The 55,036-nt window shown below is 67.0% G+C and carries 40 protein-coding genes, 2 tRNA genes, 2 rRNA genes and 1 other RNA gene; 16 read left to right on the forward strand and 29 right to left on the reverse strand.

Annotated features, from left to right (window positions below; translation table 11 throughout):
* Positions 1 to 170 precede the first annotated feature (170 nt).
* The 5 genes from ssrA to ftsE all read right to left on the reverse strand — a co-directional run bounded on the left by ssrA (position 171) and on the right by ftsE (position 4,336).
* Positions 171 to 541: a transfer-messenger RNA gene (ssrA, locus tag BKH28_RS08415) on the reverse strand.
* Positions 542 to 701: 160 nt separating this feature from the next.
* A complete protein-coding gene (gene smpB, locus BKH28_RS08420; protein ID WP_070661703.1) occupies positions 702 to 1,238 on the reverse strand; it encodes an SsrA-binding protein SmpB in 537 nt (178 codons plus the stop codon).
* Between the two features lie 155 nt (positions 1,239 to 1,393).
* Positions 1,394 to 2,710 (reverse strand): M23 family metallopeptidase, encoded by a 1,317-nt coding sequence (locus BKH28_RS08425; RefSeq protein ID WP_075418386.1) that lies wholly within the window; start codon positions 2,708 to 2,710, stop codon positions 1,394 to 1,396.
* A gap of 6 nt (positions 2,711 to 2,716) precedes the next feature.
* Positions 2,717 to 3,634 (reverse strand): permease-like cell division protein FtsX, encoded by a 918-nt coding sequence (gene ftsX / locus BKH28_RS08430; RefSeq protein ID WP_075418387.1) that lies wholly within the window; start codon positions 3,632 to 3,634, stop codon positions 2,717 to 2,719.
* Between the two features lie 12 nt (positions 3,635 to 3,646).
* Complete coding sequence (gene ftsE, locus BKH28_RS08435) at positions 3,647 to 4,336, reverse strand: cell division ATP-binding protein FtsE (RefSeq protein ID WP_009398449.1); 690 nt, start codon at positions 4,334 to 4,336, stop codon at positions 3,647 to 3,649.
* Between the two features lie 215 nt (positions 4,337 to 4,551).
* Between ftsE and BKH28_RS08440 the strand changes: the two genes are divergently transcribed.
* Positions 4,552 to 5,112 carry a hypothetical protein gene (locus tag BKH28_RS08440; protein WP_075418388.1) on the forward strand — a complete coding sequence of 187 codons (561 nt, stop codon included), beginning with the start codon at positions 4,552 to 4,554 and terminating at the stop codon, positions 5,110 to 5,112.
* Here the strand turns inward: BKH28_RS08440 and BKH28_RS08445 are convergent.
* The 4 genes from BKH28_RS08445 to BKH28_RS08460 all read right to left on the reverse strand — a co-directional run bounded on the left by BKH28_RS08445 (position 5,105) and on the right by BKH28_RS08460 (position 9,451).
* Positions 5,105 to 5,800, reverse strand: coding sequence for a single-stranded DNA-binding protein (locus tag BKH28_RS08445; protein WP_075418389.1), 696 nt, complete (start codon positions 5,798 to 5,800; stop codon positions 5,105 to 5,107). The genes BKH28_RS08440 and BKH28_RS08445 overlap by 8 nt on opposite strands.
* A 169-nt stretch (positions 5,801 to 5,969) precedes the next feature.
* Positions 5,970 to 7,472 (reverse strand): GTPase, encoded by a 1,503-nt coding sequence (locus tag BKH28_RS08450; protein WP_075418390.1) that lies wholly within the window; start codon positions 7,470 to 7,472, stop codon positions 5,970 to 5,972.
* On the reverse strand, positions 7,469 to 9,070 hold the full coding sequence (locus BKH28_RS08455) for a GTPase domain-containing protein (RefSeq protein WP_075418391.1): 1,602 nt from the start codon (positions 9,068 to 9,070) through the stop codon (positions 7,469 to 7,471). Before BKH28_RS08455 ends, BKH28_RS08450 begins: the two co-directional genes overlap by 4 nt.
* A gap of 308 nt (positions 9,071 to 9,378) precedes the next feature.
* A tRNA-Arg gene (locus BKH28_RS08460) sits at positions 9,379 to 9,451 on the reverse strand.
* 393 nt (positions 9,452 to 9,844) lie between these two features.
* On the opposite strand from BKH28_RS08460, the gene BKH28_RS08465 reads away from it, so the two are divergent.
* Complete coding sequence (locus BKH28_RS08465) at positions 9,845 to 12,535, forward strand: ATP-binding cassette domain-containing protein (RefSeq protein WP_075418392.1); 2,691 nt, start codon at positions 9,845 to 9,847, stop codon at positions 12,533 to 12,535.
* An 86-nt stretch (positions 12,536 to 12,621) separates the two neighbouring features.
* On the opposite strand, the gene BKH28_RS08470 is transcribed toward BKH28_RS08465, so the two are convergent.
* Positions 12,622 to 15,129 carry a serine/threonine-protein kinase gene (locus BKH28_RS08470; RefSeq protein WP_075418393.1) on the reverse strand — a complete coding sequence of 836 codons (2,508 nt, stop codon included), beginning with the start codon at positions 15,127 to 15,129 and terminating at the stop codon, positions 12,622 to 12,624.
* Between the two features lie 182 nt (positions 15,130 to 15,311).
* On the opposite strand from BKH28_RS08470, the gene orn reads away from it, so the two are divergent.
* The 3 genes from orn to BKH28_RS08485 all read left to right on the forward strand — a co-directional run bounded on the left by orn (position 15,312) and on the right by BKH28_RS08485 (position 17,189).
* Positions 15,312 to 15,923, forward strand: a complete 612-nt coding sequence (gene orn, locus BKH28_RS08475) for an oligoribonuclease (protein WP_075418417.1) — start codon at positions 15,312 to 15,314, stop codon at positions 15,921 to 15,923.
* Positions 15,924 to 16,041: 118 nt separating this feature from the next.
* Positions 16,042 to 16,117 (forward strand) — tRNA-His (locus tag BKH28_RS08480).
* A 211-nt stretch (positions 16,118 to 16,328) separates the two neighbouring features.
* Positions 16,329 to 17,189, forward strand: coding sequence for a polysaccharide deacetylase family protein (locus BKH28_RS08485; RefSeq protein WP_075418394.1), 861 nt, complete (start codon positions 16,329 to 16,331; stop codon positions 17,187 to 17,189).
* A 6-nt stretch (positions 17,190 to 17,195) separates the two neighbouring features.
* Here BKH28_RS08485 and tagD (BKH28_RS08490) read toward each other — a convergent pair whose 3' ends face one another.
* Entirely contained in the window at positions 17,196 to 17,615 is a 420-nt protein-coding gene (gene tagD / locus BKH28_RS08490; protein WP_075418395.1) for a glycerol-3-phosphate cytidylyltransferase, read from the reverse strand.
* Positions 17,616 to 18,343: 728 nt separating this feature from the next.
* On the opposite strand from tagD (BKH28_RS08490), the gene BKH28_RS13815 reads away from it, so the two are divergent.
* From BKH28_RS13815 to BKH28_RS08525, 7 genes are read left to right on the forward strand one after another with little or no spacing between them, the layout of a single operon-like run.
* Positions 18,344 to 18,571 carry a hypothetical protein gene (locus BKH28_RS13815; RefSeq protein WP_256695556.1) on the forward strand — a complete coding sequence of 76 codons (228 nt, stop codon included), beginning with the start codon at positions 18,344 to 18,346 and terminating at the stop codon, positions 18,569 to 18,571.
* Positions 18,568 to 19,608, forward strand: a complete 1,041-nt coding sequence (locus BKH28_RS08500; protein WP_075418397.1) for a glycosyltransferase family 4 protein — start codon at positions 18,568 to 18,570, stop codon at positions 19,606 to 19,608. Before BKH28_RS13815 ends, BKH28_RS08500 begins: the two co-directional genes overlap by 4 nt.
* A 4-nt stretch (positions 19,609 to 19,612) precedes the next feature.
* Positions 19,613 to 20,887 (forward strand): glycosyltransferase family 4 protein, encoded by a 1,275-nt coding sequence (locus tag BKH28_RS08505; RefSeq protein ID WP_075418398.1) that lies wholly within the window; start codon positions 19,613 to 19,615, stop codon positions 20,885 to 20,887.
* On the forward strand, positions 20,880 to 22,598 hold the full coding sequence (locus tag BKH28_RS08510) for a glycosyltransferase family 4 protein (protein ID WP_143224108.1): 1,719 nt from the start codon (positions 20,880 to 20,882) through the stop codon (positions 22,596 to 22,598). Before BKH28_RS08505 ends, BKH28_RS08510 begins: the two co-directional genes overlap by 8 nt.
* Positions 22,595 to 23,509 carry an ABC transporter permease gene (locus BKH28_RS08515; protein ID WP_075418399.1) on the forward strand — a complete coding sequence of 305 codons (915 nt, stop codon included), beginning with the start codon at positions 22,595 to 22,597 and terminating at the stop codon, positions 23,507 to 23,509. Before BKH28_RS08510 ends, BKH28_RS08515 begins: the two co-directional genes overlap by 4 nt.
* Positions 23,496 to 24,533 carry an ABC transporter ATP-binding protein gene (locus tag BKH28_RS08520; RefSeq protein ID WP_075418400.1) on the forward strand — a complete coding sequence of 346 codons (1,038 nt, stop codon included), beginning with the start codon at positions 23,496 to 23,498 and terminating at the stop codon, positions 24,531 to 24,533. Before BKH28_RS08515 ends, BKH28_RS08520 begins: the two co-directional genes overlap by 14 nt.
* Positions 24,534 to 24,535: 2 nt before the next feature.
* On the forward strand, positions 24,536 to 25,312 hold the full coding sequence (locus tag BKH28_RS08525; RefSeq protein ID WP_075418401.1) for a DUF6270 domain-containing protein: 777 nt from the start codon (positions 24,536 to 24,538) through the stop codon (positions 25,310 to 25,312).
* Positions 25,313 to 25,370: 58 nt separating this feature from the next.
* Here BKH28_RS08525 and BKH28_RS08530 read toward each other — a convergent pair whose 3' ends face one another.
* The 10 genes from BKH28_RS08530 to BKH28_RS13820 form a co-directional block, all read right to left on the reverse strand.
* On the reverse strand, positions 25,371 to 26,603 hold the full coding sequence (locus tag BKH28_RS08530; protein ID WP_256695557.1) for a glycosyltransferase family 2 protein: 1,233 nt from the start codon (positions 26,601 to 26,603) through the stop codon (positions 25,371 to 25,373).
* Positions 26,604 to 26,614: 11 nt separating this feature from the next.
* Positions 26,615 to 28,993, reverse strand: a complete 2,379-nt coding sequence (locus BKH28_RS08535; protein ID WP_075418403.1) for a hypothetical protein — start codon at positions 28,991 to 28,993, stop codon at positions 26,615 to 26,617.
* The gene (locus BKH28_RS08540) at positions 28,990 to 30,894 is read right to left on the reverse strand and encodes a glycosyltransferase family protein (protein WP_075418404.1); all 1,905 of its coding nucleotides are present in this window, start codon (positions 30,892 to 30,894) and stop codon (positions 28,990 to 28,992) included. Before BKH28_RS08540 ends, BKH28_RS08535 begins: the two co-directional genes overlap by 4 nt.
* Positions 30,891 to 34,880 (reverse strand): CDP-glycerol glycerophosphotransferase family protein, encoded by a 3,990-nt coding sequence (locus BKH28_RS08545; protein ID WP_075418405.1) that lies wholly within the window; start codon positions 34,878 to 34,880, stop codon positions 30,891 to 30,893. Before BKH28_RS08545 ends, BKH28_RS08540 begins: the two co-directional genes overlap by 4 nt.
* Positions 34,881 to 35,021: 141 nt before the next feature.
* On the reverse strand, positions 35,022 to 35,414 hold the full coding sequence (gene tagD / locus BKH28_RS08550) for a glycerol-3-phosphate cytidylyltransferase (protein ID WP_075418406.1): 393 nt from the start codon (positions 35,412 to 35,414) through the stop codon (positions 35,022 to 35,024).
* Between the two features lie 263 nt (positions 35,415 to 35,677).
* Positions 35,678 to 38,869 carry a bifunctional glycosyltransferase/CDP-glycerol:glycerophosphate glycerophosphotransferase gene (locus BKH28_RS08555; protein WP_075418407.1) on the reverse strand — a complete coding sequence of 1,064 codons (3,192 nt, stop codon included), beginning with the start codon at positions 38,867 to 38,869 and terminating at the stop codon, positions 35,678 to 35,680.
* Between the two features lie 6 nt (positions 38,870 to 38,875).
* Positions 38,876 to 40,159 (reverse strand): UDP-N-acetyl-D-mannosamine dehydrogenase, encoded by a 1,284-nt coding sequence (gene wecC / locus BKH28_RS08560; protein ID WP_075418408.1) that lies wholly within the window; start codon positions 40,157 to 40,159, stop codon positions 38,876 to 38,878.
* Between the two features lie 76 nt (positions 40,160 to 40,235).
* Entirely contained in the window at positions 40,236 to 41,369 is a 1,134-nt protein-coding gene (locus tag BKH28_RS08565; protein WP_075418409.1) for an LCP family protein, read from the reverse strand.
* 179 nt (positions 41,370 to 41,548) lie between these two features.
* The gene (locus BKH28_RS08570) at positions 41,549 to 42,724 is read right to left on the reverse strand and encodes a branched-chain amino acid aminotransferase (RefSeq protein WP_075418410.1); all 1,176 of its coding nucleotides are present in this window, start codon (positions 42,722 to 42,724) and stop codon (positions 41,549 to 41,551) included.
* 214 nt (positions 42,725 to 42,938) lie between these two features.
* Positions 42,939 to 43,064, reverse strand: coding sequence for a hypothetical protein (locus BKH28_RS13820; protein ID WP_256695558.1), 126 nt, complete (start codon positions 43,062 to 43,064; stop codon positions 42,939 to 42,941).
* Positions 43,065 to 43,282: 218 nt separating this feature from the next.
* On the opposite strand from BKH28_RS13820, the gene BKH28_RS13825 reads away from it, so the two are divergent.
* Positions 43,283 to 43,606, forward strand: coding sequence for a hypothetical protein (locus BKH28_RS13825; RefSeq protein WP_256695559.1), 324 nt, complete (start codon positions 43,283 to 43,285; stop codon positions 43,604 to 43,606).
* Between the two features lie 117 nt (positions 43,607 to 43,723).
* Here the strand turns inward: BKH28_RS13825 and BKH28_RS08580 are convergent, their stop codons facing one another.
* Positions 43,724 to 44,308, reverse strand: coding sequence for a hypothetical protein (locus BKH28_RS08580; protein ID WP_256695560.1), 585 nt, complete (start codon positions 44,306 to 44,308; stop codon positions 43,724 to 43,726).
* 67 nt (positions 44,309 to 44,375) lie between these two features.
* Positions 44,376 to 45,443, reverse strand: a complete 1,068-nt coding sequence (locus BKH28_RS08585; protein WP_075418411.1) for a 3-isopropylmalate dehydrogenase — start codon at positions 45,441 to 45,443, stop codon at positions 44,376 to 44,378.
* Positions 45,444 to 45,559: 116 nt separating this feature from the next.
* Between BKH28_RS08585 and BKH28_RS08590 the strand changes: the two genes are divergently transcribed.
* Together BKH28_RS08590 and BKH28_RS08595 are read left to right on the forward strand one after the other, a co-directional pair.
* On the forward strand, positions 45,560 to 46,180 hold the full coding sequence (locus BKH28_RS08590; RefSeq protein ID WP_075418412.1) for a TetR/AcrR family transcriptional regulator: 621 nt from the start codon (positions 45,560 to 45,562) through the stop codon (positions 46,178 to 46,180).
* Complete coding sequence (locus tag BKH28_RS08595) at positions 46,177 to 47,427, forward strand: MFS transporter (protein WP_075418413.1); 1,251 nt, start codon at positions 46,177 to 46,179, stop codon at positions 47,425 to 47,427. The genes BKH28_RS08590 and BKH28_RS08595 overlap by 4 nt, the downstream gene beginning before the upstream one ends.
* A gap of 89 nt (positions 47,428 to 47,516) precedes the next feature.
* Here the strand turns inward: BKH28_RS08595 and ilvC are convergent, their stop codons facing one another.
* From ilvC to BKH28_RS08610, 3 genes are read right to left on the reverse strand one after another with little or no spacing between them, the layout of a single operon-like run.
* Complete coding sequence (gene ilvC, locus BKH28_RS08600) at positions 47,517 to 48,548, reverse strand: ketol-acid reductoisomerase (RefSeq protein WP_075418414.1); 1,032 nt, start codon at positions 48,546 to 48,548, stop codon at positions 47,517 to 47,519.
* A 9-nt stretch (positions 48,549 to 48,557) separates the two neighbouring features.
* Positions 48,558 to 49,070, reverse strand: a complete 513-nt coding sequence (gene ilvN / locus BKH28_RS08605; protein ID WP_003784785.1) for an acetolactate synthase small subunit — start codon at positions 49,068 to 49,070, stop codon at positions 48,558 to 48,560.
* Between the two features lie 5 nt (positions 49,071 to 49,075).
* Positions 49,076 to 50,860 carry an acetolactate synthase large subunit gene (locus BKH28_RS08610; RefSeq protein WP_075418415.1) on the reverse strand — a complete coding sequence of 595 codons (1,785 nt, stop codon included), beginning with the start codon at positions 50,858 to 50,860 and terminating at the stop codon, positions 49,076 to 49,078.
* Between the two features lie 286 nt (positions 50,861 to 51,146).
* Between BKH28_RS08610 and BKH28_RS08615 the strand changes: the two genes are divergently transcribed.
* On the forward strand, positions 51,147 to 52,919 hold the full coding sequence (locus BKH28_RS08615) for an aspartate:alanine exchanger family transporter (protein ID WP_178388852.1): 1,773 nt from the start codon (positions 51,147 to 51,149) through the stop codon (positions 52,917 to 52,919).
* Between the two features lie 106 nt (positions 52,920 to 53,025).
* On the opposite strand, the gene BKH28_RS08620 is transcribed toward BKH28_RS08615, so the two are convergent.
* The 3 genes from BKH28_RS08620 to BKH28_RS13630 form a co-directional block, all read right to left on the reverse strand.
* Positions 53,026 to 54,339, reverse strand: a complete 1,314-nt coding sequence (locus tag BKH28_RS08620; protein ID WP_178388853.1) for a threonine/serine ThrE exporter family protein — start codon at positions 54,337 to 54,339, stop codon at positions 53,026 to 53,028.
* Positions 54,340 to 54,581: 242 nt separating this feature from the next.
* Positions 54,582 to 54,700, reverse strand: a 5S ribosomal RNA gene (rrf, locus tag BKH28_RS08625).
* Positions 54,701 to 54,894: 194 nt separating this feature from the next.
* Positions 54,895 to 55,036 (reverse strand): 23S ribosomal RNA (locus BKH28_RS13630); the annotation flags it as partial.

Genomic DNA, 55,036 nt, shown 5'->3' on the forward strand with positions numbered 1-55,036 from the left:
ACCACCAGCCAAGAACCGCTGGCACCTCGGGAGTTTTTACGACTCAGCAGAACGGAGCCCCCACCACCCTCGACGGGTGGTGGGGGCTCCGTTCTACGTTCCTGAATGCTGTCCCCGTCTTGTTTCGCAGCCAGGCATTGACAGGCATCCTTCGTTGGAAACTTATGTATTGGTGGAGATGGGGGGAATCGAACCCCCGTCCGACGGGCGTACAACAGGACTTCTCCGGGTGCAGCTCGCTAGCGTTTTTCTCGGCCCCGGCGTCTCACGCGAGCAAGGACGCCGACGGGCTCAGTCGATGAAAAGTCCCAAGAGCCCTACCGACACGGGCTCTCAGCAGTGGCTTCCTAGATGACGCCAGGAACCGGGGCGGAAGCGCTCCCCGGGCTGACGGACTTCGAGGCTCGCTCAGGCGGCGAGGGCGAAGTCGGTGCGAGTGTTATCGGCACCTATTGGTTCGCGCAGAGCGTTGACGAGATGACTGCGCATCCTCGACCCGCTTCTCCTGAACCTACGACCGTCGTCGAAACCGATCATCCCCTATGGACATGTCACCGGACTCCCGCAGGAGACCTGGAACGCGCTCTCAGCAGAGCCAGAACACTCTAGCAGAATCAGGAGAAGAAAGCACCGAACGCTGATGCCCCGTGCCTCACACGACCCACGCGGAGCACTCGAGGCAGGAGAGTCTTCCGCACGTCTCAGCCCCGACGCCGGTTGGCGGCGGCCATGGCCCGGGCCGCTTCCCGCTTGTCCTGCGCCTCACGCAGTGCCTGGCGCTTATCCCAGTCCTGCTTACCCCGAGCCAGGGCTATCTCCAGCTTGGCGCGTCCACCGATGAAGTACAGCTCCAGCGGGACCACCGTATAGCCCTTGGCCTGGACCCTGGTCTCAAGACGCTCCAGCTCACTGCGGTGCAGGAGCAGCTTGCGCTTGCGACGCGGGGAATGGTTGTTCCACGTCCCTTGCAGGTACTCGGGGATATGAGCCCCCTGGAGCCAGGCCTCACCATGGCGGTCGATCTCGATCCAGGCCTCGGTGAGCGAGGCTCGTCCCATGCGCAGCGCCTTGACCTCGGTGCCGGTGAGAACCAGCCCCGCCTCGTAACGGTCCTCGATGAAGTAGTCGTGGGTCGCCTTGCGGTTACGGGCCACCGTCTTGTGGGCATCGGAGGCGGCCTTCGCCTTCTGCCCGGCTGTTGGCTTGGACGCCCGAGCAGACTTGGAGGCGGGGGTCATCGGCCTGTCCTTTCACGAGTACGGGATGGCTGGCGCTCCCACGTCAGGGCGACCCGGAGTCCCCTCCGGGCGGGCCGCACCCAACCGGGGCATCGTGACGTGACACGACGACGCGCAGGGACAGGAGTCTACGGGCCTCGTCAAGAAGGACTCGCCTAGAAGCCGGGCAGAGACATCGGGTCGATGTACACCCCGTCCTGAGCCACCTGGAAGTGGACGTGCGCCCCGGTCGCGTAGCCGGTCGAGCCGGTCGCGCCGACGACGTCACCACGCTTGACCTGCTGGCCGTCGGCAACGCTGCGCGAGGAGAGGTGGCACAGGGTGATGACGTAGGAGTGCCCGTCGATGATGCCGCCATTGATGTCAATGCCGATGCCGCAGGACTCGGAGTCCCAGTAGGTGGCCACTCCAGAGACCGCGGCGTACTGAGGCGTGCCCTCACTCGCGGCGAAGTCGACCCCCTGGTGCCCTGTTCCGGAACCGGTGACCGGGTGAACGCGGTACCCGAAGGGCGAGGTCACCTCGAGCGGACCGGTGATCGGGTGACCGATGTACCCGCTTCCCAGGGAGTCGGAACTGATCGAGCTCGAGGGGACCGACGGCATGGTGCCGGCGCTGGCCGCAGCCCGGTTGGCGGCGTCGATCTTGGCCACTCGCTCAGACGCGGCCGCGGCATCGGCGTTGGCCTGGTCGAGCTGGGCCTGCAGATTGCTCTTACGGTTCTCCAGCGCTGTGGCAGCGGACTTCTTCTGAGCAGCCAGCTTGGCGACCTCGTCCCGCTTGGTCTTGGCCGCATCCCGGGCCGTCTTGGCGTTCGCCTCGGCGTTGTCGGCCTCGGTCTTGAGTGTGCCGACTCGCGTGGTGGCGGCATTCTGCCTGGCCTCACGGTTGGCGTTCTGAGCGCGCTCGACCTCGGCGGCGGACAGCACAGCCTCCTGGACCCCTGAGCCGATCTCGACGGCCGAGGCGCGTTGGTTGAGCTCCTCGACGTCCTGGGAGGCGAGAACATAGCTCCACGAGGTCACCGAGTTGTCCCCCTGGTAGGTGGACACCACGATCTCCGCCACGGAGTCGGAGGTCTCCGAGGCCGTCTTCTTGGAGGCCTCGGACTCCTGCTTGACCGTCTCAAGACTGCTCTGCGCAGCGGTCAGGCGGTCGCTGGCGATCTGCTGCTCCCTCTCCTTGGCGGCCAGCGTCGTCTCAGCAGTATTGAGCTCGGTCTCCGCTGTGCTCAAGGATGCCTGGGCGTTTTGAAGCGAGATGTAGGCCTGTCCCAGATCAGCGCTGACCCCCTCGAGGGAGGAGAGGACCTCCTGCTGCTTACGCTGCGCCTCACTCTGTTTGGCCACGGCGTCGTCGCGCTCGTCGGCCAGGGAGATGTCCCCGGAGTAGAAGAAGGCGAGGCTGGCGGCGGCCAGGGCACAGACCGCGGCGCGCCGGCGTGAGCGACGGAGGAACAGACGAGACAGCATGCGAGATCAGATCCTCGTGTACTTGGACAGAGAGAAGGCGGAAGAGACCGCGGCCAAGGCGATGGCCGCCAGAATCAGCCAGGGCGACAGGAGGAGAACGTCTCTGGTGGTGATGAAGGCAGTCGTGAAGGAGATGGAGGAGGCGAGCCACCCCTCCACGACGTAGCGGACTCCCACCCACAACGTGGCCACGGCGAGAATCGCCCCGGTGAGGGCGGCAATGACCCCTTCAAGGATGAAGGGCATCTGGATGAAGAGGTTCGAGGCTCCCACCAGGCGCATGATCCCGGTCTGTCGTGAGCGGGACATGGCCGACAGCCTGATGGTCGTCGAGATGAGCAGCACCGCGGCCACCGCCATGATGGTCGCCAGCCCTCCCGTGATCCAGGAGGCCCGGTTCATCACGAGGAAGAGGGGCTCGAGGGTGGAGCGTTGGTCGACCACACGCTCCACGCCTCTGTGTCCCTCGAACTGCTCCGCCACCAGCTTGTAGTTCTCGGCGTCCTTGAGCTTGATGCGGAAGGACACGGGCATCATGTCCTCAGTGGCGTTTCTCCCGACCGCCGATTTGGCGTAGGCCTTCATGAAGTTCTGATAGGCCTGGGCCTTGGTCTCCATCTGGTAGGACTTGACGTAGCCAGAGGGGGCACCGCTGGTGATGAGGTTCTCAACCTCGCTGATCTGAGCAGCAGTGGCCTCGCCGTCGGCGCAGTTGGAGGAGGCCGACGACTTGGGGCACATGTAGACCGAGACCTCGACCTTGTCGTACCAGTCGCCCTTCATGGTCGAGATCTGGCTCTGCAGCAGTGAGGAGGCCCCCACGAAGAGCAGCGACACGAAGGCGACGAGAATCACGGACACCGTCATCGCCAGATTCCGGGACATGCCCTTGGCGGTCTCCGAGAGGACGAAACGCAGTCTCACAGTTCTTCTCCTTCAGCGGTCCGAGCCGTAGACACCGCGGTCCTGGTCGCGTACGACCTCACCGCCCTTGAGCTCGATGACTCGTTTACGCATCTGGTCGACGATCTCGTCATCGTGAGTCGCCATGACGACCGTGGTCCCCTGCCGGTTGATGCGGTCGAGCAGACGCATGATCCCGACCGACGTCGAGGGGTCCAGGTTTCCGGTGGGCTCATCGGCCAGGAGGAGCTTGGGCCGGTTGACCATGGCACGGGCGATCGCCACGCGCTGCTGCTCACCCCCGGAGAGCTCGTGCGGGAGGCGCTTCTCCTTGCCGGCCAGCCCCACCAGGTCGAGGGCCTCCGGCACAGCGGAGAGGATGTAGTGGCGCGGCTTACCGATGACCTGGGAGGCCAGTGCCACGTTCTCCAGGACGTTCTTGTTCTCCAGGAGCCGGAAGTCCTGGAAGACGAAGCCGATCTCCCGTCGCAGCTGGGGCACCTTCCACGAGGAGATCTGCGACAGGTCGCGTCCCAGCACGTGGATGCGTCCCTTGGTGGGACGCTCCTCACGCAGGACCAGACGCAGGAAGGTTGATTTTCCTGACCCCGAGGCACCGACGAGGAACACGAACTCATCACGGTTGACCTTGATGTCGACGTCGTCAAGCGCCGGACGCGCCCCGCGTTTGTACACCTTCGAGACGTGGTCGAAGCGGATCATTTGCTCGTTGCTCCCCTGCTGCGCCCCGAGCACGGCACTCGGGTTCATGGCGTTATGGCCACCGTATGCGCCGACACGCCATTTACCCGCCGTGACACGCCCAGCATCGATGTGGCTTGTGATGGCCGGGACGAGGTGTGATCCTCCTGTGATCACAGGGCTCGAGAGCCCCAGACTCCAACCACTCACCGGCAACGCGCCCTAGGCTTGGGAGCATGAGTGAGATCTCCCTGTCGCCCGCGCTGTCACGCGCCTTCGAGGATCGTGTCGACCTGGGTTCCTGGGCGGGCTTCACCTCGTCGCTGGCCCGGTTCCTCGACGAGGTGTGTAGGCCGCCCGTGCAGCGGGGAGAGGCTGCCGAAGCCGCCATTGATCCATCTGGCGGAACCCTGTTGCTGACTGCACCGGTCCCCATGGTCAAGGCCGAGGAGCTGGCTCCCCAGGGGCGCTGGTCGCAGCTGCTGTCGAAACTGTCCCTGTCCACTCCCCCCGTTCCCTCCCCGGACCTGCCGGGTGTGGTCCTCGTGGGACGCACCGACGGCATCGAGGTCTCCCTACCAGAGCTCGACGCACAGGGGCGGGTGCTGCTCGGCCCCACCGAGCGCAGGATCCTGGGCGCGATCGGCTGGCAGGAGAGTCATCACGTCTTCGCCAGGCTGCTGTCCGACGGAGATGAGACCGCCGACCTGGTGACTCGCATCCTCATCGAGGTGCTCGAGGTCGCCCATCCCGCAGACCTCGACTACCTCCTGCGCGCGCACTCCGACATCAGCTGACCCCTGTGGCCTGCTCAACGAGATCATCGGCGAGCTCATACATGGGCCACGGTTCCTCGGTCTGCTCCTCGGCCTGCACGGAGACTGGATCGACGACGAAGGAATCAGCGTTCCCCGCGTGCGTCGCAGTGGACTCTCTGGAGTCTCTGGACTCGCCGATCTCAGTGGAGTCCTGGGAAGCTCCCGCTCTCCGGGCCTCTGGAGCCGAGGCGCCCGATGCTGGCGTCTCGACGTCCCAGTGATCCGGTGAGGCGTGCTCGTCGCAACCGGGCTCGAGCTCGGCGTCCCCGGTTCCAGCGCCCGAGGATGCGGAGGGCGCCGACTCCACGGCTCTCACGCGCGCGAATCGGGACTCCCCTCTGGTCAGGTCGTGCCCAGCGGCCTGGAGCGTGATGACGTTGGTCTCGTGCTTCCTGCCGTTGTTCTCCCAGGACTCCTGAGAGAAACGTCCTGTGAGCAGGACTGCGTCCCCCTTGCGCAGGGAATGACTCAGATTGGCGGCGAGCTGCCCCCATGCCTTAGCGGTGAACCAGATCGTCTCGGCGTTGTTCCACCCCTGATCAGTGCGGTAGGTCGGGGTGACGGCGACACGAAAACGACAGTAGGGACGGGCATTGTCCCCGACACGGGACAGGACCGGATTGGTCCCGACGACGCCCTGGACGGTGAGGTCGAGCTGACGAGTCATGAGCGGGCTCCTTGGTTGTGGGCGGGCGGCGCTCTGCCGCCCCTGCACCACAACGGTGCTCGGTCCGCCCATCAGATGCCCAGCGGGCCCCGGGCTCACTCCCCGCACGAGCCTCCCTCAGGGGAAGAACTGAGGGCTGTGGCCACTGGATGGCCTCTCAGAGGCGGGGTTACAGCCCCAAAGCGGATTGCAGCACCCGATGCTTCTCCAGAACCTTGGCAGCCGGCTGGCTCAGTCCCCGCTCAACCACGGACTCCAGGCGTGCACGCACCCGTTGTCCATAGCGCTCCGCCTCGCGGCGCGCTCTGCTGCGCCGACGTACCCCGGCGATCAGGACCGCCATGAGTCCGAGGACGATGAGGCAGGCCGGGACGATCTCGATGCTGCGGTGCAGAACCTCGAGTCCTTCTCGCACCACGGAGGCGGACAGCCACGACACCCCGCCGAGCACCATGAGCAGACCTCCCCACCACAGCAGGTCGATCACCGGCTGGCGATGCCCTGGCAGCGGCACGGAACCGACCGCCTCGGCGGTCTGCCCCGCCAAGGTCTCCGGGGAGACGACGGATGCCTCCATGCTCCGGGCCCACGTGGGCGGCAGTCCCTGTGAGGTGCGGTGGACCCATGTGGAGTGAGCCGAGGACACCGCGGTACGCGAGGGCGGTTCGGGGCGGGCCAGGGCTCTGGGCAGGACCCTGGACAGTCCGGCTCTCACCGAGTCCTCCACCGCCTGGGCGCCGGACGCCTGCAGCAGCACCTTGGTGGCCTCCTCGGTGAGGTCGGCATTGAGCTCCACCTTGTCGCGAGCCACCGTGGGACGTAGACGACGCGTGATCGCATCAAGCTCGGCCGAGGCCGTGCGTGCCGCGTTGGACTCCCGTGCGACGCGCTGGCGCAACATGCTGCGCACGACGTCGAGATTGTCACCACGCACGGCCGATACCGGGAGCACCTGAACCCGGCTGAGCCCATCATCCTTGAGAAGAGACCCGACGTCGTCCAGCAGGGTCGCCAGGCCGCTCTCCGGGAGGGTATCCACCTGGTTGACCAGGACGAGCATGTCCTCCTGACGGGCGCCCAGCCCGCGCAGGTAGCCGTCGTGCAGGGCCGCGTCGGCGTACTTCTGAGGATCGACCACCCACACGAGGATGTCGGCCAGCGGAACGAGGCGATCCACCTGCAAGGAATGCTCCGTCGTCACCGAGTCGTAGTCGGGGACGTCAAGCAGGACCAGGCCGGACATGCTTCCCTGGTCCTCGGCGTCGAGAATCGAGTCCCCCCGAATTCGCCGTTCCGAGGAGACCCCGAGGAAGTCCAGGAGCGGGCCGGCGTCGTCACCCCAGGAGCAGGCGGCAGCCCGCGACGTCGTGGGACGACGCGCGCCCACATCTGCGAAGTTCAGCTGGGTCAAGGCGTTGAACAACGACGACTTGCCCGAGCCGGTGCCCCCGAACAGCGCTACGACGGTGTGATCCACTCCCAGCGCCAGGCGCTGCGCCACGGCATCGAGCGCTTTGTGAGCAGGGATCGACAGGGAGGCCGGAACCTCGGTGGGGCACAAGCGCAAGGCATCTCGAACCGCGTTCAGGCGGGCATCGAGGTGCTCGGCGTCGAGCACCTCGAACCCCCTCTGGGCGGAGGAGGTGGAGGGGACGGTATCGGATTGGCTCATGCTGTGGCTCCGGGACGGGTGAAGGGCTTGAGCTCGCCCGAGCGCAGACGCAGCGCAGCGGCGAACCCGGGGGCGGGGGCGAGGGAGGTGGCCGCCCCCTTGGGGACTGTGGCAGTCAGCGCCTCCGTGACCGCTTCCACCAGGAGCTGACCGGCCTGAGCGGTCTGCCCCTCCAACCCCAGGCGTCTGGCGGCGGAAACGGCCCCGTCAACACCGGCTGCTGCGGCGATGAGGAGATCGATGACGCTGGCGGGGCTCAGTCTACGGATGTCCTGCGGACTCTCGATATTCGCCTCCAGGTAGCCGACCCAGGCCTCAATGGTCACGGCCGCGTCATCACCCTGCCCCAGGAGTCTGCGCGCGTGCTCCTCGGCCCCCACCTCGGACCAGGCTCTCCGAGCTTCAGCACTCAAGGCGACGATAGCGGCCTGCAGCTGGTTGGCCAGGGCCTCACGGGCGTCGGTGGCCAGCTGAGAGAGTCCCTCGGCGCGGGCCTTGTCCGCCCGCCCCAGGAATCCTCTGCGCAGTCTGCCCCCTTGAGCCAGGGAGGCCAGTGGACCTCCGGAGGATGCCAGGGTGATCCACCGGGTGGCCGTGGCGCCCTGGCCTGCAGAACCGGCCCTGATGTCAGCGCTCAACGACTCAATGGCGGCCTCCCTCAGGTTCTGGCACTTCCTCTCCAGCTCCTGAGCCACCGCGTCCTGGGCGTCGACGTCATCAGCCAGGCGCTCCAGGTCGGTGCGCAGAGTGCTCCACACCCCCCTACCGGTACGACGCACAAGACCGGCTGCGCGGTGACGGCCGGCGAGGAGCTGCAGCCAGTCGCGCAGCTCGTTCACGCCGTCGCCCGACAAGAGCCCCTCATGCGGCCCGGCGTCCGGGATGACGAAGAAGGGCGCCTCTGACAGCCCCAGCCCCTGCAGGCGGGTGATGAGATCCCGACGCACCTCGGCCAGGATCGTCGCCGGCACCCGGTTGAGAACCACGCCGATGGGGGTCTCACGGCGTGCGGCCTCCTCCAGCGTCGTCCATGGCGTCTGATCGCCGTAACGCGCCGCGGTCGTGACGAAGAGCCACAGGTCGGCCGCCTCCAGCAGCCTGCCGGCCAGAGCCCGGTTGGCCTCGTGCACGGAGTCCAGGTCCGAGGCATCGATAAGAGCCAGACCAGCCGGAATGGCAGCGGAGACCTCCTGCCGGCAGACCTGCATCAGAGGGTGCTCGGACAGTGAGTCCATATCCTCGGGGTTGGCCACCAGAACCGGGATTCTCGTGGTGGGTCTGATCACTCCGGCATCTGAGACCTCCTGGCCGAGCACGGAGTTGACAAGTGTGGATTTTCCGGCCCCGGTGGAGCCCCCGATCACCACGATGGACGGGATATCAGCATCCTGAAGGCGGGGAACAACCTGATCGCGGACCTGCCCGATAAGACCGTCGCGCAACGTACGCGCAGCCTCGATGCCGTCGGCACTCAGGGCCAGGTCGAGGCGCTCGAGGTCCCGGACCAGGTCGGACAGGACATCGAGGAGCTGAGCGCGACTCAGGGCCGAGACGGGGGCATCGTCCTTGGAGTGGCGCGAGGGGACAGGAGCGGGCATGTGCCAACACTATGAGCACAGCGCAGCAGAGTCGACGATTGATCTCGACAGTTCACACCACATGTGTCGCAAGTTCAGTGAGAGTCTCCTGTCACCCCGCTGTGACCGCTGGAGGCGTGCACCGAATCTCGGACAAGAGGAACAGCCGACCCCTCAAACATGTCAGGAGCACAGCCGCCGACTACCGCATCCGAACCGGTTGGAGCCGACGGCGATGAGCGCGACGACATCCTCACAGCCTCTGCGAGCCAGCGACCCGAACGGTCGATACTCCGCGGAATATCAACCTTCTCCACCCTGGCTGCCAGTGCCCCCGGCCGGACTCGAACCGGCAACCTGCGGATTAGAAGGCCGATGCTCTATCCATTGAGCTACGGAGGCGTGCGCAAGCGCCTGACCAGCCTACGCCATCAACATGACGCCCCCTACCCCGACGGGAGGACCGCTCCCACACCGTCGTCAGCATCAGAAGATGATCGCGAGGAGATCACGCCGCCATGACGGACGTGCATCGAACCGGACGGCCGAACGATTCCGCGCAGCCGTTCAGGCCGCCTCTCAGACCATTGGCAGCCCGAGCCGCAATGCAACTGTGACAGCACTGCAACAGCCCTGTGACCGGCTTGATCGACACATCGCGGGGCCTCGCCCCGCCCCACGGCATCGCCCACATGTTGACAACCTCACAACGGGGAGCCCTCACTCTTAGCGACGACACTGAAACACCAGTATCGTGGCCGGAGCCCCATCCCGCCCCTCCGGAAGGATCGCGCCTTGCCCACTCCCGCACTCATCGTGCGCTCCCTTTCTGCCCAGGCATCGCTGGAGCCCCATACCTTCACCACTCCTTTCACCGTGGGGCGCGCACCGGACAGCGACGTGCAGATCGTCCACCCCCTCGTCTCCCGTACACACCTCCAGGTGACTCCCACCCCGACCGGGTGGGCGGTGAGCTGCCAGGGCCGTAACGGCATGCTCGTCGACGGGGCCGTGACGCGCGAAGCACTTGTGACTCAGGGCACCCGGATCCAGCTGGGTGACGCCTCCGGGCCGGCTCTGGGGCTCACCCCGATCGTCTCCGGCGGAGTTCCTCAAGCCGGCGCCCCCGTCCAGTCGCAGCCGATGGGGCAGCCCGCGCCCTCTGCACCGAACGCCCCCTTCATCCCATCGCAGCCGAGTGCGCCCTCCGCCCCACAAGCCGCTCCGCTCCTCCAGCGCCCTGCCGGCCCGTCCCCGGCCGCAGCCGCCTCGACGCAGGCCGCACCCATTCCACAGGCCATGGGATCGGCGTCCTCAGCAGCCACCTACGTGGCACCCGGACGCCCCCAGGCGGCGCCCTCATCGGGCTCAGCAGGCTCGGGCGCCTTCCCCACCTCGCGGCACACGCTCAAGTCCTTCCGCATCACCTCCTCGGGCACCATCGGGCGCGCCCCTGACAACACCCTGGTCCTGGATGACCCGCTCATCTCCAAGCACCATGCTCGGATCGACGTCTCCCCCAACGGCATGGTCGTCACCGACCTGGGATCCACCAACGGTCTCTACGTCGGCGGCCAGCGCGTGCCTCAGGTCCAGGTGACCCAGCCCGTGCTCCTGGGACTGGGATCCACCTTCATCGCCCTGAGCCCGGACGGCCTGTGCGAGGTCCAGGTCGCGGGCGGAGCCGGCGGCGAGCTGGTGGGTAAGGATCTGACCTTCCGTGTCAACAACGGCAACATGACGCTGCTCGACGGCATCTCCTTCTCCCTGCCGGGCAACGAGCTGCTGGCCGTCGTCGGCCCGTCGGGCGCCGGTAAGTCGACGCTGCTCAAGGCTCTCACCGGCGAGCAGAAGGCCCAGGAGGGCCAGGTTCTCTTCAACGGGCTGGACGTCTACGAGCACTACCCGGTCATGCGCAACAAGATCGGCGTGGTCCCCCAGAGCGACGTCATCCACTCCGCCCTCACTGTCCGCAAGACCCTCGAGTACGCCGCCGAGCTGCGCTTCGCCAAGGACGTCTCCAAGGCCGAACGGCGTCAACGCATCGCCGAAGTCCTGGAGGACCTCGACCTGACCGCGCATGTGGACAAGCGCGTCAAGAAGCTCTCCGGCGGTCAGCGCAAGCGGGTCTCCACCGCCATCGAGCTGCTCACCCGCCCCAGCCTCCTGTTCCTCGACGAGCCCACCTCCGGTCTGGACCCCCAGCTGGACCGTGACGTCATGGACCTGCTGGCGTCCCTGGCTCATGGGACTCGTCCCGGTGACAGCGGCCGCACGGTCGTCGTCGTCACCCACAATGAGAACCACATCGACCGCGCAGACAAGGTCCTCATCCTCGCAGCGGGCGGCAAGCCCGTCTACTACGGCTCCCCCCGGGAGGTACTCCCCTACTTCCGCCAGAGGCTCAACGAGATCGCCTCTCAGGGCCGCCTGCTGCTCAACACCCCGAAGGGCACTCTGCCCGACCCGCCCGCCGTGGACGGCTACGCCGATGTCTACGCCCTCATCCGCAACCACACCGCGGAACTGCGTCAGTACATGGAGGCCGCAGTGCCCTCGACACGGCGCGGAGGGGCTCCCGCTGCGGCCGCCGGGCCGGCGACGCAGGAGAAGCCGCCCAAGCAGCAGTCCGTGCTCCGGCAGGTCTCGACCCTCGTGCGACGCCAGCTGCGGATCGTGGCGGCCGACCCCTCCTACCTCGCCTTCATGCTGCTGCTCCCCATCATCATGGGGCTGTTGACCAAGGCGATCGAGGGGAGCGACGGCTTCGCGGTCCCCCACTACCCGGAACCCACTCCCCCGACGCCGGAGAACCCCACTCCCCAGGTCATCAAGTACTCCAGCCAGGCCCTGCAGCTGTTGGTCATCCTCATCACCGGGGCGGCGTTCTCCGGGATGTCGGCGACCATCCGTGACCTCATCGGAGAGCGGGACGTCTTCCTGCGGGAGAAGGCCGTTGGCCTGAGATCCGGCGCCTACCTGTTCTCCAAGGCCACCATCCTGGCGCTCATCACCACCGTTCAGACCGCGTTGATGATGGGCATCGCCCTGGCCCTCAACAAGGGCCCCTCCGATGCCATCATCCTGGAGGGGTGGCCGGGGCTGGAACTGGCCTTCTGCTGCTGGGCCGTCGCCTTCGTCTCCGGGCTCCTCGGACTGGCCGTCTCCGCGATGGTCTCCTCCTCCGAGCAGGTCATGCCGGTCCTGGTGGTCTCCATCATGGCCCAGCTGGTTCTGTCCGGCGGCATCATCCCGATCGCGGGGCGAGCGATCTTCGAGCAGCTCGCCTGGTTCATGCCATCGCGGTGGGGGTACGCGATGGCCGCCTCCACCCTGGAGATGCTCGCCATCATGCCCAACCGCGACGACGCGCTGTGGAAGCACGAGACCGCGCAGTGGCTGACGAATTACGGCCTGCTCTCAGCCATCGGCCTGGCCTGCATGGTGGTGTGCTACATCGCCCTGGCCCGCCGCGGGCGCCGCTGACGCCTGTCAGCCCTCCCGACTTGAACGCCGGGGTGCCGACCACAGAGCTGGTCGGCACCCCGGCGTCGTACCTGTCGCATGTGCCCCTATTTGCTGGCGATACTGGAGATCACCAGATCAAAGGTGTAGGTGGACCCTTGTGCTACCAGGAGGCGGGCGTCGCTCTTGTCCTTCGCGGGAACGACGGTGCCTCCGTAAGCGCCGGGAACCTTCCAGCCGACCTTGCCCGTGTCGGGCGATACGGCAACGACGAGGTTGCCCGGATCACCGTCCGAGTAGCTGTACTCCCCGACCTCCACCAGCACCTGTCCGTCACTGAGCAGACCAATGGGCCTGATGTGGCACTCCTTGCTCTGTGTGAACTCGGGCAGCTCGAGCTTCTTGCTGCCTGCCTTGGCCGTGCAGGTACTCGTGTCGACGACGACGTCGACCGTGCCTCCGGGGCCGATGACTGGAGTGGTCGAGGACGCCGCCTTCGCTAAGGAGGAGTAGGCATCCTTCAGTGACGAGGCATCCAGCGGTGCTGACGAGGCCCACCAGTGCTCCTCCGAGAACTTTCCTGAGACGGTTGCCGCCTCGCTGCCGTCGGCCTTGTAGATCGTGGCACCTGAGGACGTCACTCGCGAGAAGGCCTCCGGTCCGGACTCGATATTGAATCCGCCGGGGAATCGAGTTTTCTTGTCGAAGTCGGAGTCCGGCTGCTTGCCGGGCTCCGAGACGAGCACCTCACCGGTCTTGGCCGACAGCACCTGGAACTGTCGCGACTTGATCTCGTAGGTGAGAATGAAGCCGTTCTGGACCCGGCCCCCCTTGTACTGGCCGGAAGCGCTCCACTTCTCCTTACCGGATACGTCGTACCCCCTCATGGGGCCTCCGTCGAAGACCTCCCCCTGCTCAGACACGATGCCGAGGTCCTGCGTCGCTCCGATGTAGAAGGACTCCTTGGAGAAAGGCGCTTGAGAGGTCTTGCCCCCAGCCCCGATCACCGTGGATGCGTCAGTGGTCTGGGTACAGAGCACCGAGCCACCGACCCAGGGCCGAACCTTGTAGCACTCACCGCTCCACACCGGCGTCGTCGTACTCTTCGAGAGATCGACGAGGTTCGCCTTGCCATCGTGGTCGAAGGCCATCGTGGTCCCATCCGCGGACACGACAGGATTGGAGACATCCGAGTAGCGCAGATCCTCCCGAACACTGTTGCCCGCAGGCAGTGCCGCCGGCCATCTGTTGCCGATCTCCTGACCGGAGAAGAAGTACCACCAGGTCGCGCTCGCCCCCACGACCGCCAGGACGGTGGCCACTGCGGCCACAGCCACCCATCGACGACGCCACCACCGACGACGCGCACCGGCCTGCGCTCCAGCCGCCGCAGCCGCCGAGTACTGGGCTCCCGGCTGGCTGTAGAAGGCGGGCGCGGAGGGACTGGAGCTGCCCGGAGCGGCCAGCGTCGAAGGAGCGGCGAAGCCTCCGGTGCTCGCGGTCCCCGGGCTGAGAGGAACCTGTCCGGGACTGGGGGCGTACTGCTGCCCACTGACCAGAGTCGGCGCCTCCGGGGCGATCGCCATCGTGGCTGAGGTCGCCGAGGGATTCGGGGGCGTGGCCGGCGGCACCGTCGGATCCGCGGACGGAGGTGCGTCCCAGTCATAGGGCATGACCGAGGCCGTCGACTGCGGAGGCGACTCGAGCCTCGGTGCGGCGGGCAGGCCCGCCAGTGTTGACTGCATGGCATCCAGACGCTGAGCGACGTCCTCGATGGAGGGACGCCTGTCGGGCTGCTTGAAGGTCATCGAGGCGATGAGCTCCCACAGCGAGTCAGGCATGCCAACCGGTCGACCCGCGTCACGTCGGGCGTGCTGACTGAGCAGCTGAGCGGGTTGTCCCACGAACGGCGTCGTCCCACAGCTCATCTCGTAGAGCATGATGCCCAGCGAGTATATGTCGGCGGCGGAAGTGGGTGCCTGCATCGACAGAATCTCCGGCGCCATGTACAGCGGTGTACCGATGGCTCCTGTGACGTGGGAGGCGGAGAAGGTATCGCAGATGCGCGCCACTCCGAAGTCCGCCAGCCGAGGGACGACGGCCTCCGGCACATTCCCTCCAGGCGCCATACCGGTGGCAACCGTCTCCGACGGGTCGCCGCCCCTACTGGGACGCGAGCTGAGCAGGACGTTGGCAGGCTTGATGTCCCGGTGAATCACTCCGGCCTGGTGAACCGCGCACAGCCCCTGGGCGATACGCGTTCCCAGGGAGGCCACTTGCGCAGGGGGCAGCGAGCCGCGAGCCCTCAGCAGATCCCGCAGGTCCCCTCCGTTGACGTAGTCCATGACGATCGCGAAGGTGGAACCCTCGATCACGATGTCGCGCACGGCGACGACGTAGGGGCTGCGCACCCGCAGCAGCGTGGAGCGCTCCTTGATGAAGCGCTCCACGACGTCCGGATTCTCCACCAGGTCGGCGCGCAGTACCTTGAAGGCCAGGGTCTCGCGGGCGTCAGTGCGCCGACCGCGCCAGACCTCTCCCTGGGCACCCGCACCGATCCGGGTCTCCATGATGTAGGAGCTTCCGAGGTGACGGGGGGCGGGGCTTTGGGACATCAGTGCTCCGTGTTACTCAAGGGCTGTCAGGCTTCACGGAGACCTTATCGCGATCCTCGCACCATGGGACCGCTCTACCAGGAGATGGTCGTGAATCGCTCCTCGAATCTCACCACCCTCATGGGAGGGTCCGTGACTTCAAGGTCGTCGACATGACTACAGTGGCTCCCGTGAGCAAGCAGATGACAACCTCTGACCCGCTGGTGTGGATCGACTGTGAGATGACGGGCCTGGACCAGAGCGCCGACGCGCTCATCGAGGTCGCCGTCATTGTCACCGACTATGAGCTCAAGCCGCTGGCGGACGGAATCGATGTGCTCATCAAGCCTCCCGCCGCAGCACTGGAGCGGATGGACGACTATGTGCGAAACATGCACACCTCCTCCGGCCTCCTTGCCTCCTTGGAGGACGGAGTGACCATGGAGGCCGCCCGCAAGACGGTTCTGGACTATGTGACCTCCCTTGTGCCCGAGCCACGCACCGCCCAGCTGGCGGGGAACTCCGTGGGCACGGACAAGGCGTTCCTGGCCCGCGACATGCCGGATCTCATCAAGCACCTCCACTACCGGATCGTGGATGTCTCCTCCCTCAAGGAACTGGCCAAGCGCTGGTACCCCAGGACCTTCTTCCACGCGCCGAAGAAGGCCGGCGGGCACCGTGCCTTGGCGGACATCCTGGAGTCCATCGACGAGCTGCGCTACTACCGCGAGGTCCTGTTCCCCAGCGGGGAGGGGCCGAGCTCCCAGGAGTGCAAGGACGTGGCTGAGCGAATCCTGCGCACGCCCACCAGGTGACCGGAGCGACGGTCCTCTCAGGACACCCGCCCGACGTGACGTAGTGCACCGAGTCCAGTTTGATGTGCGGGGAGAGGAGCGGATACAGTACCGATTCGTTGCGGTGATACCGTACATGGTGGCTGTAGCTCAGTCGGCAGAGCGCCTGGTTGTGGTCCAGGAGGTCGCGGGTTCAAACCCCGTCAGCCACCCCACTGATCGCGGATCGTCCCGCGCCCAATACTTTTCCCATCCAGGCGGCAAGTGATGCCGCCGTCATCCGTAGCGCAGGCGTGCGGCGGACAGCGAAGGCTTCAGCCGTTTTCCTGCGCCCCTGAGTAACAAGCAACCCACTCACTCCGGCGCTCCTGCCGGCGGAGCATGTGCTCGATGCTCTGAAAATCCATCTTCGAGAAAGTCCCTCCCATGCAACGCCGCGACTTCCTGCTCTCTCTGGCCGCCGGAACCGCCGGATGCCTCAGCGCCTGCAACACCACACAGCCGGCAGCTCGTTCCACCTCACCGGCCTCATCCTCAGCGCAGAGCTCACCCCCGGCCTCAAGGACCCCCTCCCCCACACCCTCACCGACGCCGTCGCTCAGCCCGCTCCATCTTCAGGACGGGCCGCCTCCGCTACCCGCCCCCAGTCCGGCTGACTCCCTCATCACCGGCCTGCCGGAGAACGTCGGCAACGTCGTCGCGATCACCATCGACGACGGCGTCGACTCCTCAGTCGTGGAGGCCTACCTGGATTTCGCCAAGGACTCGGGAGTCCGTCTGACCTTCTTCGTCACAGGTTGCTATCCGAGCTGGACCGACAACCGGGACAAGATGAAGCCCCTGGTGGAATCGGGACAGGTTCAGCTGGCCAACCACACCTGGACGCACCCCGACCTGACGACACTGTCAGAGGGCGAGATCATCGATGAGCTCACCCAGTGCGAGAACCTGCTGCGCAACACCTATGGTGTTACCGGGGCACCCTTCATCCGGCCTCCCTACGGCGGCCGCAGCTCCTTCACCGACTCGGTCTGCGCCAAAGCGGGCTACACGACCACGACCATGTGGTACGGCTCCTTCGGAGACTCCGGGCAACTCACGCCGGAGGTACTTCTCGGTGAGGCGCAGAAGTGGCTGCTCGCGCAACACATCGTCATCGGTCACGCGAACTTCCCCACCGTCACTCACGTCTACGGCCAGATCATCGATATCCTGCGTCAGCGCTCCCTGCAGACAGCCACACTCGACGACGTCTACTTCGGCCCCGGGCACAATCGTCACGTCTGAGGGCGCTCAAGCGCACGAGGGCCCCTGGACGACCTCCTGATCCTCGTAGCACGGCCGCGTCCGAGCGGAGCCGATCTCCGGGGTCCGCGGGAGGTAGGCGATCTCGCAACGGCCTTCGAGCTGCTCGTCGAAGGTGCCGATCCAGTCGTCGCCGATGACGAAGACATCAATGCCGTACTCATCGACGTCCCGGCTCTTCTGCCCCCAGGTCTGCTCGGGAACGACCAGGTCGACATAGCGAACGGCCTCAAGCATGGCCTTGCGCTGCTCATAGGAGAAGTAGGCGCGCTTCCCCTTGGAGGCACTGAACTCATCGGTCGATAGAGCGACAATGAGATAGTCGCCCATCGCCTTGGCCCGGCGCAGCAGCTCGATGTGCCCGTAGTGGAGCAGGTCGAAGGAGCCGTAGGTGATGACGCGTTTCATTGGGATTGTCCTCATGGTTAGGGCCACCGTTTTTTGTATGAATCACACAAGAACCGATCGCATTGTCGTTGGTTGCGCGTATGGCAGTTGAACGCGCTCGCCGCTAAGTCTAGGCACCAAGCGATCCCCAAAAATCCTTTGTTACCCCTCTGAAGCAGGCTTTCAACTATGTCGGCCGTCACCCCCTATCACTTAACCCAATGAATGCGCGAAACCGCCGCCCCACGCCTCACCCCGGGCCGCCACAAGCTGAGGCCATCATGTGACAGAACCCCAGCATTCCGCGGTATCGCAACGATTACAAGCGGTTTCGGCACCGTCACAATAAACCCTGAACATCACAGTCTGATTGCAGACAAGCCAATCATGACGACTATCGCTTTTCCGACTCTTCAACACAACTACCGTTATAAGAAAACGAGTAAAGAAGGCCACCTCAGGCCTTTCCCGTCCTAGAAGACCGGAGGTCACCAGTGGTAGCAGTAGCTCCTGCCCGCACCCTCCCCCGCCCTTCCTGCACCACCTCACGCATCCCTTCCGTGGCCGCTTCGATGCCCGACCTCCCTTCCGATTTCTCGGCAGTGACCCGAGACATAGCCTCCTGGGCTCTATGGCTCTTCCTGGCAACCCTCATCAGAACATTCTTATCAACGCATCGAATTCTTTATCCGCGCATGCTCCTGATAGGATTCGCGGCCGCAACGCTCATTCAAATGACCGCCTGGTGCGTGACACGGTATTACTGGCCGTGGGCCTCCACGCGGGTCATGCCGTTCATCATCGTGGCAGGCACCGGGTTCGCTCTGGGTTCCTGCTTCCTCGACCTCACGACGGAGGTCCATCTCCTGCCGTGGACCGCCGGCCTCGCCGGGTCGGCCATCGCCATGGCCGACCAGTGGCGGCGTCGGCTGAGATGGCGGGTTCAGGCACGGCGGGCTCTGGAGCCGGTCTCATGAGGACCCTGCTCCTGGGCGGCCTCGTCGTGACGGCAGTCGTCTCCGCCTCCTTGACTGCGGCTGTCATTCCGCTTCTGAAGAGAGCTCGCGTCATTGACGTACCCGAGGACAGGTCCCTCCACCGGTTTCCTGTTCCTCGCGGTGGCGGACTCGCCATCGTCCTGGCCGCCTCACTCGCCACCTGGACATCCATCCTCGTCGCGGCGCACCAGCAAGGCACTGCTCACACGGTGATCAGGCTCGATGTCGCGCTCATGGGTCTGGCGACCGTGCTCACCTTCGCACTGCTCGGACTGATCGAGGACCTGTTCTCCGTGTCTGTCCGGACTCGCCTGGTTCTTCAGCTCGCCCTGGGTGCAGGACTCGGCCTGGTGGTACACAGCGCCTTCGAGGTCCCACTGTGGTGGACCCCGGCGATCTGTGTGGGCACTGCCGCCCTGGTCAACGCCACGAACTTCATGGACGGCGCCAACGGCCTGGCCTGCAGCCACGCCCTGATGACCTCACTGTGGTACGTCCAGGTGGCGATCGTGGCTCCGGTTCCCGGCCTGGGGCTCATCATGATATCGGTGGCCGGCGCGTGCCTCGGCTTCCTGCCCTTCAATACGCCCCACGCCAAGGTGTTCCTGGGCGACTCCGGCTCCTACGCCCTGGGCGGTGCCTGGGCCTTCGCCGTCACGGCCTGCCTCGCCCAGGGCGTGGCCGTGGAGGCTGCAGTCGCCCCCGTCCTCGTGCTTCTGGCGGATACCGGCTACACCCTGTGGATGCGGGTGAGAGCAGGCCAGTGCTGGTATGAGCCGCACCGGCTTCATGTCTACCAGCGCCTGGTCTGTGCCGGATGGCCGCACTGGGCCTCGGCTCTTCTGGTGACCCTGGCCGCGGCGTCGTGCTCCGCCCTGGCGGCAGGCAGTCTTCTCAGCCGCAGTCGGCTCTGGATACCCCAGGTCGCCATGGCGGCAGTCCTGATCCTCTACTTGCGGATGCCCTCCATCATCGGAGCGCCCAATCCCTTCCCCACCCTCCGAAGGGCGAGGTGAGGACATGCGCATCCTTCTTCTCAGCCACTACTGGGCACCGGAGGTCGGCGCTGCTCAACACCGTTGGAGCCGACTGGCCGAGGCGCTGATCTCACGTGGCCACGAGCTGGCGGTGTTGGCGCCGGCTCCCCACTACCCAGGAGGTCGTCTCCTGCAAGGAGGTGGGGCGCACATGGCCGGCTCGATCAGGCGAGACGTCACCGGAGCCATGGTGCATCGCACGATCTTCCGCCCCTACAGCAGCGGCGTGTGCGGGCGCGGTATCGATCAGATGGTCGCGGCGGCCGACTCCGTGCGCCTGGGGGTGGAGCGCTTCCGGGGAGCGAACCGACCCGACGTCATCCTCGGCTCGGTTCCCGGGCTCCCCACCCTTCCTGCAGCGCTCGCCGTCGGCAGGGTCCTACGCCGTCCGGTCGTGGTGGAGCTGCGAGACGCCTGGCCCGATGTGCTCCTGTCAGTCGCGCAGTGGTCCTCGCCTCCCGCCTGCTCATCGGCCATCACGCAGGCCCACCGAGCCCGCAGGCTGGACATCGTCAGCCGAGGTGCACGCACCCTTCTGCCACCCCTCATCACTCGCCTGGAGCGGGAGGCCACGGCTGTGGTGACGACGACGGACTCCTTCGCGCAGGTCCTGCGCTCCCGCGGGGTACGCCGCGTGGTGACGGTGCGCAACACCGGCTCCACGATGCAGGCAGGCCGGCCTTCTGCCGGCCGACGCCGTTCAGACGGCGTCCTGAACGTGCTGTACCTGGGGACGGTGGGGCGCGCCCAGGGACTGGGCTTCGCGGTCAGGGCCGCGCACATCGCCCAGCAGAGCGGTACCCCGGTGGTACTGCGGATCGTCGGCGACGGCGCGCAGCTCCAGGAGGTCGCCGCCTTGGCCCGCAGACTCGGGGCCCCCGTGGAGATACACCCTCCTGTGCCCTGGACCGAGGTGGACCAGCACTACGCCTGGGCTGATACGGCCCTGGTGAGCCTGCAGAACTGGCCGGCCATGTCTGTGACGGTCCCGTCCAAGCTCTACGAGATCATGTCCACCGGACTGCACGTGTGCGCCTCGGTCGACGGTGAGGCTCGGCGCATCGTGGAGGACGCCGGCTGCGGCGACGTCACTGCCCCGCAGGACCCGCAGGCCCTGGCATCCCTGTGGAGGGCTCTGGCTGCTGACCGCAGCCGTCTGGACGTGGTGGGTGGACGGCGTTGGCTGGCGGACCACGCCAACGCCGAGACCATGACGGACCGCTACGAGTCCCTCCTGAGGCAGGTTGTCGGTGACTGACATCCAGATCCTGAGGAACCTGATGCTGCTGGGCACCTCCGCCACCCGGCAGCTGGTCGAGGATCCTGCGCTCCTGGTCCTGCAGGGGGCGCGTCGACTGTCTGAGCCCTGGCGCGGTCGGAGCGCTCGGTTGCTCGGCATCGGGGCGGGTGATCACGAGGTGCGCCGAGCACTGTCGGCATTCATCGCCGACAGGCCGGACACAGCCGGCGACGCGCTGAGTCGGGCGGTACCACGGTCCGCCGCCGGCCGCCGGCTCGCCGCCGAGATGGCGATCCATCTCGGTTCCGCAGAGCGCAGGCATATTGATGCCGAGGGTCTGAGCCCCTCGGTGCGTGCGCGGGACCTGTGGTCCCGGGGACACCTGAGCACTGCGCTGAGCACATTGGAGGGGGCGCCCGGCTCCAGGGCGCTGTGGGCCCGTCTGCGTTCCCAGCTCGCCATGATGAGCCCGGGCTTCCACCTCCCCCGTTTCTCTCCCTCACCCGGCTGGACGGCTCCTGACCCGACTGAGCCGCTCCGGGTCCTTCACGTACTGACCAGTTCGCTGCCCCACACTCAGTCCGGCTACACCGTGCGCTCTCACGCGCTCCTGCGGGCGCAGTCCAGCGCCGGCATCGATGTGCGTGCGGTGACACGCATCGGTTACCCCGTGATCATCGGCAGGCCTGCGGCTCAGGCCAGCGACGTCGTCGACGGAGTCACTTACCGGCGGCTTCTTCCTGCGCGGTCACAGGCCTCCCCGATAGCCCGGCTCACACAGATGAGCCGCCTGCTGGCGCGGGAGGTGGAGGCCTTCTCCCCCCACGTGCTGCACACGACCACCAACTACGTCAACGCCCTGGTCACCCAGGCTGTGGCCCGCTCCTACGGTCTGCCCTGGGTCTATGAGATGCGAGGGGTGCTGGAGTGCACCTGGGTGGCCTCCAGGCCGCCGAGCCAGCAGGCCGAGGCGCTGAGCTCTGAGCGCTTCACGCTGCTACGGGCCAAGGAGGCCGAGATGGCCCGGCAGGCCGACGCCGTTGTCGTCCTCTCACGGGTCCAGGCCGAGGACCTCACGGCCCGGGATGTCGACTCCAGCCGGATCACGGTCGTTCCCAACGCCGTGGACCAGGAGGTCCTCGAGGCCACCAGGCTGTCGCCGGCGGATGCGCGCCGACGGCTGGGACTGCCCCGCAGCGGCCTGTGGGTGGGGAGCGTCTCCTCCCTGGTGGGCTATGAGGGATTCGGCGTGCTTCTGCGGGCCGTGGCGCGCTGCCGCACTCGGGGGGTCGATGTCCGGTGCGCCGTGGTGGGCGACGGCGTCAGCCGTCCCGAGCTGGTGGCCCTGGCCGGAGAGCTGGGGCTGGAGAAGCCGGTGTGCGTCCTTCCCGGACGGGTGGACCGCGCAACGGCCCTGGACTGGTACCAGGCCCTGGACGTCTTCTGCGTGCCGAGACTGGATACACCGGTATGTCGGCTGGTGACACCCCTCAAGCCGATGACGGCGATGGCGCTGGGCCGGCCGGTCGTGGCCTCCGACCTTCCCGCGCTCAGCGAGCTCACCGCCTCAGCGGCGAATCGGTCCTTTCCCGCCGGTGACGTCGAGGCGCTCAGCCGAGTGCTGACCCGGCTGGCCGTTGGAGAGCCCCTGCCCTCCGCGTTTCACACGCCGCCCACCTGGAGTGGCAACGCAGTCCGTCAGGCCGAGATCTACGAGGAGCTGGTATGAGCAGGTCGTCCTGGACCCCGTGGCCCGACGGGCAGCCGTTCTGGGGTGGCAGCTCCGAGGTCAGCGTCAGCGTCGTCGAACTCAGCGAGCTGTATCCGGTGGGCCGGCGCCCACCGCTGGTGGCCTACATCCGCCAGCTCTGGCAACGGCGGCATTTCATCTGGGCCGACGCCCGGGCCAAGGCCCTGGGTTCTCAGCGTGGCACCTTCCTGGGAAACGCATGGCTCATCGCCAAACCGATGCTCAATGCGATGGTCTACTTCGTCGTCTTCGGGCTGCTTCTGCAGACGAGCCGCGGTATTGACAACTTCATCGGCTACCTCATCATCGGTGTCACGTTCTTCCCGCCGCTGCAGCGGTCAGTGACCGGCGGTAGCCAGGTGATCATCGCCGGGAGGAACCTCATCCGGGGGTTCTCCTTCCCGCGGGCCGCCCTGCCCGCGTCGTACACGATTCGTAACGCGATCGACCTGGTCCCACCGATGATCGCCGTCCTCGTCCTCGTGGTGGTTCTTCCTCCTCACGCCTGGCCGAGCTGGCACTGGGTCCTCATCCTCCCGGTCCTGGCGCTTCAGGTGCTTCTGAGCCTGGGGCTGGCACTGGCCACCTCCCGTATCACCACGACGATTCCGGACATGCGGAATATCTGGCCCTTCCTGACGCAGTTCTGGTTCTACGCCTCGGGAGTCTTCTTCTCCTACGAACGTTTCATTGATCACCCGGTGATGCTGCGGGCCATGGATCTCAATCCCGGATACCTCATCATCACGATGTATCGGGACGCGATCCTGTACCAACGCGTCCCACAGGCTCACATGTGGCTCATTCTCAGTGCCTGGTCACTGGGGCTGACCGTGGTTTCCTTCGTGTTCTTCTGGGAGAAGGAGGAGGTCTACGGTGTCGAACGCTGAGACCGGACCGAAGAATGAGCCAGCGGCCCTCCAAGCGGATGAGCCGGGAGACACGACGACGCCTTCCCCCATCGTCACGATGGCACCGGATGCCGACTCGCGTCCCGCTGTCATGACCGCGGACGACGGTCACGAGGCCGGCATCGGCACCGCCACCGTTGTCGTCGACGACATTCGGGTGAGCTACCGGGCGCCCTCCACTGACGCCGAGGATCTGCGAGCAGCGTCCATGGCGCACAAGATCTTCCTGGGGCTGACGGGGCAGAGGCCGAAAGTGAGGATCGATGCCCTCAAGGGGATCTCGTTCGTGGCACACGCCGGGGAATCGATCGGCATCCTGGGGCGCAACGGTGCCGGGAAGTCCACGCTGCTTCGTATCATTGGCGGCCTGGAGACGCCGACCTCGGGAACAGTGAGCGCCCGTTCCAATCCGGTACTCCTGGGCGTCAATGCGGCCCTCGTCCCAGACCTTTCCGGCGAGCGCAATGTGCGCCTGGGCTGTCTGGCCATGGGGCTGAGTCCTCGACAGATCGAGGAGATCATTCCCGAGGTGATCGAGCTGGCCGGGATCGGGAAGGCCATCCACCGCCCGATGAAGACCTATTCCTCAGGAATGGCCTCACGTCTTCGGTTCGCGATCGCCGCCGCGGCGAACCCGGACATTCTCCTCATCGACGAGGCCCTGTCCACCGGTGATGCCGCGTTCAAGGAGCGCAGTGAGAACAAGATGACCGAGCTGCGGCGCGCAGCCGGAACGGTGTTCATCGTCAACCATGCCGCGCAGGTGGTCGAGGAGATGTGCACCCGGGCGCTGTGGCTCATGGACGGCGAGCTCATCGGAGATGGCCCGGGTCCCCAGATCGCCCATGACTACCGATGGTGGTCCTGGAACATCGCCAAGGACAAACCGGACAAGGCCGCCAAGATTCTGGCCGAGTGCCAGGAGAAGTGGAAACCGGCAGAAGTGCGGCTCCAACGCTCGGAGAGCCGCACACTGCCCTACCGACACGCTCGAGGAGTATGACCATGCGCAGTGAGGAAGGCGCCATGACAGCAGGACGAATCACGGTCTACGGCTCTTGTGTGGCCAGGGACGTGGCCAGTGAGATGGAGCAGCGGGGTTGGAGCGTGGAGCGTTACATCGCCCGTCAGTCCCTCATCAGTGCGGGGCGCCCGGCCGACGTCGGCGATCTTGATCTGTCCTTGCTGAGATCGTCCTTCGCCCGTCGTTCCTTCCTGTCCGACATGGTGGGCAATCTGGAGGCGCAGCTGACGGCCGTCGCCTCATACACCGATCTGCTGCTGTGGGACCTGACCGACGAGCGCCTCGGCGTCCTGGAGACGGCCCCCGGGACGTTCCTGACACGTTCGACGGAAGCGCTGACGGCCGGCCTCTACGAGGGGCTTCCCGCCAGGTTCCTCGAGCTGGGGACGGCGGAGCACCTGCATCTGTGGCGGCCTGCCCTGTTGCGTTTCCACAGTCTCCTGGAACGGCTCGACCTGGCGAGCAAGACGATCCTCATCAACGTCCCCTGGGCGACGAGGACCACCTCGGGCACGTCAACCGTCCCGAGCTGGGGACAGACGGCCATGGAGGCCAACTGGGTCATGACCCGCTATGTCGACCTCGTCTACCAGGAGACCGACCTGCGGATCCTACAGGTGCCCGATGAGCTCGTCGTGGCCGACGACGCGCACCGCTGGGGGTCCGCCCCCTTCCACTACGCCGGGTCCCTGTACTCATGGATCGCCGACGAGCTGGAGATCGCTCTGGCACCACGCAGCCTCGCCCCGACGCTCTGAGCTCCGCATCGTGCAGCAGGGCAGGTCGGCGTCGGGCCCGTACGGGTCCTCACCCGCTTCAGCGACGACGCCGCAGCAGCCCCTGGAGGCTCATCGTCCTGGCCGGGCGCGTCTGACCCAGCCGTGGTCGGCGGGGCCACAGGGGGATGCGGGGGACGTCTCCGCCGGAGTAGCGCTGCACCGCCTCAGCCCCGGTGAGGATCCAGCCGACGTCGGTCCCGGCGTAGCGAAGAGGATCCGCCTGCCGGCTGGGAGACTCGACGGTGCACAGCTCCATGACCTCGCCGTCGCGCACCACCGCCACCTCGGGGCATCCTTTCCACAGCAGGAGGCGGGCACGGTCCCGGGCACGGAGGTTCCCCCAGGGGCTGCGGATGATCTGATCGGAGTCGAGGCGCTGCGCCAGCTCACGCATCTCCGCCGCGTGCGCCTCCCCCAGTCCCGGTGGAGCGGTGGGCATCCGACCCGCGTCGACGACTCCGAAGTACCAGCCGAGGTCGTACAGGATCGTCTGCTGAGCCCAGGGCTCACCACCGGCGGCATCGAGAAGGGCGTGGTAGCGCGTGCGCATCTGAGCGACGTAGCGGCCCGGCCGCAACCAGGCGGTCTGGACCGCGGAGTCGCCTGAGACCCGCTTGTCATAGTGGTAGACGGCCTCGGGCACGTAGACGATACGGCCCCCGCCGGTTCGGATGCGTCCCAGGTAGAGCGCGTCCTCGAAGGTGGGCGCCTCGCGGCCCTCGGGGAACCGGGCCGCGAGCGCCCGATCGGCCCGGATGAGGCACTCGTGGACGGAGAGCTGGATGGCTTGCGGCTGACGGGCGGCATCGGCCCGAGCAGTCCCGCTCTGGAAACGGAAGTCGAGGGGGTGGGCCGTCTCAGCACCGTCCTGGTGGATGAGGGTGCGGCCGGCCAGGAGGAAGTCGCCGCGGCGCCTGGCGCCCAGGAGCCGGGTGAGGAAGTCGGGGGCGAGCCAGTCATCGGGGTCGGGAAAGCCGATCCACTGCCCGTGGGCGCGTCCCATTCCAACGTTTCGGGCGCGGCCCTGTCCCCCGTTGTCCGTCTCGACGATCTCGACGTCGAGGTCTGTTCGCCGCGCCCAGGTTCGGCAGACCCTCGGTGAGTCGTCGCAGGCCCCGTCCAGGACGAGCACGATCTGGAGGCGGTTGTGCGGGTGGTCCTGGGCGTCGAGCGAGCTCAGGAAGCGGGGCAGGTAAGGGGCCACGCCGTAGACGGGGGTGACGAGGCTGACCAGGGGCGGGCGGCGGCGCAGCCGTGGGCCCCTCGGCACCGGGGCCCGCATCAGATCAGGTCGCGTCGAAGCATCGCGGTGAGGCGGGCGCAGGCTCCGGCGTCGAGCAGGATGAGGTCCTCGGGGGCGGTGACTCGGCCGACGATGACGTCCTCCACCGCCTGATGCACCTGCGCGGAGGTGTCCATGCCGATGGCTCCGATGGCCTCGTGACGGGCGCGGTAGCGGTCCGTGTCCGGACGTCCGCGGGGATCCCAGACGATGCCGACGCAGCCGGCGATCATGCCCTCGTCGAGGACGGATGACCGGTCCGAGACGACCGCCCAGGAGCGGACCAGGTTCTCGGGCAGGTCGCGGCCGGTGACGGCGGGCACGCCCAACGCCCTGAACCACTCGGGCGCGTGGAGCACCAGCTTGGGATGGGCGAACAGGACGGTGCGATGGCCGGCCTGGGTCAGGCCGGTGGCCAGCTCGAGCCAGGGCCGGTAGAGCGTGTTGAGGAGTCCGACGGCGTCGGGGTCGCTCTCCAGGGCGCGTGAGACCTCCGGGTCCCAGGTGGGGGCCAGCAGGATGCTGTCACGCTCGCGCCCCAGAAGGCTGTAGAGGTGGTCGTGGCGGGGGAAGCCGGTGCGCCAGACCTCTCGGTCGGTGAGGGTGTAGGAGGTGTGGTCCGCCGTCAGTCCGGCCTGCTCGGCGGCGGTGGCGCACACGACGACATCCAGGCGGGCGCCGTTGAACCAGCGCCACATGTCGCGCATGGTCACACCGTGCTGAAGGAAGACGAGGCGCTGGTCGGGGCCGACGCCTGAACCGGTGAGGCGGTCCTTGATGAGGGGGTCACCGATGTCGGACAGGAGGATGGTCTCGGCACCGCTCCAGGCGGCATCGAATCCCGGACCGGTCGGGTCCAGGAGGACGAAGCCGTCCTGCGCGAGGCGTTCCCAGTCCGGGCAGCTGCGTTCGATGACGAAGATGTGCCGGACGCTGGGAGCGTGGGTGCGGGCATAGCGGTACAGCGGCTCGGCGTTGTCGCCGGCGCTGTTGTGGCGGTCCATGTAGAGCCAGGTGCGGGGCCAGTCGGAGGGGGACGAGGCGGTGTACGGCGAGGGCGCTGAGGAGGACACCGCGGAGGACGCGTCCGGAGCCGAGGACGTGCGGTCGGCCTGCCGGTTCTCCTGCGTGCCGCTGGGGCTGAGGAACCGGGCCAGGCGCCGGCGCAGCCCGAATGAGGACGCTCCCTGACTGCGTTGACCGGGGATCGTCTCAGGCGGTCTGGGGTTGCCCCGGTAGGGGGCCACCGGGAGCTCATGACCGTCGATGACGGCGGTGATCCTCCCCTTGGGCAGCCAGACGATGCGCTCGTGGAGTACCACGTCGTCGAAGTAGCGGTGATCGACTGTCTTGGCACTGGTCGGCTGGGCCCAGGCGCCGTCCACCTTCCACTGCTCCTGGGGCATGTCGCCGGTGTAGAAGTAGGTGGCCTTCTGATCACTGCGGAACCTGCGTCCCAACGGCAGGATGGGGGCGGGCATGGGGCCTGCGGTCATGGCGACCAGGGCGGTGCGACGTCCCACGGCCAGCGGCGTGGAGCAGTACGCCTCGATCTGGGAGGCGGGGACGCGTCGGGTGACGGCGCGCAGAAGCTGGGCCACCTCGGCGCGCTCGGCGGCCGTGAGCCCGGCCGAGGGGTAGCGCAGTCCGCGGTCGGCGTCGGTGACCTGGATGAGGCGGTGAATGATGAGCTGATGGACCCAGGCGGGTGGGGGGCAGTCGACCTGCAGCCACGCCGGCAGCACGGTACCCAGCAGGTGGCGGTAGTGGTCGATCCCTCCCCAGGGGCCGGGGGGCTTGGGGGCGTGGCGGATGACGGCCGGGCCGTCGTGGAGGCCCGCCCGGTTGCCGGTGGCCACGATGTGGGCGATGAGCCCGCTCAGGCCGATGCTCTCGTCATCACCGGCGACACCGTCAGCACCGTCGACGCCGTGAAGGGGTCCCGATCCGCCCCAGTGCTGCAGACCGTGGCGGGGGATGGTGAGTACCACTCCGCTCATGGTGTCGGGGAAGATGTGGGGCTCGACGGTCAGGTCAGTGGTGCGGCTGCCGTGCTTGAATCGCCATTGCAGCCGCTCGTCCCGGGTACCGTCGGGGCGGATGGTCACGGTCGGGGTGAGCACGACGGTCTCGCCGGGGCCGCACTGAGCCAATGAGGCGAGATATCCGGGCTCGACCCGGTCTCCCGCTCTGAGGAACAGGACCCGGGTCCCTGCGGCCAGGGGGCGGAGGATCTGGTCCAGAGCCGCCGGATCAGGGCACCCGATGGGGACGATCCCGCCTTCGGGCGAGTCCTGGTGAAGAGAGTCAAGCGTGTCCTGACCACCTGCGGAACCGATGATGATGACGTGCAAGGTCTCGGTGCTGCGGGCGTTCATGAGGTGGGCATCTCCATTTCGTGGGGCGGTCCCCAATGACTAATGGTGGACGTAGCCAGTACCTCTGCGTCGGAGATGTCCCAGGTGTGTCCGAAAGTCGTCCCACGTCGCTGGACGAACCCGAATCGGGAGGCCGAGTAGATACGGGCCCCGACACGTACGCAGTCATTGAGGAAACCGGTGTCCTCACCGGTGGTCGTCTCAGGAAAAGTGATATCTCGCACCAGGTCCGTACGAGCCACCAGAGTCGGTCCGGAGACGAAAGTCGTATAGCGGTGCTCCCAGTCGGCGAAGCGCAGCACCGTCAGGTCCGGGCCCGTCAGGTGCAGGTAGTGGGCGTGCTTGCCGACGACGTCGGCACGGGCGTAGTCGGCCGCCGCGAGAGACTCGAAGAGGTAGTGATCGCCGTAGAGGTCGTCGTCGTCCATCTTGGCGATGTAGTCGGCCTCGACCCGCGAGAGCATGAGGTTGTAGCAGGCTCCTAAAGGAGTGCTGGCCTCAGCGGTGAGCCAGTCGATCTCAAGGCCCAGCTCGCGGGCGCGGACCTTATTGCTGGATTGGGCGGTGAAGCCGTGGGTGAGGATGACCGGCGCCATCGTCACCTGCTGCTGGCCGGCCAGGGTCTGCAGGACGTGGTCGATCTGCTCGGGTCGGATGGTGGACACCAGGGGTGCGACGGTGGGCCGGCGTCGGGCCCGCTCGCCCATGCCGACGGCTCGCAGCACGCTCTCCACTCGGTGGCTGTAGGTGTGATGGCCCCAGATTTCACGTTGTGCCAGGTAGGTCATGTGATCCCCGAGGATCGGGTTGGTCACGAGCGCGCGCACGGTGTGCCCGGCCTGAGCCCGGTCAGTGACCTTGGCCAGGGTGCCTGCGGGCAGAAGGCGGTCAGTGGCCGGCGTCGGGGTGCTCACCACGGGAGTGCCGCAGGCCAGGACCTCGATGACGCGGCGCGGAAGCATGGACGGGCTGTCCACCACGGAGCTGACGTTGAGGAAGACGGCGTAGGCGCGGTAGGCGGAGAGCATCTGGGGGTAGGTGAGACTGCCTCGCACACACGAGTCCCAGGGAGGCGGGAACTGGTAGGTGTCGTCGCCGTCGAGGTACCGGGAGAAGATGTCCAGCCCGTGGGGCAGTCGAGCCGAGACGTCGAGGGCGCCGCCCAGGACGACCTCCATCTGCTCGCGCCGCTCGGGGTACTTGTGAGCGAAGTAGGTTCCGGCGAAGGCGACATCCCTCCGTGGGGCGGGGCGGCCCGTATCGTCCAGCAGGCGGATCGGGTTGTGGATCGCGGGCTGGGCGGCGAAGGGCAGGACCCCGATGCGATCATGCCCCAGGTCTCGCCGGAAGCGCTCCACCATCGCCTCATCGGTGGTGAAGACCCAGTCGAAGAGGCGGGCGGTCTCAATGGCCTCGTCGTAGTGGGCGGGATCCTCCTTGTTCCAAAAGACCGTCGGCACTCCTCGGCCCCGCAGTGCGGTGACCATGTCCCTCAGGTGACCCGAGGGCCCCTGAGAGCCGATGACCTGGAAGCGCCAGGCGTCGTCGTTGCCGTGCCAGGCGGACTCCACGAAGAGCAGGTCGATGGGGGTCTGCTCGACCTGCTCGCGCCAGCCGGTGGGGGTCAGGGGCACGGAGCGCCACTCGTAGCACAGGGCGAGCGCCGAGAACTCATCAGCGATCACCCCGACGGTCACGTCGTGACGCGGCCCGGTCTCCTGCGGTGAGGGCAGGGGCCAGTCCGGCAGGAGCATCCGGCCCCGTCTCCTGGAGGCCCACCGGCGGGGACGTACCCAGGCGGTGGTCCGACGACGGCGCAGGTGCTCACGCAGCCCTGCCGGCCCCGAGCGGCGCAGGTGCCACAGGGCGCGCCGCAGCTCGGGGGCCGTCCGAGGCGTCATGCGGGCACCCCTCGCGAGGCCGCACGCCTGCGCCGTCTCCTCCTGGACGCCGCCTTCCCCTTGGGGCGCCGAAGGAGCGCTTCGGGGCCGAGCACCGCCTCCAGGGTGTCCCGCAGTGAACGCTCGTTGTGCTCCTTGACGTCGAAGTCTCCGTGGGCGAGGTGGGGCTCGGCCAGTGCCGTGCGGATCGCCTGAGCGATGTCCTGGGGTGAGGTCCCGCTCAGAACCCCGTATCCGAGGGAGACCAGCTCCCGGTTGCCCGGAAGGTTGGAGGCCACGACCCCGGTTCCCAGCGTCATCGCCTCCAGCAGGGTGACCGGCTGCCCCTCGTGCAAGGAGGGCAGGACGAACAGGTCGGCTCCGTCAAGGACCGGGAACGGGTTGTCCATCTGTCCCAGCATCACGACGTGCCCGGACAGGCCCAGGGAGTCGATCCTGGCCCGCAGCGTCCCTTCGAGCACCCCGGATCCGATGATCGCCAGGCCGATACTCAGGCCTGGAGCGCCGCCGACCTCGGAGCCGTCCTGCTTGCGCAGAAGGGCGACCGCCTCGATCAGAGCGGCCTGGTTCTTCTCCATCGACATCCGCCCCATGGTGGCAAGGACGATGTCGTGCTCGTTCTTCAGCGCGGTGAAGGCATCGGGGGCGGGCGCCTGCGCCCCGAGGCGGACCCGCTCGACGTCGAGGAGGTTGCGGGCCGAGAGCTGGCGCTGGGAGAGGTCAATGCCCAACCCGGCCAGTCCGGTACGGTTGTGGCGGGCCAGTCCCGGACTGACGGCGACGACGGCGTCGACATCGCCGTAGAGGGTGAAGACGCGCTTGAGGCCCGGGTACTTGTCCCGGTACTCGTTGTCCATCTGGTTGTGCTGGTAGCAGGAGGTGCGGGATCCGCGACGCCCCCAGGCCGCGATGAGCGACACCCAGGTCTCGGCGTAGCCGTCGTACTCGATGGCGGCGTCGGGCACGAAGTCCCCCAGGATGCGACGCGTCTCGCGCTCGTAGTACGCCCAGTAGGAGTCCCAGAAGCTCTGCGAGGTGTAGGCCTCGGGGTGGTGGGCGAAGTCGTTGACGCAGGAGCGTTCGTGAATCCGCCAGGGAGCCGCCCCGGGCTTGCAGATGACGTGGACATGGCGGGGCAGGCGTCGGAAGATCTCCTGACGGTCCTCGTTGTCACGCAGAACGGAGGGCTCAACGATGAGGTTGACCGAGTAGAGCGCCGGATCGAGTGCCTCCAGGAGGGCCAGGAGGGCTGAGGCGATCCCGTTGGGGATCATGGAGGCGTGGAACAGGAGTGTCCGGCGCTTGCGGGCGCCGTCGCCGACCGCGGGGTCGAGTGCGTGGTCCCTGATGATCGCCCGCTGTCCGTGGTCGAGGTCGTCGTCGAAGAAGAATCGGGCCAGGCGAGCAGAGGCCCGTCCGTCCTCGTAGGGACAGTACCGGGCGAGAGCCTCCTGGGGCGCGATCCCCTCCCCGGCCAGGGCACGCCCGATGGCTGAGGCCAGCTCGCCGCGGTCGTAGCAGGCCAGCCCGGGGACCTCCGCGGGATCGAGGTACAGGCCCCGCTCGGCCCGGTACTCCTCGATGTCGTGCATGTAGAGCACGATGGGGCGCTTCTGGGGCAGGAAGTCGAAGAGGATCGAGGAGTAGTCGGTCACCAGGACGTCGACCGCGGCCAACAGCTCGTTGGTGTCGATGTCCTTGGGCACGACGCTCACCGGCAGATTGACGCCGGCCAGCAGCTTCTCGGAGAGGCGGTGGGCCCGATAGACCACGAGCACGTCGTCACGGGAGGCCATGGCGGTCAGGTCGGCGACCAGGGCCTCGCGGTCCAGCTCCCGCTTGCTGACTCCGCCGCGCCAGGTGGGGGCGAACAGAACCAGACGGCGCTCGTCCCCCTCGGCCATGCCCAGGCGGCCTCGAAGCGCCTTGCGGTCCTCGTGGCTCATCGTCAGCGAGGTGTCCAAACGAGGGGATCCGGTGATGATGGTGCGGCCCCGGTAGACGTCACGCAGATCATGGTCCTCGATGAGGGCCCATCGGGTGAGCTCATTGGGAGCCATGAGCGTGGTGCTCAGCTGGAAGTTGCGCTGCAGGTTCTCGTAGTCGAGCAGACCGCCCCGCATGGACCGCCCCAGGGTCTTGAAGGGGGTGCCGTGCCAGGTGTTGAGGTAGCGCTGCTCGCGACGGCGCACGAAGTAGGGGGCGAAGGAGACGTTGTTGACGAGGTACCCGGCGGTGGCGAGGTACTGCATGTACTCGGAGCTGTGCAACGGGACGAAGACGACGTTGCGACGGCCCAGCAGATCAGGCGGGATAGCACCCAGGTCGTTGACGGCCCACACGTGGAGCAGGTCGGAGTACTCCGGCCGGTCCACCATCCAACGGAAGATGGCCAGGGGGTGGCAGCCGATCGAGGCGCCGTGGTTGGACTCCCACAGCACCAGGTGGGGGCTGACGGGAAGAACCTCCAGGGCCTCGGCGTAGCGGATGTTGCGGGCGGCTCCCGGGGTTCGCCCATAGGCCCGCGGGTCCAGCCCGTCCTTGCAGCCGAACTCCTCGGCCTGCTCGAGGATCTCGCAGGCGAGCTCCACCTGCCCGGCGTCCTGGGCCAGCTGGGCCAGGACCAGGCGGTGGTTCCGGTCCCCCTTGAGAACCAGAGGGAGAACACGGCGGATGGACTGAGCCGCCGTACGCGCCGCGGCGGGCGGGATCTCCATGCCGGTGCCGGGATCGTCCGTACCGCCATGGGACCTGAGAGCCTCGTGAAGCCCCAGCATGATGTCGCCGATGGTGGACTCGACAAGATCCTCCGGCCGTTGCCGAGGCGGGGGCGTGATCTTGGCGCGAACCAGGTCGAGGAAGTCCGAGCTGGCCCGCTGCTTCGATACCGACGCCAGCCCGCGTGGGGACGGTCCCAGGTAGGACCAGAAGGAGGCCAGAGCCTCGTCATGGTGTCCCAGTCTTGCCAGACAGACCCCACGGCGATAGTTCCACCAGCTGCGTGCGGGCTTCTTGAGCGTCCGCAGGGCCTCCTGGTAGGAGCGCTCCGCGGTGAGGAGGTCGCCAATGCGCTCCGAGGCGAGTCCCAGCTTGTAGAGGGTGTGCCCGTTCCCCGTGTCCAGCGAGGCGGCCAGGGCGTACTGCCCTTGTGCTCGCTCGTACTCACGCAGACGGTCAAGGCAGTAGGCCAGCTCGTAGGCCAGCTCCACCCTGGACAGTCCCTCTCCCGGATAGAGCTCGAAGAGCTCGGATGCCAGTCTCCAGTCTCCCCGGGAGCAGGCGAACTGGGCCGGTCCTTTGCTGCAGGCCTTTCCTCCGGCCGCCTCGCAGGCGGCGGCGAAGCTGGCCGAGGCGCGAGCCCGATCACCGTCGCGGTGGGCTATGACCCCCTGCTCGAAGAGCTCCTGCGCACTGAGCCGATCAACACTGGCCAAAGCATCCAGGGTGCACCTGGCCGGCCCGTTCAGGCCCAGGTGGAGCTGAGTCTGAAGGAGCTTGCGCAGCCAGGCGGCGTCATTCTCGTGCTCGGGCAGACCGGAGAGCAGAACCTCCAGGCGCTGCCACTGCGGGGTGCTCGCGGGCAGGCAGGCGAGCAGGTTCTCCGAGTAGCGGCGGTCTCGCACCCCTGAGGAGAGGGCACGCGAGAAGAAGACGGAGGCCCCTTCAGGATCATCCTGCCGTTTGAGGAGGCAGCCGGCGCGGTAGAAGGCCTCTCCGCAGGCGGGGTCGTGGTCGGCCACCTCGGTGTAGGTTCTCAGGGCGGCCTCGAACCGCTCCTGACGCTCGGCGATGACCCCTAGACGCAGCCGGGTCGCAGTATCGTGGGCGCCCTCGGAGAGCTTTTCATACAGGCGCCTGGCCTCCGCCAGGTTGCCGTCTTCATACTCCTTAGCGGCGGCGTAGCGCACCAACCTGGACGCGGCCGGCAACTGCAAACGGCCGGAAACGGCGCGCCCCATCTTCCTGAGGACAGCATCCTTGGACATGATAATCGCCTTTATTACAGCACGAACGTTCTACGGATTAAAATCTTCGCTTAATGGCGCGCCACGCAACGGGAATCAATCCGGTTTCCATCTCGGACGTCCGCTTCAACCCGCCCGGCATCCCGCCTCACAACACACCCATCAACTCAGGCGCATATCACTTTTGATCTGAGTCGTCGAGACCTCTGGAGTCCGAGGAAGGTAGACCACCTCGCACAGCCCTTCGAGCTGATCGTCGAACTCGCCAGTCCAGTCGTCACCCATGACGAAGACATCAATACCATATCTGGCGACATCCTCGGTCTTCTGCCCCCAGGTCAGCTCAGGCACCACAAGATCGACATACCGAATGGCCTCGAGCATCACCTTGCGCTCCTCGTAGGAGAAATACGCCTGCTTACCCTTTCCGGCATTGAACTCATCACTGGACAGCGCCACCATCAGAAAGTCCCCAAGCGCTCGCGCACGCTTCAGCAACGCAATATGACCATAGTGGAGCAGGTCATATGTGCCATAGGTAATCACGCGCTTCATGGGGTCACTTCCTGGTCGGACGTCCGAAGTTCGCCCGCGCCAACACTCCGGACAAACCGTCGTGAGTATTACCCACTTTCGAACTGAAACTGAAGATGTCACAGAATCGATGCCATACCGATATGCCGCCGAAACACGTGATGTTCACAGTCGACTCTCACAGAGAGGCCTGTCCCACTTTCCCCGAGCGCCTCACATTCTCACAACAATTCTTCTTTCCAGTATTTTGAGAGATGTGACTCATCCGGTCTTCCAGTCACCTATCAGTCCAGGAAATGAGTGATCCATCCACGGATCCACACGAGGTTGTCCAGGATCGGTACGGGATCGACATCTGGCGGTGTGCAGTGCCTCTCGGTGGTGTCGCTGTCGCTGAGGATCCGCTGCAGGTGGGAAGCGAGCCCATCGTGGTCGACAGCGATGGGCAGCCCCGATTCGAGGGGCCAGTCGCCGTACAGGCCCCTCTCGACGTCGCGATAGGAGGACAGGTCGGGTACGTAGGCCACTGCCGGCTTCCCAGTGAGAGCGAAGTCGAAGAAGATGCTCGAGTAGTCCGACACCAGGACGTCGGCCGCCACCATGAGCTCCTCGACACTCGGGTACCCGCTGACATCGACCGTCCCCGGGACACGGCCGGTCCGGTTCATGTGGTGGCTGCGCATGAGGACCACCGCGCCGAGACGATCAGCCAGAGACGCCCCGTCCAGAGCCCCCAGAGCCCCCAGAGGCCCGCGCCCGCTCACGGAGCCGCCTCCGGACTCACCCTTCGAAGGACGCAGGCTCTCACGCCAGGTCGGTGCGTAGAGGATGACCGGCTGCTTCTGACCGATTCCGAGCTCGTGGCGCACCCGCCGCCTCACCTGAGAGCCTCCGATCATCCTCACGTTTCGGGGGTACTCCCCCACCCGGACCTGCCCGTGGTACCCCAGAGCCTGCTGCAAACGCCGGCCGGCTTCCGGATTCTGGGCGAGCAGCAGATCCCACTGGGGGACCTGGCGGGTCATGAGGCGCCGGTATCTCAGGGTGACGGCTCTCGGGGCGTCGTGCAGCAGCTTCTTGATCGGAGTGCCGTGCCAGGTCTGGAGCAGATGCTGGCCCTCACGCTTGGAGAACCAGGAGGGCAGGTGGTCGTTGGTGACGATGACACGTGAGGTGCGCAGCGCCTCCACCCATTCCTGTGATCCGACGACGACGGGGCGGGCGCCCGACGGCACCGGAACCGTGCCATCGACGACCGACCACCACAGGGGCGCGGTGACGCCGTGGGCCGCCAGGTCCTCGCATATCGCGGCCGGGTTGTCTCCCCCGCTGCGCCCGCCGAAGGACTCCAGGAAGACTCCCGCCCTCAAGGCATTGGCCTCACGTTCAATGAGGAGCCGATGGCCCCGTCGTGAGCGCTCATGAGGTGTCAGCGGGGGGATAACGGCTACGGCCACGGTGCCGTCCCGCCGGGTGATGATCCGCGCGCGGCGTGCGGGGCGCACGCAGTCCACTGAAAAGGCGGCACCATCGGGCACCACCGCGGAGCCGGTGGGCGCCGGGGCGATGGGGACCTCGATGGCGGGTCCGTCAACCCACTCCCCTGCCAGACAGCTCCCCTCAATGCGGCGGTCGGGCTCGTCCCGCGAGGCGGCACTCCAACCCACCGGGCAGGTCCCCAGCTCGGCGCGGGGGTCGACCAGGTCAATACTCGCCGACCACCCGCCGCCCGGCACCAGGACGGCGGGCACCGCCATCGAGCCGCCACTTCCGGCGCTGCCACCGAGGACAATATCCAGCCTCGCCGGGGCCCCCGTCACCGTTCCGCTCAGCACCAGCGTTGCGTCGATGTCCTGACGCGCGGCGAGCAGCACGACGTCAATCGGACCACTGGGCAGCAGCGCACTCCCCCGGCTTCCGCTGTCCACCGCAGCGACCTGGAGCAACCCCCGTCGACCGCGCACCGCCAGGCGCTGCCCGGACTCCGGCGGCGCCAGCCGCCACCTGCTGGAGCCGGCCGGTTGCGGCATCCATGCCCACACCCTTCGCCCCGCGACGCAGGTCACCACCCGAAACCACGCGGAGCGTCCCGGTTCGAGACGCAGACGCACCACGATCCCCGAGGAGAGGTAGGAGCGCCACGGGTCGCCGGCCTCCAAGTCGGCTCGGGGCGCCTCGCAGCGGTCCACCTCGGCGCGGCCTCGAACTTCTCCTGACTCGTCGACCACCTCAACGGTCGGGAGATCGGTCAGGCTCGGGTCCACTCCCCAGACCCAGGCGCAGCCGCGTACCTCCAGGGTCCTGGGCCCCACCCAGCGCGCTGTGTCGACGCCGACGTGCAGTCGCAGATCAACGTCTCGGACCTCGGTAAGCCGGTGGGGTACCGCGATCTGTTCCAGGAAGCGCTGCTCGGGACGCAGAGCCCCCGTCTCGTGGGTCAGGGGAAGGTGGCTCAGGTCCTGGCGCCAGCCGATCAGCTCCTCAAGCTCCGCGGCGTTGAGTGGCCCGTCTTGGATGAGGAGCCACAGCACGAGTCGATCGAGCAGCTCGGTCGACTCCCACACAGAGTCCTCTGCATCAGCCAGCGCCCTCCTCGCGGTGCGGCGGAGCCTACCGACGAAGTCAGGCCCCTCCCGGTGAGCCCGCTCAGCCAGACGAGCAAGAGTCCGATTCAGGCGCTCGGCGACCAGACGCTGACGCACCGCCTCCGGGGCGTGGGCAACCAGTTGCACCATGGCGTCCACCTCCGCCAGGAGGGCGCCGGGATCGGCGTCCGCGCCGGGACCACGAGCCGCCGATCCGGCGCGCCAGGTGTAGACCTCCTCATCCAGCACGTCAATGCGGGTCGCGGTAAGAAGCACCGCGAGGGTTCTGGCGGGGAGAGGCATCACAGGGCTACGGAGCGCACTGAGCCCTCGTGGCAGGGTCCACAGCCTTCGACGGGCCATGACGGCACCGGCCACAAGCTCCTCAACCGCCTCGGGCACCTCGGCCAGCGGCTCCGCGAGGCGAGGCGCGCGGGGCGGCCCCGTCCTCGGCCCGGCCCCGGTTACCGGTGTCAAGGACCGCGAGCGCGCAACGACGACGTCGGAGCCCGACCGCTCCAGGCACTGAATCATCGACTGGCAGGCACCGGCGATGAGTCCGTCCCCGCCGTCGACAATGGTGACCAGTCGCCCTCGCGCTCGCTTCAGGGCGGTCTCCAGGTCGCCGCCCCGATCACAGGGCACGACCCGGATACGCCGGTCCCTGGCGGACAGGCGAGTCGCCACCTGCTCACCGGTGCTCTGCGCGTCGGCCTTCGGCCCGACGACGACCAGGACCTCCACGTCCTTGAAGGTCTGGTTGAGCACGGATCGGATGGCCCCTTCCAGGTGAGGGCCGGCCTCCGACGCCCGGACGATGACGCTGAGTCGGGGCCGGTGCACGCCGCGCAGAGCCGCACCGATGAGACGTCTGAGACGCCGACCGCCCATGTTCTTCTACCCCGTCAACCGGTGAGCGCTGCGGCGCCAGAGCCCCGTGGCGTCAATGAGGTTGCGCCCCTCGAGCAGGAGCGGATCAAGGTCGGCGAACTCCTGGTGGCTGACCAGCAGCGCCACGACATCAGCCTGTTCGACGGCCTGCCGGCACCCGGTCAGTCGCACGTTGCCCCGCCGAGCCAGAGACGGCGGAAGCTCCTTGGCGTGTGGCTCAGCCACCAGGACCCGGGCGTGGGGCGCTGCGACGGCCACGTTCTCGGTGATGGTGAGCGCGGGTGACTGGCGCAGATCGTCGACGTCGGCCTTGAAGGTCAGGCCGAGCACCGCCACGGTCGGCGAGGCCGCTCCTTCCAACGCCTGGAGGATGCGCCCCACGTAATGGGCCGGCCGGGAGTCGTTGATCTGGCGGGCCGTGCGGATGAGCCTGGTCTCCTCGGGAGCGCAGGACACCAGGAACCAGGGGTCCACCGCGATGCAGTGACCGCCCACCCCGGGGCCCGGTTGAAGAATGCTCACCCGCGGATGGCGGTTGGCCAGGTCGATGAGCTCCCAGACATCCACCCCGACCCGCTCGCAGACAACGGCCAGCTCATTGGCGAAGGCGATGTTGAGGTCGCGGAAGGCGTTCTCCGTCAGCTTGGTCATCTCGGCGGTGGCGGCGTCGGTCAGGACCAGGTCGCCCCGGCAGAAGGTGGCGTACAGGTCTCTGGCCAGGTGCGAGGCCTCGGGGGTCAAGCCGCCGATGACCCGGGAGTTAGTCACCATCTCCGCCATGATGCGCCCGGGCAGCACGCGTTCGGGGCAGTAGGACAGGTGCACCTGGGGCCGTCCGCCACCGCCGTCCATGGAGAGGTCCGGGCGCATCGCGATGATCGCCTCGGCCAGGCCGCGAGTGGTGCCGGGTGGACAGGTCGACTCCAGGACGATGAGCTCGCCCCCTGTGAGACGAGGGGCGATCTGCCTGGTGGCGGCCTCCACCAGGGAGAGGTCGGCCGCGTGGTCCCGGCCCGTCGATGGGGTCGGCACCGCGATGATGTAGGTCCGTGCCGACGGCGTCACCGTCTGGGCGCGCAGGCGGCCGGCCTCGACCTGCTGGGCCAGCACGGCGGCCAGCCCCTCCTCGAGGAAGGGAAGCTCTCCGCGGTTGACGGCCTCGACACGTTCCTGGACACGGTCCACCCCGACGACGTCCAGTCCGGCGCGGGCCAGGACCGCGGCCGTGGGCAGACCGATGTACCCCAGCCCGATGACCGCGACGTCGGCTACTTCAGCAGCGTCAGTCATGAGTCTCCATGCATTTGTACGCGTCCCACAAGGCACTCCGCCGGGACGCCGCGCCGTGCGCCACGAGTCCTCACCCCTAGTTCACCGTGGCGGGAAGCAGCTCGACGGCGTCGGGGTGCTCGGCGAGGTAGGTGCTCACCCGGTCCTCGGCGAAGGCCTTGAACAAGGGAGCGTCCGCATCGGCGTCGAGCCTGACGATGGACTGCCCGTCCTCGGAGGTTCCCGTACCGGCGGTCGGTACGGTCATGAACATGATGTCGTTGCTGTGAAGGTGACGCGTCTCCAGGGCCAGGGACTGCATCTGGTTGAGAGTGAAGGACTCGTCCACGGCAACTGTCCGCGAGGCGGTCTTGAGGAACGAGTACAGCGCCGTGGGACTGCTCAAGGTGCCGTTGGTCAGGACCCTGCTCACGATGGAGCGCATCCAGGTCTGCTGACGCTTGACGCGGTCGAAGTCCCCGCCCGGGAGGGAAGATCGCTCGCGGGTGTAGGCCAGGGCCTGTTGCCCGTTGAGTACCTGCGGCCCGGCCCCGAGATCCTTGCCGGCGAGTGTCTGAGGCGTCTTGAGGTTGACGCGCACCCCACCGATGTCGTCGGTCAGCGCGACGAAGGACTCGAAGTTCGCCACCGCGAAGTGGTCGATGTGGATGCCGGTGAGGTTCTCCACGGTGTGGATCGTCAGCGAGGGCCCCCCGTAGGAGTAGGCGGCGTTGATCTTGCCCTGGCCGTGACCGGGGATCTCCACCCACGAGTCACGGGGGATCGACATGACCGAGATCGTCTTCCTATCGCCGCTGACCTGAACGATCATGATTGCGTCCGTGCGCTGGGCCCCCTCCTGCCACTGGGAGGGGTCGGAGGCGGAGGTGCGCGAGTCGGTCCCCAGGACCAGGATGTTGACGGCCGGCTCCTTGCCCGCCGCCTTCTGCTGCGGGGCTCGCGTGGGAATACCTGCGAAGGGGTCCGCAATCGTCTCGATGCCGGAGGCGATGGAGTGACGCACCCACAGGGCGAGGCCTCCCGTGGCCAGGGTCAGAACCAGGAAGATCGCCAGGACACTGAGAAGGGCGATCCTCCATCCCCGTCCGGGGCGGCGTCGAGCGCCGCGTACGCTGCGCGTCGAGGTCGTTTCGATCCCTGATAAGGATGCTTCAGCATCACCCTTGTCAATCGGGGTGCTTCCAGGTTCTGGTAGGAGGGACTGCGTCATGGGCTAATGGCACCACATATTTCTCAAGCATTTTGCCCGGAATCCCCTTGTTTTAGGAATTCCGGGCAAATTGCTCATGAAATGAGATGCAACTGAGACCGACGCAATCTCTCCGTCACCATTTCATGTCACGCCCAGAATATCTTTCTGGACGATCAGAAGGAATATCTCCAATGGTTTTATGAACGAGGGGGCACGAGCTGGTACATCCACCCGTATGGGTCCTCGGCGTGACCGGACTGAATCGCGGTGAGCCGGTCGTGGATCTGCCGGGTGACCTCGCTGCCCTCGATACGGGCGTCGAACCCCTCGCCCTTGAGATGCCCCAGAGGCACGACGACGGCGGCGGTTCCACAGGCGAAGACCTCGCTGACCCGACCCGACTCGATGTCTGCGAGCAGCCCCTGAAGGCTGATGGTGTCCTCGACGACGCTCCGCCCGGAGTCGCGCAGCAGGCGGATGATGGCGCTGCGGGTGGAGCCCTCCAGGATCGTCCCGGTCAGACGCGGTGTACGTACGGTCCCGTCGGCGTCGACGACCATGATGTTCATGCCGCCGAGCTCCTCAATGTTCTTCTGCGAGACGTCATCGAGGAAGCAGACCTGGTCGCAGCCCCGCGCGTAGGCCTCCTGCTGAGGAAGCAGGGAGGAGGCGTAGTTGCCCCCGGTCTTGGCCGCCCCTGTCCCTCCGCGTCCGGCACGGTGGTACTCGGTGGTCACCCAGATGGAGACGGGTTCGAGGCCGTGGGGGAAGTAGGATCCCGCGGGCGAGGCGATGACGTAGTAGTCGACCACGGCGGAGGGGCGCACACCGAGGAAGGCCTCGGAGGCGAAGGCGAAGGGGCGCAGGTAGAGGGACTCGCCCTCACCCGAGGGCACCCAGGCGGCGTCGGCACGCACCAGATCCACCAGGGAGGCCACGAAGTCCTCCTCCGCCAGCTCGGGCAGAGCCATGCGCCGGGCGGAGGCGTTGAGGCGCGCCGCGTTGTAGCGGGGACGGAAGGTCCACACTGATCCGTCCTCGTGCCGGTACGCCTTGATGCCCTCGAAGATCTCCTGGCCGTAGTGGAGCACAGCCGCGGCCGGGGACAGGCTGAGATTGCCGTAGGGAACGACGCCGTAGTCACCCCACCCCTCCCCCTGCCTCCAGCGGGCGTGAGCCATGTGGTCGGTGAAGGAGTTACCGAAGTGGAGGCCCGCCAGGACTGCTGCCCGGTCATCCTCAGTGACGGGTGACGGGTTGGCGGTCAGGGGGAATCGACCGGCGAGCACGTCGGCCTCCGGGACTGGGACCTCGGCGGCACGAGCCAAGGAGGAGGATGCGAAGTCGGTTGAGGTGGCGTCTGTCTCGGACATAGGCCCACCCTACCGTCGAGGCCACAACTCGGACACGGCCTTCCCATATGCTGGCTGGCAGGCGGGCGCGGGACTAGGTTCCGGCCATGAGCTCCGTTCAGCGCCCATCGATCAGTGCTCACCGGCTGAGCCCCCGAGCCAGGTTCGTGCGGGGCACGCTGGCCGGCGCAGCCCTGCTGACCGGGACGGCCGGATGCGCACAGGTGGATTTGGATCAGCTCGCCGCCAACGCAGGTCCGGCTTCTCCTTCTGCGGCGCCGCACGTCTCGACGACTCCGTCCCGGATGGTGATGCCCACCCCGCTGCCGACCAGCCAGGCCACGGCCGCAGCAGCGCTCACGGTCGGGTTCCCGGACCTGCCCGGCTACACCACCTCCACCGCCGCACCGCGTGGGCCCTCGGCCCCCGCACCCACATCGCCTCCCCGAGCCTCCTGGTCACGTTCCTACGCCTCACCCTTCTCCGGATGCCAGGTGAGCGCCGAGCTGACCAGCGCGGAGGCGCTGGTCGTCTCCGGCGGCGACGACCAGCGCCCTGTCCGAGCACTGGTCCGCCTCCTTGGCGGAGACCTACCCGGAGGATCGGCAATCCGGTCAGCAGGAGCTCACGGCGACGAACCGCTCCGAGCCCTACACCGGAATCGCCACGACCTTCAGCGCCAGAGTCAGCGGCTCCCGGGTCACGGGGAGGGCCTTCGTGCGGGTGTGGTCGGCCGACGGAGCGGCCCCGTCGGTGACTCAGGTGTGCCAGCAGGGAGCCTTCGATGAAACGGCGTGGGACACCACCATTCGTGGCATCACCGTGGACGGCCTGTCGGATCAGTCCCGCTGGCCCACGGGGACACCGGGACCCGAGACGCCGGTCGCCCCCACCGCCGGGTGAGCTCGTCACGGCTCTTGCGACTGCTCCCCTTGAGAGGACGGGTCCTGCACAGGTTCAGCGGCGCCCTGTGCACTCGATGGTGCCGCATCGGATGGGGCACCGATCTGGGAGTGCGGCTCAGGCTCCCCCTCCCCCCGGTCGACCGACCTCCTCACCCGCCTCCGTGGGCTCGCCGGACTCGCCCTGGCCAGGAGCTCCCGGCAAACTCTCCCCCATTGGCGGAGCCACCTGGTCCTGGGCCGCGGAGGAGCGTCGGGAGGAGACCGCGGACTCGACCACGGCAACAGCTTGACCAAGGTCCGCGAGCGCCGCCCGGATCACGTCGACGTCGTCGCCTTGAATCGCCTGGTTGAGCGCAGACCTCTTGACCTCAAGACCAGCGGACTCCGCCTGGCTGAGGTCGCCGGCGATGGCTCCGCTTCGGGAGACCAGTGCCTTGGCGTCTGCGGCGGCGTCGCTCCTGACCCGCGAGAGCGACAAGGCCCCCACGATGGAGGAGCGTTGAGTCGCCGCCGCCGCTACGGTCGCCTGGAAGGTCCTTCCCCTCGATCCAGCGGCATGTGAATCCGCCTCGGCCAGGAAGACGGACATCTCGGAGTCAGTGAGTGGATCATCGGTCAGGACATCGCACCCGCACAGGCCGGCGAGCCCGGAGAGCACGAGGCAGGTGGCGACCCGACGTCGGGGACCGCGTAACGACATACCCAGAATGTAACGACCCGCCCGAGTGCGGCGGTCACGCTCCGGACACAAAGAGGGCCGTGGTGTCTCAATGCGATGACGCATCCGCCCCGGCCGTCACCGCGTCGGCGATGGCGTCACCGATCTGGCTGGTGGAGCGCTGGGCGCCGCCGCCTCGGGCGGCCATGTCCGCAGTGACTCCGGCCTCGACCCTCGCAGCCGCCTGGGACAGTCCCAGGTGGTCGAGCATGAGGGCGACGGCGCTGATCGTGGCGGTCGGGTCCGCCTTGCCCTGACCGGCGATATCCGGGGCAGAGCCGTGGACGGGCTCGAACATCGAGGGGAAGGCCCTCTCGGGGTTGATGTTGCCCGAGGCCGACAACCCGATACCACCGGTCACGGCACCGGCCTCATCGGTGAGGATGTCGCCGAAGAGATTGTCGGTGACGATGACGTCGAAGCGGCCGGGGTCGGTCACCATGTAGATGGTGGCGGCGTCCACGTGGCAGTAGTCGACGGCGACGTCGGGGTACTCGGCGCCGACGGCCTCCACGGTGCGGCGCCACAGGTCGCCGGCGTGGACGAGCACGTTGTGCTTGTGGACGAGGGTGAGGTGCTTGGCGGCCCTGGCCCGGGCCTTGGCGAAGGCGTAGCGGACCAGGCGCTCCACCCCGTAGGCCGTGTTGACACTGACCTCGGTGGCGATCTCGTGCGCCGTCCCCTGCCGCACAACTCCCCCGTTCCCGCAGTACAGACCCTCGGTGCCCTCACGCACCACGACGAAGTCGATGTCACCGGGATCGGCCAGCGGCGTCGGCACACCCGGGTAGTAGACCGAGGGACGCAGGTTGACGTAGTGATCCAGGGCGAAGCGCAGGCGCAGGAGCAGACCACGCTCGAGCACACCTGAGGGGACGGAGGGATCACCGACGGCCCCCAGCAGGATGGCGTCATGCGCCTTGATGGCCTCAAGATCCTCATCGGCGAGGGTCTGACCGGTCCGGTGCCAGCGCTCGGCCCCCAGGTCGAAGGCGGTAGGACGGACCGCGACCCCGGTTCCCTCCAGCGCTCGCTCAAGGACCTTGAGCCCCTCGGGGACGACCTCCTTACCGATGCCGTCACCCGGGATTACTGCCAGCTTGATGGTCTGCGTCATGGGGCCACCTTAGGGCACGATCAGGATGCGAGACGAGGAGTCCGCATAACGGAAGTACGCGCTCGCGTTTCGACCAACGGTCGGTTATTCTGTTGCCGATGCACCAAGGAGGAGCCATGCCGCGCATCCACCGCCCTGCCGCACAACGTCGCGAGGAGATTCTCGACGCCGCACACACCCTGTTCACCACCAAGGGGTTTCAATCCACCACCATGGAGGACATCCTGAGGATCGTGGGCATCGCCAAGGGGACGCTCTACTACCACTTCCCCAGCAAGGAGCAGATCCTCAGGGCCCTGGTCCTGCGCATCGTCCTCCAGGTCGAGCAGCAGGCCCGCGAGATCGCCGCCTCATCGGCTCCGGCGACGGACAAGCTCGCAGCGATCATGGCCGCGATGCGGCTCGTGGACACCGAGACCGAGCTCGTCGACCAGTTCCACGCACCGGGTAACGCGGAGTTCCACCTGCTGTCCATCACGGCGATGATCGAGCACCTCACCCCGGTCCTCGCCGAGGTCATCACCCAGGGGGTGAGCGAGGGGACCTTCACCACCGAGCGCCCCCGTGACGCCATCGAGCTGCTGCTGAGCGCCTCGGGCATCCTCCTGGATCACGACATCATGAACTCCGGCCCCGATGAGCTCGCCCGCCGCCACGACAGCCTCATCTGGGCCGGCGAGACACTGCTGGGTGCCAAGCCCGGCAGCCTCGGCATCCTGATGAAGGCGGAGCCGTGAAGCACGTCGGACTGCTGGTCCTGGGCTCGTTCATCAACTCGCTGGGAACAGGGCTGACTGCCTTCGGCCTGGCCGTCGTCATACTGCGCGCCTACGGAACGGCGTCCTCGGTGGCGGCCGTCCAGATGAGTGCCTTCGCCCCCATTGTTCTTCTGGCGCCCTTGGCCGGGGTCCTCGCAGACCGCTACGACCGCCGCCTCATGATGATGATCGGGGACGCCGGCTCGATTCTCGGACTGGGCGTCATCCTCATGACCCTTTCCTCGCCCCGACCGTCCTTGGGATGGATCTGCGCAGGAGCCGTCATCTCCTCCTGCCTGGCCGCGCTGACCGAGCCGGCGCTACGGGCGAGTGTCACCGATCTGGTGACCGAGGAGGACTATGTGCGCTCCTCCGGCCTCCTCCAGCTCGCCTCGGCGGCCAAGTACCTGCTGGCACCGGCCGTGGCGGGATTCCTCATGCCCCTGGTCGGGCCCCGGGGTCTCCTGTTGCTGGACGCCAGTACCTGCCTGGTCACCGTGGCGTGCACCCTGACGGTGCGCCGCGCCCTGGCGGCCGAGGAACCGCAGCACGCCACGCCCCGGCAGTACGAGGACCACAACGTCATGGCGGGGTGGCTGGCCATCGCATCCCATCCCGCCCTGCGCACGCTCGTTGTCCTCATGACCTTGGCCACTCTCGCGATTGGGGTCGTTCAGGTGCTCCTCAAGCCGATCCTCCTGCCCACCGTGAGCACCACCGAGATGGGGGTGGTCGAGACGGTGGCCGCTACCGGCATGCTCGTGGGCGCGGCTCTGGTGACCGCCTGGAAGAGCGCCCAGCCGACGACGCTGCTCGCCTCGGGCCTGGCCGGAACCGGCGCCGCCATGGCCCTGCTCCCCGTGGGGCCGGGCGCCTGGTGGGTGGCCGCCTGTGGATTCCTCATCTTCGCCTGCCTGCCCCTGTCCCAGGCCGGGGCGGAGGTCCTTGTGCGCACCCGGGTCGACAACGCTCAACAGGCACGCACCTGGGGCACCATCAGTCTGGTCACCCAGATGGGCTATCTGGCGGCCTACCTGTGCTCCGGGGTGCTGGTCGACCGTGTGCTTCAGCCCCTGGTGGAGCCGGGACAGTCACTGTCCACCAGCCTGGGAGCCGTCGTCGGCACCGGTCCTGGACGCGGCGCAGCGCTTCTCGTGGGTCTCATGGGCATGGTCTTGGCCCTGGTGGCCCTCGCCGTTCGTCTCCAGCGGCGCCGGCTCGCCTGACCCCGGCGTCCACGGACGACACGAGGGCGGCGCCCCGATGACCTGACGTCATCGGGGCGCCGCCCGTTGTCAACGGATCTCGGCAGTCCTCAGCGGGCCACGGAGCCCTCGGTGTAGTCCTTGTCGACGTCGGCGCGCCAGGCGAACATGGAGCGCACCTCGCGGCCGGTGGACTCGATGGGGTGCGCCTCGCCCTCGGCCCGGAGCTTCTTGAACTCCGGAGCGCCGGCGGCCTGGTCGTCCATGAAGCGCTTGGCGAAGGTGCCGTCCTGGATGTCGGAGAGGACCTCCTTCATGTGCTCCTTGACCTCGGGGGTGATGACGCGCGGGCCGGAGACGTAGTCGCCGTACTCGGCGGTGTCGGAGCAGGACCAGCGCTGCTTGGAGATACCGCCCTCGTTGATGAGGTCGACGATGAGCTTCATCTCGTGGCAGACCTCGAAGTAGGCCATCTCGGGCTGGTAGCCGGCCTCGACCAGAGTCTCGAACCCGTACTGGATGAGCTTGGAGACGCCACCGCACAGGACCGCCTGCTCACCGAAGAGGTCGGTCTCGGTCTCCTCGCGGAAGGTGGTCTTGATGGCACCGGCGCGGGTACCGCCGATGGCCTTGGCGTAGGACAGGACGAGGTCCCAGGCGCTACCGGTGGCGTCCTGCTCCACGCAGACGAGCACGGGCACGCCTCGGCCGGACTCGAACTCACGGCGCACCGTGTGGCCGGGTCCCTTGGGGGCCACCATGACGACATCGATGTCCGCGGCCGGCTTGATGTAGCCGAAGTGGATGTTGAAGCCGTGGGAGAACAGGAGGGCGGAGCCCGCCTTGATGTTCGGCTCGATCTCCTCGCGGTAGAGGGTGGCCTGCACCTGGTCGGGCGCCAGGACGGTGACGACGTCGGCCCAGGCGACGGCCTCGGCGATGGACTTGACGGGCAGGCCCGCCTCCTCCGCCTTGGCCACCGAGGAGGAGCCCTCACGCAGGCCGACAACGACCTCGACGCCGGAGTCGCGCAGGTTCAGAGCGTGAGCGTGCCCCTGGGAACCGTAGCCGATGACGGCGACCTTCTTGGACTGGATGACGGACAGGTCGGCATCGTCGTCGTAGAACTTCTCAGCTGCCATGATTGCTTCTCACTTCTCCTTGAGTTGATCGGTGATGGATCGTGGGCCGCGCGTGATCGCCACGGCACCGGACTGGACAATCTCTTTGACACCGTACGGCTGGAGAGCCGTCAGTAGAGCCTTGACCTTGGATTCTGAGCCGATGGTCTCGATGACCACCGACGTGGGGGCGACGTCCACGACGTGGGCGCGGAACAGGTCGACGACCTGGAGCACCGCCGTGCGGTTGGCATCATCAGCGTGCACCTTGATGAGGTAGAGCTCGCGCTCGACTGAGGTGTCGGGGTCCAGCTCGACGATCTTAAGGACGTTGACCAGTTTGTTGAGCTGCTTGGTGACCTGCTCCATGGCCAGCCCCTCGGCATCGGCGATCACCGTGATACGCGAGATGTCCTCGTGCTCGGTGGGGCCCACGGCCAGGGAGTGGATGTTGAAGCCCCGGCGCGTGAACAGCGCCGACACCCGGGTCAGCACGCCGGGCTTGTTCTCCACCAGGACGGACAGCGTGTGCTTCTCGCTCACGGCGCTCACTCCTCTTCCCACACCGGGCTCATGCCACGGGCGTGCTGGATCTCGTCGTTGGACACCCCGGCCGCGACCATGGGCCACACCTGGGCGTCCGCGGAGACGATGAAGTCGACGACGACGGGGCGGTCGTTGATGGCATTGGCCTGGGCGATGACGTCATCCAGGTCCTCAAGGCGCTCGCAACGCAGTCCCACGGCCCCGTAGGCCTCGGCCATCGTGACGAAGTCGGGGATACGCACCGTTCCGGCGCCGGTATTCAGGTCGGTGTTGGAGTAGCGCTGCCCGTAGAACAACGTCTGCCACTGCCTCACCATGCCCAGCGAGGAGTTGTTGATGATGGCGACCTTGATGGGGATGTTGTTGAGGGTGCAGGTGGCCAGCTCCTGATTGGTCATCTGGAAGCAGCCGTCTCCGTCGATGAGCCACACCGGCCGGTCGGGGCATGCCTCCTTGGCGCCCATGGCGGCGGGCAGGCCGTAGCCCATGGTGCCCGCGCCGGCTGAGGTGAGCCAGGTGTGGGGGCGACGGAAGGTGAGGTAGTGGGCCGACCACATCTGGTGCTGGCCCACGCCCGTGACCCAGATGGTGTCCTCGGAGGCGGCCCGGTCGAGGTGGGTGATGACCTCCTGAGGCTGAAGCAGCCCGTCATCGGTATCGGTCCATCCCGTGGGGTAGGTGGCCTGGATCCGCCCGACCTCGCTGCACCACGGGGCGATGTCCACACGTCCCTCGGCGGCGACGTGGTCGCGGAACTCGGCGCTCAGAGCGGGAACGACGTCGGCCAGGTCACCAACGATCGGGACGTCGGCGGTACGGATCTTGGAGATCTCGGCCGGGTCGACGTCGACGTGGATCACCGAGGCCTTGGTGGCGAAGGTGTCAGGCTTGCCGGTGACCCGGTCGTCGAAGCGGGCTCCCAGGCAGACGACGACGTCAGCGCGCTGCAGGGCCCCGACAGCGGCCACGGTGCCGTGCATCCCGGGCATCCCCAGGTTGAGCGGGTGCTCACTGGGCATGACGTCCAAGGCGGTCAGAGTGGTGACGAAGGGCGCCCCGATGAGCTCGATGAGCTCAGTCAGGTCCTCGGAGGGCACCTGCGCCCGGTTCAGGCCGCCGCCGAGGTAGAGGACGGGCCGCTCAGCCGCGCAGATCACCTCGGCGGCCTGAGCCAGGCGCCGCTGGTTGGGCTTGCCCGGCAGGCGGTAGCCGGGAAGGTCCCGGGCCGGGGGCCACACGAACTCGGTGGGCCCCTCCTGGGCATCCTTGGAGATATCGATGAGGACCGGGCCGGGGCGACCGGTGGAGGCGATGTGGAAGGCCTCGGCCACGCACGGAACGATGTCCTCGGAACGGGTGATGAGGAAGGAGTGCTTGACGAAGGGCATCGTGGCACCGACGATATCGGCCTCCTGGAAGGCGTCCGTCCCGATGCCACGGCTTCCTACCTGACCGGTGATGGCCAGCAGGGGCACTGAGTCCATGTGGGCGTCACCGATGGGGGTGATGAGGTTGGTGGCGCCGGGTCCGGACGTGGCGACGCACACCCCGGGGCGACCGGTGACCATGGCATAGCCCTCGGCGGCATGACCAGCACCCTGCTCGTGGCGCACCAGGACGTGACGGATCTTCGTCGAGGCGAGCAGGGGGTCATAGAAGGGCAGGATGGCACCACCCGGCATCCCGAAGATGTCTGTGACGCCTAGCTCCTCCAGCGCGCGCACCAGAGCCTGGGCGCCTGTCATGACCTGCTGGCCCTGACGTGCGGGAGCGTCATCGCGTGTCATCGCTCGCTCTCCTTCTCCGTGCCTACTGCCCGGCAACCTGCCGGGTAATGAACGTTAGATCAGTCTCCGCACAGAGTCATAATGAGACAGCGACTATCTCACATCGTGGAATCACGAACTCGGTGGCGTGGTGGTTCCCCCGGCGAGGATTCTTCCCCGCCCCCCGCGGATCACGGACCTTGGTACGCCATCCGCGCCTGCGGAGATGACACAATGCTCCTGTTACTCCTGACAAAACATCCGCTGCGTCACTTTCAGCGGAGACACGGAAGGCGGAACTAGCGACGTGGCTACGGTCCTGGACTACCTGTTAGGCAACCCGGTTGTCATCGTCCTCCTCATGGTCGGCGCCGGGCTGCTGCTATGGCGCGCCAGACGCAGGAGCATACGCGTCCCGGCAGCGGCCCTCCTGATCGGCAGTACCGCCCTGCTCATCTGGAAGGTGGCGCACGCCAATGTCCTGCACCACTTGTCCGAGAACGTGGTTCTCGTCCTGTTCCTCCTGGTCGGCACCGGGATGCTGCTGGGGCACGTCAAGATCAAGGGAGTCAGCCTCGGAGCTGCCGCGGTACTGTTCTGCGGCATCGCGTTGGCGGCCTGGGGAACGTCTGCCGCAACGCCGATCGAGGTTCCCCGAGAGCTGGGAACACTGGGGCTGGCGATCTTCACCTTCGCCATCGGCATCCAGTCCGGGCCGAACTTCTTCCACGTCATCCGAACCGCCGGCGGACCGTTGGCGATCCTCCTGGGCGTTCTGGGCGTGGCAGCCCTGGCGGCCGTGGGCGTGGGGCGTCTCCTCGGACTCAAGGCGGCGATGATCGCGGGGGCCTTCGCCGGCGCCGTCACGAACACCCCCGCCCTGGCCGCAGCCGGTAACGCCGCTGCCATGGCCGGCGACAAGGGCGGGCCGGGTGACGCCACGGTGGCCTATGCCGTCACCTACCTTTACGGTGTCATCGGCATGCTGTTCTTCTGCCTGCTGGCGCTGCGCTACCGGCGCAGCGATAAGGACACTCCCTCCCCGCTCATCAACCGCACCATCCGGGTGGAGCGCGAGGACGGCCCGCTCCTGGGCAACATCGTTGAGACGATCTCCGGCCAGCTGCGGTTCTCGCGTCTGCGCCGGGGCGAGAAGGGCCCGATCACCCGACCGAAGAATGACGACCGGCTGTACAAGGATGATCTCATCACCGTCGTCGGCACCCAGGATGCCGTCAACCAGGCGATCAAGGCGGTGGGCCACGGCTCGTCGCACTCACTCATCGAGGACCGCAAATACCTCGACTTCCGCCGTATCACGGTCTCGGACCCGAAGCTGGCCGGCCGCACCATCGGTGACCTGGATATCGACAGCCGTTTCGGCGCAACGATCTCGCGGGTACGCCGCGGCGACGTCGACATGGTGGGCACCCCGGATCTGGTGCTGCAGCAGGGGGACCGGGTTCGCGTCGTCGGCCCAACCGGCCGCATGAAGGAGATTTCGACGTACTTCGGTGACTCCTCGCGCGGGTTGTCCTCTATCAACCCGGTGGCGCTGGGCCTGGGGATGACACTGGGCATCTTCATCGGTGAGTGGAAGTTCCTCACGCCCACCGGCGCAACCTTCTCCATCGGGTCGGCCGCGGGCACGCTCCTGATCGGCCTCATTTTGGGACGCATCGGCCGCATCGGGAAGTTCGTGACCGCTATGCCCTTCACCGCGACAGCGGTGCTCTCGGAGTTCGGTCTCCTAGTCTTCCTGGCGCAGGCGGGCACCAAGGCCGGCGGAGAGATCGCGCACGCATTCACCGGAGGTGATTGGTGGAGGATCTTCGTCACCGGTTTCGTCGTCACCACCATCGTGGGACTGGGGATCTACGTCTCCATGCGTTGGATCGTCAAGATGGGAGGGACCCGCCTGTCCGGTCTCATCGGTGGCGCCCAGACCCAGCCGGCGATTCTGGCCTTCGCTAACGAGCGCACCGGAGCGGATCCTCGGGTGGCCCTGGGATACGCGATGGTCTACCCCGTGGCCATGATCGTCAAGATCTTCATTGCGCAGGTCCTCGGCGGTCTCTGACCCCTCTCCCCCGAGCCACACGGGTGCTGCACGATCAATGGTGGCCCGCCGCTACGTATCAGCGGCGGGCCACCATCGTCCACCTGGGACGCACACAGACCGAACGTCAGTCCTCCAGAGGCTGCTCCGCCGCCTCGACGTGTGTGCGAGGGAGCGTGATGCGACCCGAGGTGGCGACATCGTGGCGCCAGTTGTGGTCGGTGATGATGCGTGCCAGGGCGAGCCCCACGCCAATGGCCGTAATGACGAAGAAGACCTCGAAAAGGTTCGTGGCCGCCTCGCCGACGTCGACGCCGCCCTTGTCCACCGAGAGCGTGTTGAGCGCGGAAATGGCCCGGTAGAAGGGAACCCCGGGGATCATGATGACCACTGCGGGTACGGAGAGCGCCACCCGGGACAGGGAGGCGCGGGAGACGAAGAGCTGGGCGAGCAGGCCGATTGTGACCGCGGCCAGCCCCACCGCAAGCTGCCACGGGACATGGAAGACGTCGATGAGAAGCAGTCTGCCGGTATTGGCCAGAGCCCCGACCACCGCGGCCAACATGCTGGCCTTGACGCCGGCATTGAACAGCATCGCGAATCCGTAGGCGGCGATGAAGGAGCAGAAGCAGCGCAGGACGTGCAGGAGCGGACCATGGAGCTCAGTGCCGCTGGCCGCCGCTACGTCCCAGCGGAAGATGAAGGTCACTGTCCAGACGGCAACGCCTGCGGCCGCCATGACCATGAGCACGTAGGCAGTGCGTGACAGCGCCGAGGAGAAGTCCTGACGGAACAGGTCGAGCATGGCGGTGACCATCGGGAAACCCGGGATGAGGAAGAGGATCGCCGAGATGATGCCGCCCTGGTGGTTGCCAGTCACCACACCGGCTGCGTCGAGCGCAGTCACAACGCCCATGTACGTGCCGGAGGCCGCGACTCCGCAAACGAGCCAGGTGAAGAAGTGCTGGTAGTGCCTCTCGAGCATTTGCCGGCGGATGAACTGTCCCAGGAATGCCGCGACGAGCACCGTCAGGCACTCAACCCAACCACCCTTGTTGAGGAAGCAGAATCCCGCGCAGGCGACTCCTGAGGCGGCCGCATTGGCGAAGGCGTTGTAGCGGGCGTGCATCTTCTCGACCTGTTCGAGCTTGGCCTCGAGGCGCTCAACCGTTTCATGGGCTCGCAGGTCGTGGACGATGCGACGCAGTGCCTCCAACCGACCGACGTTGACACCGACACGACGTACTTCGCATGCCTCGGTACGAAAGCGGTTGCCGACGTAGGAGGAGGTCACGATCTCCGTCATCGTCACGGTCGCCTCGTGGCGGTCAAGCCCCACGGCCGAGGCGGCTCTGGCCATAGAGGACTTGATGCGGTAGGAGCCAGCACCGGCGGCGAGCATGAGCCGCCCCAGGTGCAGTACGACGTCGGACTGTTGCATGAGCCGATCAGCGTCAAGGCTCGGCTCATGGCTGCTGCCCGAATGGGGGGAAGGGAGGTCGGTGTGAGTCACGGAAACAATGGTGCACCGTTTCGTACCCCGATGTCAGATCGGGGCAGGACACAGCACAGCCTCGGCTACTGCGGGTTGGTCTGGTGGCGTTGGTGGTTCTGGATGAGAATACGACCGGCCCCCAGGGTTCCTCTCCTAAGAGGGGCCCTGGGGGCGGTGCGTGAATATGTGCTCGGTGGTGTCCTACTCTCCCGCACCCTGGCGGGTGCAGTACCATCGGCGCTGTCAGGCTTAGCTTCCGGGTTCGGGATGGGTAACCGGGCGTTTCCCTGTCGCTGTGACCACCGAGACGACTGTATGGGCGGTGCGTGTGTCCGTTCGTCTTGGCGTGTGAGCCGCTATTTGGTTGTTGTCTGGCCGCCCTTGCAACCCACACTCACGCACGAGCACGCTGGGTGCTTGTGTGTGGTTGGTGGTTGGGTTGGGTGTGGACCGTATAGTGGACGCTTCGCTCTTACTCTCACTACCCCCGGGTGTGGGGGTGTTGTTGTTTGTGTTGGCCTATTAGTACCAGTCAGCTCTGCAGACCGTTGCCGGTCTTCCACTCCTGGCCTATCAACCCAGTAGTCTGCTGGGGGCCTACCAGGACACCGAGGTGCCCTGCGGAGACCTTATCTTGAAGATG

This window comes from Actinomyces oris (genome assembly GCF_001937665.1).
GTDB classification, from domain to species: Bacteria; Actinomycetota; Actinomycetes; order Actinomycetales; family Actinomycetaceae; genus Actinomyces; species Actinomyces stomatis.

Excerpts from the sequence above, each read along its gene's own strand:
- BKH28_RS08515 (WP_075418399.1), top strand. The coding sequence starts at position 22,595 with ATGAGCAGGTCGTCCTGGACCCCGTGGCCCGACGGGCAGCCGTTCTGG.
- BKH28_RS08525 (WP_075418401.1), top strand. The coding sequence starts at position 24,536 with ATGCGCAGTGAGGAAGGCGCCATGACAGCAGGACGAATCACGGTCTAC.
- BKH28_RS08440 (WP_075418388.1), top strand. The coding sequence starts at position 4,552 with ATGAGTGAGATCTCCCTGTCGCCCGCGCTGTCACGCGCCTTCGAGGAT.
- BKH28_RS08590 (WP_075418412.1), top strand. The coding sequence starts at position 45,560 with ATGCCGCGCATCCACCGCCCTGCCGCACAACGTCGCGAGGAGATTCTC.
- BKH28_RS08425 (WP_075418386.1), bottom strand. The coding sequence starts at position 2,710 with ATGCTGTCTCGTCTGTTCCTCCGTCGCTCACGCCGGCGCGCCGCGGTC.
- BKH28_RS08620 (WP_178388853.1), bottom strand. The coding sequence starts at position 54,339 with ATGCAACAGTCCGACGTCGTACTGCACCTGGGGCGGCTCATGCTCGCC.
- tagD (WP_075418406.1), bottom strand. The coding sequence starts at position 35,414 with ATGAAGCGCGTGATTACCTATGGCACATATGACCTGCTCCACTATGGT.
- BKH28_RS08570 (WP_075418410.1), bottom strand. The coding sequence starts at position 42,724 with ATGTCCGAGACAGACGCCACCTCAACCGACTTCGCATCCTCCTCCTTG.
- ftsE (WP_009398449.1), bottom strand. The coding sequence starts at position 4,336 with ATGATCCGCTTCGACCACGTCTCGAAGGTGTACAAACGCGGGGCGCGT.
- BKH28_RS08450 (WP_075418390.1), bottom strand. The coding sequence starts at position 7,472 with ATGAGCCAATCCGATACCGTCCCCTCCACCTCCTCCGCCCAGAGGGGG.
- BKH28_RS08505 (WP_075418398.1), top strand. The coding sequence starts at position 19,613 with ATGCGCATCCTTCTTCTCAGCCACTACTGGGCACCGGAGGTCGGCGCT.
- BKH28_RS08555 (WP_075418407.1), bottom strand. The coding sequence starts at position 38,869 with ATGGGCGGTCGGCGTCTCAGACGTCTCATCGGTGCGGCTCTGCGCGGC.
- BKH28_RS08455 (WP_075418391.1), bottom strand. The coding sequence starts at position 9,070 with ATGCCCGCTCCTGTCCCCTCGCGCCACTCCAAGGACGATGCCCCCGTC.
- BKH28_RS08535 (WP_075418403.1), bottom strand. The coding sequence starts at position 28,993 with ATGAACGCCCGCAGCACCGAGACCTTGCACGTCATCATCATCGGTTCC.
- BKH28_RS08585 (WP_075418411.1), bottom strand. The coding sequence starts at position 45,443 with ATGACGCAGACCATCAAGCTGGCAGTAATCCCGGGTGACGGCATCGGT.
- BKH28_RS08500 (WP_075418397.1), top strand. The coding sequence starts at position 18,568 with ATGAGGACCCTGCTCCTGGGCGGCCTCGTCGTGACGGCAGTCGTCTCC.
- orn (WP_075418417.1), top strand. The coding sequence starts at position 15,312 with ATGACAACCTCTGACCCGCTGGTGTGGATCGACTGTGAGATGACGGGC.
- BKH28_RS08470 (WP_075418393.1), bottom strand. The coding sequence starts at position 15,129 with ATGTCCCAAAGCCCCGCCCCCCGTCACCTCGGAAGCTCCTACATCATG.
- BKH28_RS08540 (WP_075418404.1), bottom strand. The coding sequence starts at position 30,894 with ATGACGCCTCGGACGGCCCCCGAGCTGCGGCGCGCCCTGTGGCACCTG.
- ilvC (WP_075418414.1), bottom strand. The coding sequence starts at position 48,548 with ATGGCAGCTGAGAAGTTCTACGACGACGATGCCGACCTGTCCGTCATC.
- BKH28_RS08580 (WP_256695560.1), bottom strand. The coding sequence starts at position 44,308 with ATGTCGTTACGCGGTCCCCGACGTCGGGTCGCCACCTGCCTCGTGCTC.
- tagD (WP_075418395.1), bottom strand. The coding sequence starts at position 17,615 with ATGAAACGCGTCATCACCTACGGCTCCTTCGACCTGCTCCACTACGGG.
- smpB (WP_070661703.1), bottom strand. The coding sequence starts at position 1,238 with ATGACCCCCGCCTCCAAGTCTGCTCGGGCGTCCAAGCCAACAGCCGGG.
- BKH28_RS08610 (WP_075418415.1), bottom strand. The coding sequence starts at position 50,860 with ATGACACGCGATGACGCTCCCGCACGTCAGGGCCAGCAGGTCATGACA.
- BKH28_RS08545 (WP_075418405.1), bottom strand. The coding sequence starts at position 34,880 with ATGTCCAAGGATGCTGTCCTCAGGAAGATGGGGCGCGCCGTTTCCGGC.
- BKH28_RS08445 (WP_075418389.1), bottom strand. The coding sequence starts at position 5,800 with ATGACTCGTCAGCTCGACCTCACCGTCCAGGGCGTCGTCGGGACCAAT.
- BKH28_RS08485 (WP_075418394.1), top strand. The coding sequence starts at position 16,329 with ATGCAACGCCGCGACTTCCTGCTCTCTCTGGCCGCCGGAACCGCCGGA.
- BKH28_RS08565 (WP_075418409.1), bottom strand. The coding sequence starts at position 41,369 with ATGACGCAGTCCCTCCTACCAGAACCTGGAAGCACCCCGATTGACAAG.
- wecC (WP_075418408.1), bottom strand. The coding sequence starts at position 40,159 with ATGACTGACGCTGCTGAAGTAGCCGACGTCGCGGTCATCGGGCTGGGG.